The 52,859-nt window shown below is 54.1% G+C and carries 65 protein-coding genes and 3 pseudogenes (2 of these 68 cut by a window edge); 23 read left to right on the forward strand and 45 right to left on the reverse strand.

Features of this window, described 5'->3' with window-relative positions; translation table 11 throughout:
• Positions 1-96, reverse strand: partial view of an HTH-type transcriptional repressor PurR gene (purR, locus tag BFV64_RS09630; protein ID WP_014883552.1) — the 5' end (the start) only. 930 nt of this gene lie to the left of the window's left edge; 96 of the gene's 1,026 nt are visible here — the first part of the coding sequence; its start codon is at positions 94-96; the stop codon falls past the left edge of the window.
• Positions 97-393: 297 nt separating this feature from the next.
• Between purR and cydH the strand changes: the two genes are divergently transcribed.
• Positions 394-483: a cytochrome bd-I oxidase subunit CydH gene (gene cydH / locus BFV64_RS25315; protein WP_069601967.1), complete on the forward strand. Its 90-nt coding sequence runs from the start codon at positions 394-396 to the stop codon at positions 481-483.
• 163 nt (positions 484-646) lie between these two features.
• Complete coding sequence (locus BFV64_RS09640; RefSeq protein WP_069601968.1) at positions 647-1,813, forward strand: MFS transporter; 1,167 nt, start codon at positions 647-649, stop codon at positions 1,811-1,813.
• A 39-nt stretch (positions 1,814-1,852) separates the two neighbouring features.
• Here BFV64_RS09640 and sodB read toward each other — a convergent pair whose 3' ends face one another.
• Positions 1,853-2,434: a superoxide dismutase [Fe] gene (sodB, locus tag BFV64_RS09645; protein ID WP_032636815.1), complete on the reverse strand. Its 582-nt coding sequence runs from the start codon at positions 2,432-2,434 to the stop codon at positions 1,853-1,855.
• Positions 2,435-2,556: 122 nt separating this feature from the next.
• Positions 2,557-3,330 carry a C40 family peptidase gene (locus BFV64_RS09650; protein ID WP_014883556.1) on the reverse strand — a complete coding sequence of 258 codons (774 nt, stop codon included), beginning with the start codon at positions 3,328-3,330 and terminating at the stop codon, positions 2,557-2,559.
• Positions 3,331-3,668: 338 nt separating this feature from the next.
• On the opposite strand from BFV64_RS09650, the gene grxD reads away from it, so the two are divergent.
• Positions 3,669-4,016 carry a monothiol glutaredoxin 4 gene (grxD, locus tag BFV64_RS09655; RefSeq protein WP_003832760.1) on the forward strand — a complete coding sequence of 116 codons (348 nt, stop codon included), beginning with the start codon at positions 3,669-3,671 and terminating at the stop codon, positions 4,014-4,016.
• Between the two features lie 44 nt (positions 4,017-4,060).
• On the opposite strand, the gene rnt is transcribed toward grxD, so the two are convergent.
• From rnt to eptA, 5 genes are all read right to left on the reverse strand, one after another.
• Positions 4,061-4,711 carry a ribonuclease T gene (gene rnt, locus BFV64_RS09660; RefSeq protein WP_023332811.1) on the reverse strand — a complete coding sequence of 217 codons (651 nt, stop codon included), beginning with the start codon at positions 4,709-4,711 and terminating at the stop codon, positions 4,061-4,063.
• 95 nt (positions 4,712-4,806) lie between these two features.
• Positions 4,807-5,214 carry a lactoylglutathione lyase gene (gene gloA / locus BFV64_RS09665; RefSeq protein WP_032636813.1) on the reverse strand — a complete coding sequence of 136 codons (408 nt, stop codon included), beginning with the start codon at positions 5,212-5,214 and terminating at the stop codon, positions 4,807-4,809.
• A 100-nt stretch (positions 5,215-5,314) separates the two neighbouring features.
• Entirely contained in the window at positions 5,315-6,412 is a 1,098-nt protein-coding gene (gene nemA / locus BFV64_RS09670; RefSeq protein WP_014883559.1) for an alkene reductase, read from the reverse strand.
• A gap of 53 nt (positions 6,413-6,465) precedes the next feature.
• Positions 6,466-7,065, reverse strand: coding sequence for a TetR/AcrR family transcriptional regulator (locus tag BFV64_RS09675; RefSeq protein ID WP_069601969.1), 600 nt, complete (start codon positions 7,063-7,065; stop codon positions 6,466-6,468).
• Positions 7,066-7,106: 41 nt separating this feature from the next.
• Positions 7,107-8,732: a phosphoethanolamine transferase EptA gene (gene eptA, locus BFV64_RS09680; RefSeq protein ID WP_014883561.1), complete on the reverse strand. Its 1,626-nt coding sequence runs from the start codon at positions 8,730-8,732 to the stop codon at positions 7,107-7,109.
• 149 nt (positions 8,733-8,881) lie between these two features.
• Between eptA and BFV64_RS09685 the strand changes: the two genes are divergently transcribed.
• From BFV64_RS09685 to sodC, 3 genes are all read left to right on the forward strand, one after another.
• A complete protein-coding gene (locus BFV64_RS09685) occupies positions 8,882-9,121 on the forward strand; it encodes a DUF1289 domain-containing protein (RefSeq protein WP_014883562.1) in 240 nt (79 codons plus the stop codon).
• A 48-nt stretch (positions 9,122-9,169) separates the two neighbouring features.
• The gene (locus tag BFV64_RS09690; RefSeq protein ID WP_014883563.1) at positions 9,170-10,066 is read left to right on the forward strand and encodes an aldo/keto reductase; all 897 of its coding nucleotides are present in this window, start codon (positions 9,170-9,172) and stop codon (positions 10,064-10,066) included.
• 80 nt (positions 10,067-10,146) lie between these two features.
• Positions 10,147-10,665: a superoxide dismutase [Cu-Zn] SodC gene (gene sodC / locus BFV64_RS09695; RefSeq protein WP_069601970.1), complete on the forward strand. Its 519-nt coding sequence runs from the start codon at positions 10,147-10,149 to the stop codon at positions 10,663-10,665.
• Here the strand turns inward: sodC and BFV64_RS09700 are convergent.
• Genes BFV64_RS09700 through BFV64_RS09710 form a run of 3 tightly spaced genes read right to left on the reverse strand, consistent with a single transcriptional unit; the run spans position 10,644 to position 13,776 of the window.
• Positions 10,644-12,677, reverse strand: coding sequence for an FUSC family protein (locus tag BFV64_RS09700; RefSeq protein WP_014883565.1), 2,034 nt, complete (start codon positions 12,675-12,677; stop codon positions 10,644-10,646). The two genes, sodC and BFV64_RS09700, sit on opposite strands and share 22 nt — an antisense overlap.
• Complete coding sequence (locus BFV64_RS09705; RefSeq protein WP_014883566.1) at positions 12,677-13,537, reverse strand: efflux RND transporter periplasmic adaptor subunit; 861 nt, start codon at positions 13,535-13,537, stop codon at positions 12,677-12,679. Before BFV64_RS09705 ends, BFV64_RS09700 begins: the two co-directional genes overlap by 1 nt.
• Before the next feature lie 2 nt (positions 13,538-13,539).
• The gene (locus BFV64_RS09710; RefSeq protein WP_014883567.1) at positions 13,540-13,776 is read right to left on the reverse strand and encodes a DUF1656 domain-containing protein; all 237 of its coding nucleotides are present in this window, start codon (positions 13,774-13,776) and stop codon (positions 13,540-13,542) included.
• Positions 13,777-13,962: 186 nt separating this feature from the next.
• On the opposite strand from BFV64_RS09710, the gene slyA reads away from it, so the two are divergent.
• Positions 13,963-14,403 carry a transcriptional regulator SlyA gene (gene slyA, locus BFV64_RS09715; protein WP_021241135.1) on the forward strand — a complete coding sequence of 147 codons (441 nt, stop codon included), beginning with the start codon at positions 13,963-13,965 and terminating at the stop codon, positions 14,401-14,403.
• A gap of 37 nt (positions 14,404-14,440) precedes the next feature.
• On the opposite strand, the gene BFV64_RS09720 is transcribed toward slyA, so the two are convergent.
• Together BFV64_RS09720 and slyB are read right to left on the reverse strand one after the other, a co-directional pair.
• Positions 14,441-15,802: a sensor domain-containing diguanylate cyclase gene (locus tag BFV64_RS09720; protein ID WP_069601971.1), complete on the reverse strand. Its 1,362-nt coding sequence runs from the start codon at positions 15,800-15,802 to the stop codon at positions 14,441-14,443.
• Positions 15,803-16,002: 200 nt separating this feature from the next.
• Positions 16,003-16,470, reverse strand: a complete 468-nt coding sequence (gene slyB / locus BFV64_RS09725) for an outer membrane lipoprotein SlyB (RefSeq protein ID WP_014883569.1) — start codon at positions 16,468-16,470, stop codon at positions 16,003-16,005.
• A 255-nt stretch (positions 16,471-16,725) separates the two neighbouring features.
• On the opposite strand from slyB, the gene anmK reads away from it, so the two are divergent.
• From anmK to BFV64_RS09755, 6 genes are all read left to right on the forward strand, one after another.
• Positions 16,726-17,850, forward strand: coding sequence for an anhydro-N-acetylmuramic acid kinase (anmK, locus tag BFV64_RS09730; RefSeq protein WP_045134969.1), 1,125 nt, complete (start codon positions 16,726-16,728; stop codon positions 17,848-17,850).
• 93 nt (positions 17,851-17,943) lie between these two features.
• Positions 17,944-18,267 (forward strand): C-type lysozyme inhibitor, encoded by a 324-nt coding sequence (mliC, locus tag BFV64_RS09735; protein WP_023338270.1) that lies wholly within the window; start codon positions 17,944-17,946, stop codon positions 18,265-18,267.
• A 57-nt stretch (positions 18,268-18,324) separates the two neighbouring features.
• Positions 18,325-18,981: a pyridoxamine 5'-phosphate oxidase gene (gene pdxH, locus BFV64_RS09740; RefSeq protein ID WP_008500575.1), complete on the forward strand. Its 657-nt coding sequence runs from the start codon at positions 18,325-18,327 to the stop codon at positions 18,979-18,981.
• Positions 18,982-19,106: 125 nt separating this feature from the next.
• A complete protein-coding gene (gene tyrS / locus BFV64_RS09745) occupies positions 19,107-20,381 on the forward strand; it encodes a tyrosine--tRNA ligase (RefSeq protein WP_014883572.1) in 1,275 nt (424 codons plus the stop codon).
• Between the two features lie 66 nt (positions 20,382-20,447).
• Positions 20,448-21,308 (forward strand): pyridoxal kinase PdxY, encoded by an 861-nt coding sequence (gene pdxY, locus BFV64_RS09750; RefSeq protein ID WP_045134970.1) that lies wholly within the window; start codon positions 20,448-20,450, stop codon positions 21,306-21,308.
• A gap of 102 nt (positions 21,309-21,410) precedes the next feature.
• Positions 21,411-22,568 (forward strand): DDE-type integrase/transposase/recombinase, encoded by a 1,158-nt coding sequence (locus BFV64_RS09755; protein WP_069601972.1) that lies wholly within the window; start codon positions 21,411-21,413, stop codon positions 22,566-22,568.
• 114 nt (positions 22,569-22,682) lie between these two features.
• On the opposite strand, the gene gstA is transcribed toward BFV64_RS09755, so the two are convergent.
• The 12 genes from gstA to blr all read right to left on the reverse strand — a co-directional run bounded on the left by gstA (position 22,683) and on the right by blr (position 32,958).
• Entirely contained in the window at positions 22,683-23,288 is a 606-nt protein-coding gene (gene gstA, locus BFV64_RS09760; RefSeq protein ID WP_014883574.1) for a glutathione transferase GstA, read from the reverse strand.
• Positions 23,289-23,393: 105 nt separating this feature from the next.
• Positions 23,394-24,902, reverse strand: a complete 1,509-nt coding sequence (gene dtpA, locus BFV64_RS09765; protein WP_069601973.1) for a dipeptide/tripeptide permease DtpA — start codon at positions 24,900-24,902, stop codon at positions 23,394-23,396.
• Between the two features lie 605 nt (positions 24,903-25,507).
• On the reverse strand, positions 25,508-26,143 hold the full coding sequence (nth, locus tag BFV64_RS09770) for an endonuclease III (protein ID WP_008500570.1): 636 nt from the start codon (positions 26,141-26,143) through the stop codon (positions 25,508-25,510).
• A complete protein-coding gene (locus BFV64_RS09775) occupies positions 26,140-26,826 on the reverse strand; it encodes an electron transport complex subunit E (RefSeq protein ID WP_045134972.1) in 687 nt (228 codons plus the stop codon). Before BFV64_RS09775 ends, nth begins: the two co-directional genes overlap by 4 nt.
• A gap of 2 nt (positions 26,827-26,828) precedes the next feature.
• Positions 26,829-27,449, reverse strand: coding sequence for an electron transport complex subunit RsxG (gene rsxG / locus BFV64_RS09780; RefSeq protein ID WP_058690708.1), 621 nt, complete (start codon positions 27,447-27,449; stop codon positions 26,829-26,831).
• Positions 27,450-27,459: 10 nt separating this feature from the next.
• Positions 27,460-28,512 carry an electron transport complex subunit RsxD gene (gene rsxD, locus BFV64_RS09785; protein WP_045134974.1) on the reverse strand — a complete coding sequence of 351 codons (1,053 nt, stop codon included), beginning with the start codon at positions 28,510-28,512 and terminating at the stop codon, positions 27,460-27,462.
• Positions 28,513-30,630 (reverse strand): electron transport complex subunit RsxC, encoded by a 2,118-nt coding sequence (gene rsxC / locus BFV64_RS09790; protein ID WP_045134975.1) that lies wholly within the window; start codon positions 30,628-30,630, stop codon positions 28,513-28,515.
• Positions 30,623-31,201, reverse strand: a complete 579-nt coding sequence (gene rsxB / locus BFV64_RS09795; protein WP_023337191.1) for an electron transport complex subunit RsxB — start codon at positions 31,199-31,201, stop codon at positions 30,623-30,625. Before rsxB ends, rsxC begins: the two co-directional genes overlap by 8 nt.
• The gene (gene rsxA / locus BFV64_RS09800; protein WP_014883581.1) at positions 31,201-31,782 is read right to left on the reverse strand and encodes an electron transport complex subunit RsxA; all 582 of its coding nucleotides are present in this window, start codon (positions 31,780-31,782) and stop codon (positions 31,201-31,203) included. The genes rsxB and rsxA overlap by 1 nt, the downstream gene beginning before the upstream one ends.
• Positions 31,783-31,858: 76 nt before the next feature.
• On the reverse strand, positions 31,859-32,299 hold the full coding sequence (locus BFV64_RS09805) for a DUF2569 domain-containing protein (protein WP_014883582.1): 441 nt from the start codon (positions 32,297-32,299) through the stop codon (positions 31,859-31,861).
• Positions 32,300-32,385: 86 nt separating this feature from the next.
• Positions 32,386-32,601: a transcription modulator YdgT gene (ydgT, locus tag BFV64_RS09810; protein ID WP_013096896.1), complete on the reverse strand. Its 216-nt coding sequence runs from the start codon at positions 32,599-32,601 to the stop codon at positions 32,386-32,388.
• A gap of 231 nt (positions 32,602-32,832) precedes the next feature.
• Positions 32,833-32,958, reverse strand: a complete 126-nt coding sequence (gene blr / locus BFV64_RS09815) for a division septum protein Blr (protein WP_168112406.1) — start codon at positions 32,956-32,958, stop codon at positions 32,833-32,835.
• A gap of 243 nt (positions 32,959-33,201) precedes the next feature.
• On the opposite strand from blr, the gene BFV64_RS09820 reads away from it, so the two are divergent.
• Complete coding sequence (locus tag BFV64_RS09820; RefSeq protein WP_048996078.1) at positions 33,202-34,242, forward strand: oxidoreductase; 1,041 nt, start codon at positions 33,202-33,204, stop codon at positions 34,240-34,242.
• Between the two features lie 52 nt (positions 34,243-34,294).
• Here the strand turns inward: BFV64_RS09820 and add are convergent, their stop codons facing one another.
• The 18 genes and pseudogenes from add to BFV64_RS09900 all read right to left on the reverse strand — a co-directional run bounded on the left by add (position 34,295) and on the right by BFV64_RS09900 (position 45,868).
• The gene (add, locus tag BFV64_RS09825) at positions 34,295-35,296 is read right to left on the reverse strand and encodes an adenosine deaminase (RefSeq protein WP_023332825.1); all 1,002 of its coding nucleotides are present in this window, start codon (positions 35,294-35,296) and stop codon (positions 34,295-34,297) included.
• Between the two features lie 96 nt (positions 35,297-35,392).
• A complete protein-coding gene (locus BFV64_RS09830) occupies positions 35,393-36,565 on the reverse strand; it encodes a MalY/PatB family protein (RefSeq protein ID WP_069601974.1) in 1,173 nt (390 codons plus the stop codon).
• A 48-nt stretch (positions 36,566-36,613) separates the two neighbouring features.
• Positions 36,614-38,020 (reverse strand): annotated as a pseudogene (malX, locus tag BFV64_RS09835) (maltose/glucose-specific PTS transporter subunit IIBC); the annotation flags it as partial.
• Between the two features lie 44 nt (positions 38,021-38,064).
• A complete protein-coding gene (locus BFV64_RS09840) occupies positions 38,065-39,345 on the reverse strand; it encodes a site-specific integrase (RefSeq protein ID WP_069601975.1) in 1,281 nt (426 codons plus the stop codon).
• 32 nt (positions 39,346-39,377) lie between these two features.
• Positions 39,378-39,626 carry an excisionase family protein gene (locus tag BFV64_RS09845; protein WP_022650951.1) on the reverse strand — a complete coding sequence of 83 codons (249 nt, stop codon included), beginning with the start codon at positions 39,624-39,626 and terminating at the stop codon, positions 39,378-39,380.
• Between the two features lie 29 nt (positions 39,627-39,655).
• The gene (locus BFV64_RS09850) at positions 39,656-40,282 is read right to left on the reverse strand and encodes an Eac protein (RefSeq protein ID WP_069601976.1); all 627 of its coding nucleotides are present in this window, start codon (positions 40,280-40,282) and stop codon (positions 39,656-39,658) included.
• Between the two features lie 9 nt (positions 40,283-40,291).
• Positions 40,292-40,465 (reverse strand): annotated as a pseudogene (locus BFV64_RS25320) (DUF4222 domain-containing protein); the annotation flags it as partial.
• Between the two features lie 31 nt (positions 40,466-40,496).
• Positions 40,497-41,078, reverse strand: coding sequence for a phage N-6-adenine-methyltransferase (locus BFV64_RS26055; RefSeq protein ID WP_335671938.1), 582 nt, complete (start codon positions 41,076-41,078; stop codon positions 40,497-40,499).
• A gap of 9 nt (positions 41,079-41,087) precedes the next feature.
• Positions 41,088-42,503: pseudogene (locus BFV64_RS24970) on the reverse strand (DNA cytosine methyltransferase); the annotation flags it as partial.
• Complete coding sequence (locus BFV64_RS25735; RefSeq protein ID WP_167353005.1) at positions 42,500-42,664, reverse strand: hypothetical protein; 165 nt, start codon at positions 42,662-42,664, stop codon at positions 42,500-42,502. The gene BFV64_RS25735 and the pseudogene BFV64_RS24970, both read right to left, overlap by 4 nt.
• Positions 42,661-43,089 carry a regulator gene (locus BFV64_RS09865; protein ID WP_069601977.1) on the reverse strand — a complete coding sequence of 143 codons (429 nt, stop codon included), beginning with the start codon at positions 43,087-43,089 and terminating at the stop codon, positions 42,661-42,663. The genes BFV64_RS25735 and BFV64_RS09865 overlap by 4 nt, the downstream gene beginning before the upstream one ends.
• The gene (locus tag BFV64_RS09870; protein WP_069601978.1) at positions 43,086-43,703 is read right to left on the reverse strand and encodes a lambda exonuclease family protein; all 618 of its coding nucleotides are present in this window, start codon (positions 43,701-43,703) and stop codon (positions 43,086-43,088) included. The genes BFV64_RS09865 and BFV64_RS09870 overlap by 4 nt, the downstream gene beginning before the upstream one ends.
• Positions 43,700-44,446, reverse strand: a complete 747-nt coding sequence (gene bet, locus BFV64_RS09875; protein WP_032621589.1) for a phage recombination protein Bet — start codon at positions 44,444-44,446, stop codon at positions 43,700-43,702. Before bet ends, BFV64_RS09870 begins: the two co-directional genes overlap by 4 nt.
• Before the next feature lie 18 nt (positions 44,447-44,464).
• The gene (gene gamL / locus BFV64_RS09880; RefSeq protein ID WP_069601979.1) at positions 44,465-44,749 is read right to left on the reverse strand and encodes a host nuclease inhibitor GamL; all 285 of its coding nucleotides are present in this window, start codon (positions 44,747-44,749) and stop codon (positions 44,465-44,467) included.
• Between the two features lie 72 nt (positions 44,750-44,821).
• Positions 44,822-45,031: a cell division protein FtsZ gene (locus BFV64_RS09885; RefSeq protein WP_058657563.1), complete on the reverse strand. Its 210-nt coding sequence runs from the start codon at positions 45,029-45,031 to the stop codon at positions 44,822-44,824.
• Positions 45,028-45,186: a hypothetical protein gene (locus BFV64_RS25740; RefSeq protein ID WP_069601980.1), complete on the reverse strand. Its 159-nt coding sequence runs from the start codon at positions 45,184-45,186 to the stop codon at positions 45,028-45,030. The genes BFV64_RS09885 and BFV64_RS25740 overlap by 4 nt, the downstream gene beginning before the upstream one ends.
• Positions 45,183-45,389, reverse strand: coding sequence for a hypothetical protein (locus tag BFV64_RS09895; protein WP_069601981.1), 207 nt, complete (start codon positions 45,387-45,389; stop codon positions 45,183-45,185). Before BFV64_RS09895 ends, BFV64_RS25740 begins: the two co-directional genes overlap by 4 nt.
• A 158-nt stretch (positions 45,390-45,547) precedes the next feature.
• Positions 45,548-45,868, reverse strand: coding sequence for a hypothetical protein (locus tag BFV64_RS09900; RefSeq protein ID WP_069601982.1), 321 nt, complete (start codon positions 45,866-45,868; stop codon positions 45,548-45,550).
• A 719-nt stretch (positions 45,869-46,587) separates the two neighbouring features.
• Between BFV64_RS09900 and BFV64_RS09905 the strand changes: the two genes are divergently transcribed.
• The gene (locus BFV64_RS09905) at positions 46,588-46,785 is read left to right on the forward strand and encodes a hypothetical protein (RefSeq protein WP_026080591.1); all 198 of its coding nucleotides are present in this window, start codon (positions 46,588-46,590) and stop codon (positions 46,783-46,785) included.
• Positions 46,786-46,922: 137 nt separating this feature from the next.
• Here the strand turns inward: BFV64_RS09905 and BFV64_RS09910 are convergent, their stop codons facing one another.
• Both BFV64_RS09910 and BFV64_RS09915 read right to left on the reverse strand, forming a co-directional pair.
• Positions 46,923-47,831 carry a hypothetical protein gene (locus BFV64_RS09910; protein ID WP_023306034.1) on the reverse strand — a complete coding sequence of 303 codons (909 nt, stop codon included), beginning with the start codon at positions 47,829-47,831 and terminating at the stop codon, positions 46,923-46,925.
• Between the two features lie 112 nt (positions 47,832-47,943).
• Positions 47,944-48,603: a LexA family protein gene (locus BFV64_RS09915; RefSeq protein WP_069601983.1), complete on the reverse strand. Its 660-nt coding sequence runs from the start codon at positions 48,601-48,603 to the stop codon at positions 47,944-47,946.
• Positions 48,604-48,711: 108 nt separating this feature from the next.
• Here BFV64_RS09915 and BFV64_RS09920 point away from each other — a divergent pair, with 108 nt between their 5' ends.
• The 8 genes from BFV64_RS09920 to BFV64_RS25855 form a co-directional block, all read left to right on the forward strand.
• Positions 48,712-48,930: a helix-turn-helix transcriptional regulator gene (locus BFV64_RS09920; protein ID WP_022650973.1), complete on the forward strand. Its 219-nt coding sequence runs from the start codon at positions 48,712-48,714 to the stop codon at positions 48,928-48,930.
• 30 nt (positions 48,931-48,960) lie between these two features.
• The gene (locus BFV64_RS09925; RefSeq protein ID WP_069601984.1) at positions 48,961-49,506 is read left to right on the forward strand and encodes a toxin YdaT family protein; all 546 of its coding nucleotides are present in this window, start codon (positions 48,961-48,963) and stop codon (positions 49,504-49,506) included.
• An 83-nt stretch (positions 49,507-49,589) separates the two neighbouring features.
• Positions 49,590-49,736: a hypothetical protein gene (locus BFV64_RS25745; RefSeq protein ID WP_015571544.1), complete on the forward strand. Its 147-nt coding sequence runs from the start codon at positions 49,590-49,592 to the stop codon at positions 49,734-49,736.
• The gene (locus BFV64_RS09930) at positions 49,729-50,628 is read left to right on the forward strand and encodes a hypothetical protein (protein WP_063944937.1); all 900 of its coding nucleotides are present in this window, start codon (positions 49,729-49,731) and stop codon (positions 50,626-50,628) included. Before BFV64_RS25745 ends, BFV64_RS09930 begins: the two co-directional genes overlap by 8 nt.
• Positions 50,618-52,051, forward strand: coding sequence for a DnaB-like helicase C-terminal domain-containing protein (locus BFV64_RS09935; RefSeq protein ID WP_069601985.1), 1,434 nt, complete (start codon positions 50,618-50,620; stop codon positions 52,049-52,051). The genes BFV64_RS09930 and BFV64_RS09935 overlap by 11 nt, the downstream gene beginning before the upstream one ends.
• Positions 52,051-52,350, forward strand: a complete 300-nt coding sequence (locus BFV64_RS09940) for a protein ren (RefSeq protein WP_069601986.1) — start codon at positions 52,051-52,053, stop codon at positions 52,348-52,350. The genes BFV64_RS09935 and BFV64_RS09940 overlap by 1 nt, the downstream gene beginning before the upstream one ends.
• A complete protein-coding gene (locus BFV64_RS09945) occupies positions 52,347-52,643 on the forward strand; it encodes a DUF4406 domain-containing protein (RefSeq protein WP_069601987.1) in 297 nt (98 codons plus the stop codon). Before BFV64_RS09940 ends, BFV64_RS09945 begins: the two co-directional genes overlap by 4 nt.
• Positions 52,640-52,859, forward strand: the 5' portion of a protein-coding gene (locus BFV64_RS25855; RefSeq protein WP_235611142.1) for a hypothetical protein. 239 nt of this gene lie beyond the right edge of the window; only the first 220 of its 459 coding nucleotides appear in the window; it begins with the start codon at positions 52,640-52,642; its stop codon lies beyond the right edge, outside the window. Before BFV64_RS09945 ends, BFV64_RS25855 begins: the two co-directional genes overlap by 4 nt.

Raw genomic sequence — 52,859 nt, forward strand, 5'->3', positions numbered from 1 at the left:
CGTCTCTTCCGCCACAAAGCGGGTTTTGTTAATTACATGTGATACGGTTGTAGTGGAAACGTTTGCGCGTTTTGCTACGTCTTTAATTGTTGCCATTAAATGTCACTCCAGACCATATCCTAAACTCCTGAAATACTTGAAGGTAAACGTTTGCCTTCTCTCACCCTTATCACGCAATTTTAGATTGCGGTACGCCAGGAAAACGACACGGGACGTCAGGAGGGGGTCAATGGCCGGTACGCTAATAAATTTAGCGTGGAATTTTGTCCTATCTTGATGAAAAGGGGAAGAGGTAAAGTGGTTATCAGCTTAAATCCGGGAAGATTTTTGACGTAAACTGTGCAAAAATGAGCAAGCTCACTTTTCGTGGGGGGATTAAAAGGAGAAAAATTGATGAGTTCCGATCTGAAGTTTTCGCTGTTCACCACCATCGTTGTGCTGGCGCTGATTGTGGCGGCTGGCCTGACGGCTGTGCTGCACTGATTTACGCGGAGGGAGAATCTTCTCCCTCCCGGTTTACCGGATTGTTACTTCTCAGGCAAAAATCTTTTGCCATTTTGTTAACTTCTCATTTTTTGTGATTGATGTCATGCTTTCCGCTTCTTTGTTCTGTGTCACGACATGACACGGCATCCGGAGTTGACGCATGAAAATCAATTTTCCCCTGCTTGCCCTGGCGATTGGCGCTTTTGGGATTGGCACCACCGAATTCTCCCCGATGGGGTTACTGCCTGTTATCGCCCGGGGCGTGGATGTCTCGATCCCTGCGGCCGGGATGTTAATCAGCGCTTATGCCATCGGCGTGATGGTGGGGGCGCCGCTGATGACGCTACTGCTTTCACACCGCGCGCGCCGTAATGCGCTGATTTTCCTGATGGCGATTTTCACCCTGGGCAACGTGCTCTCTGCCATTTCACCTGACTACACCACCCTGATGCTGTCGCGCATTTTGACCAGCCTGAACCATGGCGCGTTCTTTGGGCTGGGCTCGGTCGTGGCCGCAAGCGTGGTGCCGAAACATAAGCAGGCAAGCGCCGTGGCGACCATGTTTATGGGGCTGACGATTGCCAACATTGGCGGCGTACCGGCTGCGACCTGGCTGGGTGAAGCGATCGGCTGGCGTATGTCATTCCTGGCAACCGCCGGGCTGGGCGTGGTGGCGATGGTGGCCTTGTTCTTCTCCCTGCCGAAAGGCAGCGCGGGTGAACGTCCGGACGTGCGCAAAGAGCTGTCGGTACTGGTGCGCCCGCAGGTGCTTTCTGCACTGCTGACCACCGTGCTGGGGGCCGGGGCGATGTTTACGCTCTATACCTACATTTCACCGGTGCTGCACGATATCACCCATGCAACCCCGATCTTTATTACCGCGATGCTGGTATTGATTGGCGTAGGGTTCTCAATGGGTAACTACCTTGGCGGGAAATTTGCTGACCGTTCAGTGGCCGGAACGTTGAAAGGCTTTTTAACCTTGCTGATTGCCATCATGATCGCGATTCCGTGGCTGGCGCGTAACGAGTTTGGCGCGGCCATCGCGATGGTTGTCTGGGGCGCAGCCACCTTCGCCGTGGTGCCGCCGCTGCAGATGCGCGTGATGCGTGTCGCCCACGAGGCGCCGGGACTCTCTTCTTCGGTGAATATCGGTGCGTTTAACCTGGGGAACGCCCTGGGTGCTGCGGCGGGCGGCGCCGTCATTTCTGGCGGTCTGGGATACAGCTTTGTGCCGGTGATGGGGGCGATTATTGCCGCTCTCGGCCTGCTGCTGGTGATGATGTCCGGCCGAAAACAGCCAGAAGCCGTTTGCACGGCGGAATAATAAAAATAACGCAGAAGGGGGACCCCTTCTGCGTCTCTCTTACGCGGCGAAGTTCTTCGCGACGAAGTCCCAGTTGACCAGTGCCCAGAAGTGCTCCAGGTAGTTCGGGCGCGCGTTACGGTAATCAATGTAGTAAGCGTGCTCCCACACGTCCACGGTCATCAGCGGCGTAGCGCTGGTGGTCAGCGGGGTGCCTGCATTAGAGGTGGACACGATTGCCAGTTTGCCATCCGCTTCTTTTACCAGCCACGTCCAGCCAGAGCCGAAGTTCTTGATGGCGGCATCCGTAAACTTCGCTTTGAAATCGGCGAAGCTGCCAAAGGCGGCGTTAATCGCGGAAGCCAGTTCACCGGCAGGTTCACCACCGGCATTGGGTGCCAGGCAGTGCCAGTAGAAGGTGTGGTTCCACACCTGAGCCGCGTTGTTAAATACGCCACCCTCTGAGCTACGGACGATCTCTTCCAGCGTTTTGCCTTCGAAATCGGTGCCTTTGATCAGATTGTTCAGGTTGGTGACATACGTCTGGTGATGTTTGCCGTAATGGTATTCCAGGGTTTCCGCAGAAATGTGCGGTGCCAGGGCGTCTTTTGCATACGGTAGTGCAGGTAATTCGAACGACATTGCTTCTCTCCTTATTGTATTTAGCGTTGCCAATAACCACACAGACAACAAGGACAGGATAGCAAATTGAAAGGGTATGCAAAAGAGGAACTTACCCTGCCACGGATGCGGCAGGGCAGGGGTTAGCGAATAGTTTTCGGCGTCATCACGCGACGTGCGCCGACGTAGTGACGTACCCAGTAGTCTTCACTCAGGGAGGTGATCTGAATATCCTGGCCGCTGCGCGGTGACTGGATAAATTTCCCGTTGCCGACATAGACACCCACATGGTCAGCCGTGCCGCGGCCTTGCGTGCGGAAGAAGACCAGATCGCCGTTTTCCAGCTCACCACGGCTCACCGGAGAGGCGTCGCGCAGGTGGTACATCTCATTAGCGGTACGCGGAATGCGGAACTTAACCAGATCTTTATAGGCGTAATAGACCAGGCCGCTACAGTCGAAGCCGGTTCGTGGCGAACTGCCACCCCAGCGATAAGGTTTGCCAATTTGCCCCATCAGTTTATTCATCGCGGTTTTTTGCGCTTTCTGTACACGGACTTTATGTACTTCCGCGATTTTCGTGACTTTGGTGCATTTCGCTTTGTGGCCTTTACGCGTAATGCATTTTTCAGTGACGAGGTTAGCAGCGGTCAGCGAAGTTTTACTTTTGGTGGTGTGGGCAGTGCGGGAAGATTTTGTTTTGGTCTTGCTGGAAGCGGTTTGTGTCGTCTTGGTGGTCGTCTTTTTCTTTTCGTTCTTTGTGGTGGTTTTTTTCTTACGTTCTGTGGCTTTTACCAGATGGCTTTTTTGTACAGCAGAATGCCGCGCCTGCTGAGAGGCGTTTGCCACTGGCGTGAGAGTGAGTGATGTAAACAGTAAAGCACAGAGCGTGATCGAGATTTTTGTTATCCGCGCCACTGGGCAGTCCCCTGATAAATGCAGGTCATCAATAATACCCGCGAGTGATTTACAAAGCCCGTCGATTCTAATCCATAAAAACCCGAGAAGTTAATAGCATTTTTCAATCTAAAAACCTGTTTCGTTAGCAAGTGCAAAAAAATTCATCGTTCTGTCGCACAATTGTTCACTCCCTAAGCAAAACCCTGACTGCCGCAGGGTTAAACACCATTTGCAATGCAACTTTTGTAGAGTCGCGGTAAAATGTATAAACGTGACGAAAATGTTATTTTCCGATGCCAGCCTGACCCGCTACAATGTCAGACTATTGCCGTAACAGAAGTTAAAGGAAGCAAGACATGAGCACCACTATTGAAAAAATCCAGCGCCAGATCGCTGAAAACCCGATTCTGCTGTATATGAAAGGTTCTCCGAAGCTGCCAAGCTGCGGCTTCTCCGCGCAAGCGGTTCAGGCGCTCTCAGCCTGTGGTGAGCGTTTTGCTTACGTTGATATCCTGCAGAACCCGGACATCCGTGCTGAGCTGCCAAAATACGCTAACTGGCCAACCTTCCCGCAGCTGTGGGTAGACGGTGAGCTGGTAGGCGGCTGCGATATCCTGATTGAAATGTATCAGCGCGGTGAACTGCAGCAGCTGATCAAAGAAACCGCGGCGAAGTACAAAACCGAAGAGCCGGACGCAGAGTAAGTTTGCTGCGCAAATAAAAAAGCGACCTGTTAAGGTCGCTTTTTTTATTCTTCGCTGTCACCTGTCGGCAGTGGCCAGCCGCCCAGACGCTTCCAGCGGTTGACGATCTCACAGAACAGCTCTGCGGTGCGCTCCGTGTCATACAGAGCCGAGTGCGCCTGCGTGCCGTCAAATTCAATACCCGCCGTAATACAGGCTTTTGATAACACCGTTTGCCCCAGCGCCAGACCGCTCAGTGCTGCCGTGTCGAAGGTCACAAACGGGTGGAAAGGGTTGCGTTTGAGCGAGGCGCGCTCCGCTGCGGCCATGGTAAAGGTGTGATCGAAGGTGGCGTTATGCGCCACCATGATGGCGCGGCTGCAGTTACTCTCTTTCATGCCTTTACGCACCATTTTAAAAATGGCGTGCAGCGCATCATATTCGCTTACCGCACCGCGCAGTGGGTTATGCGGATCGATACCGTTGAAGGCCAGTGCTTCCGGCTGTAAGTTTGCCCCTTCGAAAGGTTCAACGTGGAAATGCAGCGTGGTGTCTGGTGTAAGCCAGCCCTGTTCATCCATCTTCAGCGTGATGGCGGCAATTTCGAGCAGCGCATCGGTTTTAGCGTTAAATCCGGCTGTTTCTACATCAATGACAACGGGATAAAAACCACGAAAACGGTCGCACAGACCGCTAAATTGAGCGTTATCGGACATCAGGGTCTCTTACAAGGGGAAAAAGCAGAGCGCATTATGGCAAATTTTGCGGGGTGATGCAGTAAAACTACGGGCGCATATTGCGCCCTGAGGGATCAGTTGCCCAGACCACGACCGGCATCTTTGGCTTCAATCAGCTCGATTTTGTAACCGTCCGGATCTTCCACAAATGCAATCACAGTGGTGCCGCCTTTAACCGGACCCGCTTCACGGGTGACGTTACCGCCGTTGCGGCGGATGCGTTCGCACGCTTCGGCTGCGTTGTCCACTTCCAGCGCGATATGGCCGTAGGCGTTGCCCAGGTCATAGCTGTCCACGCCCCAGTTATAGGTCAGCTCAATCACCGCTTCATCCGTTTCCGGGCCGTAACCCACGAACGCCAGCGAGTATTTGTATTCCGGGTTTTCGCTGGTGCGCAGCAGTTTCATGCCCAGTACGTTAGTGTAGAAATCAATAGAACGTTGCAGATCGCCAACGCGCAGCATGGTGTGAAGTAGGCGCATAATTTCCTCATTAACCAATGGATTTGAATATTTTTTTGAACAGAAACGATGTTTTAGTATAGCGGCGAAGTGTCGCCGCTATCAATGAACAATGGTGAGATTAGAGAGAAGGGTAGTCGGTGTAACCTTCAGCGCCGCCGCCGTAGAAGCTTTCAGGACGCTGCGGGTTCAGAGCGGCTTTCTGTTGCAGGCGGGCGACCAGGTCCGGGTTGGCGATATAGTCGCGGCCAAACGCAACGGCATCGATCAGCCCTTTGCCGATCAGGTCTTCCGCTTTCTCTGGCGTGTAGGCACCCGCACCGATGATCACCCCGTGGAAGCGCTCACGCACTTTCTGACGGAAGGCTTCCGTATAAGGTTTACCGCCGGCCCAGTCTGGCTCAGACATGTGCAGATAGGCGATACCGCGTTTTGCCAGCTCTTCAATCAGATAGAGCGCATCCGCTTCTTCGTTCGGGCCGTTGTCGACGTTCTGGAAAGAACCGATCGGGGAGACGCGAATGCCGATACGATCCGGGCTCCACTCCTGGCATACGGCATCAACCACTTCCAGCACCAGACGGGCGCGGTTCTCGACGCTGCCGCCATACTGGTCGGTACGCTGGTTAGATGACGGTGACAGGAACTGGTGCAGCAGGTAACCGTGCGCGGAGTGCAGCTCAATCAAATCAAAACCTGCTTCACGGGCGTTGGCCACGGCCTGACGGAAATCGTTCACGATACCCGGGATCTCATCCAGCTCCAGGGCGCGCGGCGTTGAGGTATCGACGCGGATCGCGTTACCGTTTTCATCACGCAGCGAGGTGCGGGTGTTAGCATTCAGGGCAGAGGCTGAAACCGGTGCCTGGCCGCCAGGCTGAATGCTGCTGTGGGAGATACGCCCGGTGTGCCACAGCTGGACGGCAATGCGTCCCTCTTCAGCATGCACGCCCGCTGTAATTTTCTGCCATGCGGCGATCTGTTCCGGGCTGTGCAGCCCCGGCGCACCCGCATAACCTTTAGCCTGAGCAGAAATCTGCGTAGCTTCGGTGATGATCAGGCCGGAACTGGCGCGCTGACGATAGTATTCACCCATCAGTGGGGTGGGGATGTCACCCGGCTCAATGCTGCGCAGACGGGTAAGCGGAGCCATGAACACGCGGTTTGGCGCGGTAACGGCACCCACTTTTAAGGGGGTAAATAATTTTTCAGCTGACATAAAGACTCCTGAGTAGACCAGTCGACTAGTAATAAGATAAATAAAAACGCCTGTTAAATGCCAGGCGCAGTAATTGTGTTTTTCACATGTGCCAGCGCGCTTTCCAGCGGCACGGCACTGCGCGAAATCTTGGCCTGCAGGTTAGCGCCTAACCATAGCGCGTATAACACCTGCGCCTGAGTCAGAGGCTCACCCGAAAAGGCCAGCGTTTTTTCATTGCTGCCTTTTTCCAGCGCCTGGGCCAGCAGGGCGATAACACCGCTGGCACCTTTATCCATCGCCGTGCGCATATCTTCGGAGAGATCGCACACTTCGGCAGACAGTTTTACCGTCAGGCATCCGCTGATAATGCCCTGCTGACAGAACTGATTCAGCGTTTCCTGATAGTAGTTAAGAACACGATCCCGATAGTTACCTTCACCCGTGGCGAAGTGGGTCGCGAGACGCTGATGGTAGCCCGCATAGTGCCGCTCCAGCATCGCCACGCCAAACGCCTCTTTGGACCGGAAGTAGTGATAAAACGACCCCTTCGGTACCTCAGCAGTTTTTAATAGCTCGCTTAACCCCATGCCGGTGAAACCGCGATGCATGCAAAGCCGCTCGCCAGTCGCCAGTAGATGTTCGCGGGTATCGTGTTCAGTATTTCTGCTCATGGCCTCACTCTAATAGACCGTTCGGTCTAATGCAAGCCTGTTTACTGCCGACAACCATTCAGAATATCCAGCTGCTGTTGATAAACCTTTGATTTAATGTCCATCATACCCAGCACCGTTGAGAATAAATTGTCCTGCGAAACCGCATTTTTTGCCGCATAGTCGCGTAAGCACTGCGCGTTGATGCCAAAGTTTTTTGCATAATCCGGCGATAGCCAGAACATAAACGGGATGTGCGTTTGTTGCTCGGGTGCCAGCATGTATGGCGTACCGTGCAGGTAAATACCGCTTTCACCCAGCGATTCACCGTGGTCTGACAAATAAATCAGGGCGGTGTTCATGTTCGCCTGACGGGCTTTCAGTGCGTCAATGGTTTTGCTGACCATGCTGTCGGTATACAGGATGGTGTTGTCATAGGTGTTCATCAGCGCCTGATGATCGCAATCCTGAATTTCGTTCGTGTCGCAGGTTGGGGTGAATTTACGGAAATTGTCCGGGTAACGGCGATAGTACGCCGGACCGTGGCTGCCCATCAGGTGGATAACCAGCACCGTATCTTGCTTCACGCCATCCAGCACGTTGTCCAGACGGTAGAAGTTCACATCGTCAATACAGGATTTGTCTTTACAGAACTGATCCAGATTCCACTGCGTCATGTCGGTATGAGGCACGCGATCGCAGGCGCCTTTACAGCCGCCGTCGTTATCGCGCCACAGCAGGTTGACGCCCGCGTGCCTGAGCACGTCAAGCAGCCCTTCCTGATGCCGAGCCAGGTCGGCATCGTATTTGCTGCGCGTCATGCCGGAGAACATGCAGGGAACGGAAACCGCGGTTTCGGTGCCACATGAAGAGGCCTGCGGGAAGTTAATCACGTCCTGCTTTTTCAGCTCGGGGTTGGTTTCGCGCCCGTAACCGTTCAGGGAGTAGTTTGCCGCGCGAGAGGCTTCGCCGACGACAAGCACCAGAACGGTTTTCTTTTGCTGACCCGCAATCAGCGAGCCTTTATGCGCATCTTCGCCAATGCGCACCAGCGTTTGATCGCCGGCAAACCAGCGCATTTTGCTGTACTTCACCACGGCGCTGACATAGTTCGCCGGGGTAACCATTTTGACGATGCTTTTGTTATTGCGGAACAGCGACGCGTAATCTTTATAAAACAGTGCGGCAATCAGGATGATCACCAGCAGAGCGCCCAGCATCGCGGCTACGCGCGTCAGCAGCGCGTACCACCATTTTCCGGTACGAATTCGGGTGAGAGCCAGCACCACGGAGGGCACGAGGCCAGCAACAACAATCCACAGAATCATCTGCGGGGTCACCAGGGCGGTGGCTTCCTGAGAGTTGGTTTCGAACACGTTGACGATCATGTTCTGATCGATGACCGCGCCGTAGGTATACATAAAATAGGTTGCCGCAGCGCAACCGACAGTTAAAACGATCAGCAGCGGCTTACGGATGTACGGGATATTGAGCAGGCTAAAAACAATTACCCAGCCACAAAACAGCACCACCGGCACGGACGCGGCAAAGAGAATGTCGTGCAGATGCGCAGGGGCAATAATGGCCCAGCTGCGCTGGATAAACAGCCCGTTCAGCAGAGTAAAAAAGAGTGCACAGCCCAGAGTAAATTTAATATCGTTACATTGTAACTTTTTGATTAACTGCATCGATCGAAAAACCTGTTCTTATGATGATGGGCTGAGTATAGAGAGGGAAGATTAGTGAAACCTTAATGCCACAAAACTGTGGTAAAGCCCTTGCACCTGACGCGTTTAGCGTCTTCACTGTAGATGAGAGTGGTCATGCGGAGGTCAATGTGGCAGAGCAACTGGAGTTTTTCCCCATCCAGAGCCCGTGCCGGGGTATTTGTCAGGTAGATGAACGCGGATATTGCCGCGGGTGCATGCGCACCCGTGACGAGCGCTTTAACTGGCAAAACTTCAGCGACACGCAAAAACAGGAGGTGCTCCGGCTATGCCGGCAGCGACTTCTGCGCAAAATCCGCGCAAACAAAGCCGCTGAGACCGAAGAACCTCAGCAACCTTCACTGTTTTAACACGGTAATTGCGTATACTCATGACATCACGTCCTTGAGGAAAATGTTATGGTTCAGCGAATTACCCTTGCCCCCCAGGGGCCAGAATTCTCCCGTTTTGTGATGGGCTACTGGCGCCTGATGGACTGGAATATGTCCCCCCTCCAGCTGGCGAGCTTTATTGAAGAGCATATCGATTTAGGGGTCACGACCGTCGACCATGCGGATATTTACGGTGGCTACCTGTGTGAAGCCGCATTTGGCGAGGCGCTCAAGCTTGTTCCGGCACTTCGCGACCGCATGGAGATCGTCACGAAGTGTGGGATTGCCACCACGGCAAAACCTGAGCACGCCCTCGGCCATTACATCACCGACAGCGCGCATATCATCAAGAGCGCTGAGCAGTCGCTGGTCAATCTGGCGACGGATCGCATCGACCTGCTGCTGATTCACCGCCCAGACCCGCTGATGGACGCCGATGAGGTGGCGGAAGCGTTCCTGCATCTGCATCAGAGTGGGAAAGTGCGTCACTTCGGCGTCTCAAACTTTACCCCGGCACAGTTTGCACTGCTTCAGTCTCGCCTGCCGTTTACCCTGGCCACTAACCAGGTGGAAATTTCCCCTGTCCATCAGCCGCTGCTGCTGGACGGTACGCTCGACCAACTGCAACAGCTGCGCATTCGCCCGATGGCCTGGTCCTGCCTGGGAGGCGGTCGCCTGTTTAATGATGAGGCGTTCCAGCCGCTGCGCAATGAACTGGAAACCATCGCCCGTGAGCTGAACGCGGAGAGCATTGAACAGGTGGTGTATGCGTGGATCCTGCGTCTGCCGTCAAAACCGCTGCCGATTATTGGCTCCGGAAAAATCGAACGCGTTCGTTCCGCACTGGCCGCGGAAGAGCTGGAAATGACACGTCAGCAGTGGTTCCGGATCCGCAAAGCCGCGCTGGGTTACGACGTGCCTTAAACCGCCATAATCTGACTTTCCGGTGAAATCTTTGCCTCTGGTATACACTTAAGGGGCAAAAAATAACCCGCGGAGGTCATATGAAGCGTTTTGCTCTGGCATTGGTCACGCTGGTTGTTTGCGCAGGAGCGCAGGCAGCCAGCGACGAAGTGGAAATGAATCTCGTCACCTCTCAGGGTGTGGGTCAGTCTATCGGGACGGTGAAAATCACTGAGACCGACAAGGGGCTGGAATTCGCGCCCAATCTCAAAGCACTCCCGCCCGGCGAACACGGCTTTCATGTTCATGCCAAAGGAAGCTGCCAGCCTGCCATGAAAGAGGGTAAACCGTCCGCGGCGGAAGCCGCCAGGGGGCATCTCGATCCGCAACATTCAGGCAAACATGAAGGGCCAGACGGTATGGGGCACCTTGGCGATCTGCCAGTGCTGGTGGTGAACAATGACGGTAAAGCCACCGATCCGGTCATGGCCCCGCGCCTGAAAAAACTGGATGAAGTAAAAGGCAAAGCGCTGATGATCCACGTGGGCGGCGATAACATGTCCGATCAGCCTAAACCGCTTGGCGGCGGCGGGGCACGTTATGCCTGCGGCGTGATCTGATCCCCAATGGTGCCCGGTGGGGGAGCCTGTTCCAGCTGCGACAGCGAGCAGTGCAGGCGCCAGATGATTGAGGCTAAATCACGGGCTGCGGGAAGATGGTGATGCGCGAGGGTATCGCAGATCCGTTGCAGTTCAGCCAGCGTGACCTCCAGAGGCCGCTGCTGGACACCGCGCTCACTCATCACGTCGCGTAGCAGGGAAATGCAAACATCGCGCACCTGCGACAGCGGGTCGGACCGCGTTTCCCATGCGCGAAGCTGCCAGACCACATGCGAACAGTTCAACAGCACCACGCCCCAGCGCAGCAGCCAGCGGCGGGAAAGCGCGTCATGGCTGTTATTGAGCTGGCTGACATGGTGATACACCAGCGATTCATACTCGCTTTCACGCAGATGCGGTTTGCGGCTGAGCTGGTCGACAAACCCTCTGCGTAATTCCCTGATATGTCGTCGGCTCTTACGTGCATCAGAGCCGGGACGCAATACCGCAAATGCGAGCCATGCCAGCCCCACGCCCAGGATCTTTGCCAGGTTATCATTGAGAAAATCGGCGTAATCATACACCGGCGGATTCGTCACGGAGATAAACGAGCCCATAAAGACAATCAGCTGGCCCCACAGGCCCGCCAGTTTCGGCATTTGCAGCTTGAGGAGTTGCATCGTCGTTAACAGCGGAAACAGGAACAGCAGGAACTGCCAGAGATCGCTTATCTGCACCATCAGGCCAAACTTCACGGCGAAACTGAACAATGACAGGAGTACCAGCGTGCGCAGCAGTAGCGTAAGAGAGTTAAACGGCGAGGCCGCGACGGAGTAAAGCACGCAGCTGATGGCGGCAAGCGTCAGGGCCGCGGCACCGGATTCCCACTGCGTGGTGATGCTCCACGCCCCAACCAGCGTCAGCGCACAAAAAGTGCGAAAACCACTCCACAGTGCTTCCAGATAATCGGTATGCCGGGCGAGAGCCGGGCTGCCGGGAACATTAAATTCCGTTACCGGCGTGGCATTCTCGACGGCGTTAATCCAGCGGCTACTGCGCAGATATAACCGGCAAAAGTAATTCAGGCGCTGCCAGAATGCGCGATGGCGATAATCATACTCATCCGTCGGGGCGAGCGGGGCGATGATCTTCGCGACGGTGTAAATATCCGCGTCAGGACGCGCAAGCGTCGCGAGCAGCGTCTCAATGACGGCGCGGGTATTTTCAGGGGGCGTTGGCCAGTTGAGCAGCATCCGGCGCAGGCTGGAGATGGCGCTGGTCATACGCAGCTGCTGGTGCAGCAAATAGTTGAGCAGCGTGTTCTGACGACGAAAACGGTAATGACTCCAGAAAGCCTGTATGCGCAACAGGTTCATGGTCAGGATCTGCCCGATAACCTTTTCATGCGCGAGACGGATGTCATCACTGGTATCCGGTTGCCACAGCAGGCTTGCATGTTCCAGCAACCGGGTATGCATGGTCTTCAGCGCGGTAATCAGCGTCGTACCGTCGGAGGTGCTGGGCAGGATCATCATCATAAACCCGCCGCTGAGGATCCCGACAATCACCTCACAGACGCGCGCCTGTGCAATATCCCACAGTTCGGTGGTATCGAGCACATTGACGACCGGGAAGGCAATGATGGCCGCGGTATAGCCCGCTAACTGGAAAGCGTAGGCCACGTTATTGGTAAAATGGGCGCAGGCCCAGGTACAACATCCCAGCCACGCCGCCATGCTCAGCAGGAATAGCCACGGATCGTTCAGCGTATGCCCCGCGATAATTAACGCCGCGGTGGCGCCTAACAGACTCCCTGCGATGCGCCCAAGGCTTTTGCTGATCACTCCGCCAACGGTAGGGAAACTCACCACCGCGGCTGAGGTCATCGCCCAGTAGGGTTGGTCAAGATTCAGGTAATAGGCGACCGTCAGCGCCAGACACATGGCGATGCCATTACGCAGCGCGTAGCGCCACTGAGGACGCGTCGCTTTCATCCACGGCGTGTTTTGCCAGGAGAGCGCCTGCAGCTTCATTAACGGCTTCCGATGGAGACGGTGCAGGTGGTGCCGGATACCAGCGTGATGCCCTCGGGTAAACGGTCAAACTCCACGCGCACAGGCACACGTTGAGCCAGGCGCACCCAGGGGACGTTCGGCTTTATGTCCGGTACGAGGCCGGAATCCGTTTCAACGCTTTGATCGTAAATGGCGCGACCGATGCTGGAGACGTGACCCTGTAACGTTTGCGAACCGCTGTAAAGGGTAATGGCCGCAGGTGAACCCTCGCGAATGTGGCGAAGCTTGGTCTCTTCAAAATAGCCCACCACGTAGAAGGAGTGGCTGTCGACAAGGGCAAAAACAGGCTGGCCGGTGGTGGCGTAGTTACCCACCCGGGCAGAGAGGTTAGTCACCCATCCATCTACAGGTGCGGTAATCACGGTTTGGGTCAGTTCCCACTGTGCCTGCTTAAGCGTCGCCTGGGCTACGTTGACGCTTGCCTGCATGGCCTTGACGTTAAGGTTGGCGGTATCCAAATCTTCCGCTGAGATGTAGTTTTGAGATAAGTGACGGCGGCGATTGGCTTCGTTATTGGCCTTCGCCAGGTCTGACTGGGCTTTCGCCAGCTGCGCCTGGGCATTCAGAACGGCAATATGGTAGGGGGTATCGTCGATACGGAACAGTTCCTCTCCCTTTTTAACATACTGGTTATCCTTCACCAGGAGCGTGGTAATACTTCCCGACACCTGCGGGGTGATGCTGACCTGCTCGGCGCGAACTTTGCCGTCACGCGTCCAGGGGGACTGCATATAAAAATTCCAGAGCCACCAGCCGGCGATCAGCGCGAGGACCAGGACAAACAGGGTGGAAAAGTACTTCAGCGTTTTCAGAGGCATATTCACCACACGGTCAAAACAGCAAGGCCCAGACTGACACAGAGGGCGAACAGGGAGAGATCCATCAACATGGGATGCCAGATTTCGCCGGAATACATCCAGTCGCGAAGCAGGCGGTGCGCAACGAGCCAGAGGATAAAGCCCACCAGCACGGCTTTAAACAGGGGAGGAAAGTAGACTGACGCACCGAAGATCAGGTCCTGGAGGGGTAAACCCTCTGAGCGATGAAAAAAGGTCACAAGCAGAGATCCTTTGCAGTGAACAGAATGCCGCGTTGGCTTGTCTGAGTATAAAGAAGCATCAGAATTCAGTGTAAGTCATACTTTTGAGTTAGATGAATGCAGTATTGCATTTGTTTTGCCAATACAAATGCTGCACACTATTCTAAAATCAGTATAATAACTTAGCAAGCTAATTATAAGGAGATGAAATTGGAATCGCCATTAGGTTCTGATCTGGCAAGGTTGGTACGCGTCTGGCGTGCTCTGATTGACCATCGCCTGAAACCTCTGGAATTGACACAGACGCATTGGGTCACGCTGCACAACATTCATCAGTTGCCGCCTGACCAGTCGCAAATTCAACTGGCAAAAGCGATAGGTATTGAGCAACCGTCGCTGGTGCGTACGCTTGATCAACTGGAAGAGAAGGGGCTGATCTCCCGGCAAACCTGCGCCAGCGATCGTCGCGCCAAGCGGATTAAACTCACCGAGAAAGCAGCGCCCATTATTACCGAAATGGAAGCTGTGATTACCAAAACGCGCGGTGAAATCCTTTCAGGCGTTTCACCGGCGGAGCTGGAAATGCTCATCAGCCTCATTGCTCGCCTTGAGCAGAACATCCACGAGCTGCAGTCTCGCGACTGACCAGACAACAAGGCCTTGCATCTGCAAGGCCTTTTTCCTACCTAAAGACAACGACGCGGTTTCGGCCAGTCTCTTTCGCTTCATACATCGCTTTATCGGCGCTTTCCACGCACTCTTCTGCGGTCACGGACGATGATGTTGCCGTAAACACACCCATGCTGATGGTAATGGGCTCCGGTAGCTGACCTTCGCTGGTGGTTTTATCAAAGCTGCTCAGCTTCAGCCGTATGCGTTCCGCCACCTGGCATGCTGCGTCTGAAGGGGTATTTGCCAGCATCAGGACAAACTCTTCACCACCGATACGCGCCGCGATGTCCTGCGGGCGCACGGAATCCACCAGCAGATTGGCGACAAACTGTAAGACTTTATCCCCCTGCAGGTGACCGTAGTTGTCGTTGATGCGCTTGAAGCGATCGAGATCGCTGACGATAACCGAAACAGGGCGGCTGGATTTTGCGACAGCCAGCGCCTGATTTAACGATTCATAAAAATAGCTGCGGTTATACAGGCGCGTAAGCGGATCGCGAATCGAATTCTGATACGACTGTTGATACTTTGAATGCGATTCACGGTACAAGCTGAAGACATCGCAGAGCAGAACAAAAATAATCAGCAGCGTGGCGACGGTTTCAAATAACCGGGCGCGATACCACGATATGTCTTCGGCATGCCCACCCAATAACAGCATTAAGAGCGTGACGATATAGCAGACACAAAGAAAATTACCGGTCACCCAGAACAGATTACGTACGCGCGTCATAAACATCAGCGTTGCTAATGTCACCACCCAGAGGACAATTAAAGAAATATTAATGCTGTGGCTCCAGAGAACCATAAACTGACGCGTTTCATTATCAACTAGATCGAGGGATAAAAAATCAAAATGGCTGGAATACATCCACGCCACCATCACGCCACCGGCAGTAAAAAGAAATGTCGTGCTGACGATAGCGATATGCGTCAGCCGCGAAAGGGGCTGATTACGCAGGGGAAACAGCAGGGCCGAAGCGATGAACAGGACCGCCATGATGAGATGGCGGAACATATAGTAGATCATCGCATCGTTATAGTTCACGACGTTGAACTGGTAGAGATCCAGCCAGGCGGGAAAACTGGACAGCGTTCCAACCATCAGCAATGCCGAACCGGCAAAGGCAAAAGCGATGGCAACCAGATACAGACACCTCTTATCACACCAGTATTTCATTGCCATAAAACAGGCAATAAACAGGTGAAATACCAGTAGAAAAATGGTGAGCGTAGGGAACAACAGCGGCGAAAAGGAAGGAACCCATTCAACCAGTGTTGAAAATAAACCCTGTAATATTCCGATGACAACAACACAACCGAAACAGAACGAGAGATAACGACCTTTTACAGTAAGACTATTCGCAAGCATATAAATTTTTTTAAATAATTAAAAATGAATGAACAGGAGGTAATAGCGAAGAGTCTAATCAATTGAAACAATAATTACTTTGCGCAGAAACAATATACGGTGGGGTAAGTAATGGGCGGGTGAATATATTTTGTAAATATATTCATGAAAATGATATATATTGTAAAGGGATGTGGCCTGATAGCCACATCCCGTTTTAATTAACGTGGGGAAACGGTCACCTGGCTTCCGTTGCTTGCCAGCACGACACGCTGACCAGCAGAGAAACGGGTATTCCCCTGTTTCTGAACAACCATAATGGTGCTGCCGTCGTCTTTACGAATTTCCAGCTCAACACCCTGCGTTTTGTTCATTGCACCCTGAACGCCCTGGCCTGCAACACCACCCGCCACAGCGCCCGCAGCGGTCGCCAGAGAACGGCCTGTACCGCCGCCAACGGTATTCCCGAGGAAACCACCCAGAACAGCACCGCCGATTGCGCCCATAACGTTGTTGTCATCGCCACCCTGAATTTGTACAGGACGGGCGTTAACAACGGTACCGTAAGTCACGCTCTGAACCTGTTTTGCTTCAGAAGCGCTGTAAACGTCGCCAGACAGTGAGCTGTCATTCACACAGCCAGCCAGGGTTAAACCAATCAGCGAAACGCCCAGTACACGTACAATCATTTGAATCTCCTGTTCACCAAAAACGCCCAATTGGAGGCATCCGTTATGGCTAAATTATATGGCATAAGGGGCCATAGTTCATATCTTTGCACTAACAATAAGAAAATTGTACTTGAATTTGACTTAACGAGACATAAACAGGTTCTGCTCATGTCACCCGCATGACATTGTTAAAAAATATTATCGCTGGATGGCAAAGCCGTGCTGTTTATGGTTGAGTGGATAACCTTAGCCCACGCAACGTAAGGAAAGCGCATGAAATCGGGTCGCTACATTGGTGTGATGTCGGGCACCAGTCTGGATGGGGTAGATGTCGTTCTGGCCGCCATTGATGAACGTATGGTCGCTCAGCAGGCGAGCCTGACCTGGCCCATTCCCATTTCACTGAAAGAGGATATTCTGAGTATCTGTCAGGGGCAGCAATTGACGCTCTCTCAGCTAGGGCAACTTGACGTCCGCCTGGGAGCACTGTTTGCTGATGCGGTACAGGCGTTAATGCAAAAAGAAAATCTTCGACCGCAGGATGTGGTTGCCATCGGATGCCATGGTCAGACCGTCTGGCATGAGCCGGTTGGTGATGCGCCGCATACGATGCAAATCGGTGATAACAACCAGATTGTGGCGAAGACGGGCGTCACGGTCGTCGGCGATTTCCGTCGTCGCGATATTGCGCTTGGCGGCCAGGGGGCACCGCTGGTGCCGGCGTTCCATCAGGCGCTACTGGCACACCCTTCAGAACGCCGGATGGTGCTGAATATCGGCGGAATTGCCAACGTGTCAATGCTCATTCCCGGGCAGCCTGTCCGCGGCTACGATACCGGTCCAGGTAATATGTTAATGGATGCCTGGATCTGGCGGCAGTGCGGGCAACCCTATGATAAAAACGCCGAGTGGGCGAGCGAGGGTAAAGTGATTCTCCCGCTGTTGCAGTCGATGCTCAGCGATCCATACTTTGCTTTACCGGCGCCGAAAAGCACGGGGCGTGAATACTTCAACGTTGGCTGGCTTGAACGTCAGCTGGCGCCATTCCCGGCACTGGCTCCGCAGGATGTGCAGACGACGCTTGCCGAATTAACGGCGGTGTCGATCTCTGAGCAGGTACTTCTCAGCGGCGGATGCGAACGTCTGCTGGTGTGCGGCGGTGGAAGCCGAAATCCGCTGGTGATGGCGCGTCTGGCCGCGTTACTGCCGGGTACGGAAGTGACCACGACAGACGAGGCGGGTATCAGTGGGGATGATATGGAAGCGCTGGCTTTCGCCTGGCTTGCCTGGCGCACCATCGCCGGGCTTCCGGGTAATTTACCGTCGGTGACCGGCGCGCGCGAGGCCAGCGTCCTCGGGGCGATTTACCCGGCAAATCCTCGTCATAATCAGAGTTAACTGAAATTCAGCGCGGCGTCTCGTCGTTAGAATGGAATGAAACAGGAGGGCAGCCATGCCCTCCAGGACCAGGAAAGTCTTCGGAATACGCCCATGAAAAAAATTCTTCTTATTGTCGCGCCTTTATTGCTGTCAGGATGCAGCGTCTACAACCAGTTCCTTGAGCGTATGCAGACCGATACGCTGGAGTATCACTGCGATGAAAAACCGCTGACCGTGAAGCTGAATAATCCACGTCAGGAAGCCAGTTTTGTTTATGACAATAAACTGCTGACCCTCAAGCAGGGCATGTCGGCCTCCGGGGCACGTTATTCCGACGGTATCTACGTCTTCTGGTCGAAAGGGGATAGCGCCACGGTCTACAAACGCGACCGCATCGTGCTGAACAATTGCCAGCTTGAAAATCCGAAGCGTTGAGATTTTTACAGGGGCGGCGCACAATAGCGCCACCCAATCTCAACGTCAGCTAACGCCATGTCAGATAACGACGAACTGCAGCAAATTGCGCATCTGCGCCGTGAATACACCAAAGGCGGCCTGCGTCGCCAGGATCTTCCCGCTGAACCCCTCGTGCTTTTTGAACGCTGGCTGAAACAGGCCTGTGAAGCGAAACTGGCCGACCCAACGGCCATGGTTGTCGCAACGGTAGATGAAAACGGTCAACCGTATCAGCGCATCGTCCTGCTCAAGCATTATGATGAGAAAGGGCTGGTGTTTTATACCAACCTCGGCAGCCGCAAAGCGCACCATTTAGAAAACAATCCGCGCATCAGCCTGCTGTTCCCATGGCACATGCTGGAACGTCAGGTCATGGTCACCGGCAAAGCGGAACGTCTCTCGACCCTTGAGGTGGTGAAATATTTCCACAGCCGTCCGCGTGACAGCCAGATTGGTGCCTGGGTTTCAAAACAGTCCAGCCGAATCTCTGCACGCGGTGTCCTGGAGAGCAAGTTCCTGGAACTGAAACAGAAGTTCCAGCAGGGGGAAATCCCACTGCCAAGCTTCTGGGGCGGCTTCCGCATCCCGATTGAGCAGATTGAGTTCTGGCAGGGCGGTGAACATCGCCTGCACGACCGCTTTTTATACCAGCGCGAGAACGGCGGCTGGAAAATCGACAGACTGGCACCGTAATCCCCGAAATTTGTTGATTTAAGCGCTAGCGCACACCGCGCTTGCGCTTTATTCTATGGTCCTTTCGCATCAGGCGAAAAGTCGTGTACCGGCAAAGGTGCAGTCGTTTATACATGGAGAATTTGATGGCAAGCAGTAACTTGATTAAACAATTGCAAGAGCGGGGCCTCGTGGCCCAGGTGACGGACGAGGAAGCGTTAGCAGAGCGACTGGCGCAAGGCCCGATCGCGCTCTATTGCGGCTTCGATCCCACCGCTGACAGCTTGCATTTGGGGCATCTTGTTCCATTGTTATGCCTGAAACGCTTCCAGATGGCGGGCCATAAGCCTGTTGCTCTGGTGGGTGGTGCAACCGGTCTGATTGGTGACCCAAGCTTTAAAGCCGCTGAGCGTAAACTGAATACCGAAGATACCGTGCAGGAGTGGGTGGATAAGATCCGCAAACAGGTTGCACCGTTCCTTGACTTCAACTGCGGCGATAACGCTGCCATTGCTGCCAACAACTATGACTGGTTTGGCAGCATGAACGTGCTGACCTTCCTGCGTGATATTGGCAAGCACTTCTCTGTTAACCAGATGATTAACAAAGAAGCGGTGAAGCAGCGCCTGAACCGTGACGATCAGGGTATCTCCTTTACCGAGTTCTCCTATAACCTGCTGCAGGGCTATGACTTTGCTTGCCTGAACAAACTGCATGGCGTTTCCCTGCAGATTGGTGGTTCTGACCAGTGGGGTAACATCACGTCCGGTATCGACCTGACCCGTCGCCTGCACCAGAACCAGGTCTTCGGCCTGACGGTTCCACTGATCACCAAAGCAGATGGCACCAAATTCGGTAAAACGGAAGGCGGCGCGGTGTGGCTGGATCCGAAGAAAACCAGTCCGTACAAATTCTACCAGTTCTGGATCAACACGGCGGACGCCGATGTTTACCGCTTCCTGAAGTTCTTCACCTTCATGGATATTGCAGACATCAACGCGCTGGAAGAAGAAGACAAAAACAGCGGTAAAGCACCGCGTGCACAGTATGTGCTGGCCGATGAAGTGACCAAACTGGTTCACGGTGAAGAAGGTCTGGCGGCGGCGAAACGCATTACGGCAAGCCTGTTCAACGGTACGCTGAGCGATCTGAGCGAAGCGGACTTCGAACAGCTGGCGCAGGACGGTGTGCCGATGGTTGAGATGGAAAAAGGGGCTGACCTGATGCAGGCGCTGGTGGACTCCGAGCTGCAGCCGTCTCGCGGACAGGCGCGTAAAACCATCGCGTCTAACGCGATCACCATCAACGGTGAGAAACAGGCTGACCCGGAATACACCTTCGTTGACGGCGACCGTCTGTATGGACGCTACACGCTGCTGCGCCGCGGTAAGAAAAATTACTGCCTTGTTTGCTGGAAATAATTAACAGTCTCCAGGGGCGTGGGAAACCACGCCCTTTTTGTTTTTTCAGGGTTTGGTAAGAAAAAGATGAAGAACATCCTCGCCATTCAGTCCCACGTTGTTTTTGGCCATGCGGGCAACAGTGCAGCGGAATTCCCGATGCGCCGCCTCGGTGCTAACGTCTGGCCCCTCAACACCGTGCAGTTTTCCAACCACACGCAGTATGGTAAATGGGCCGGCTGCGTGATGCCGCCCTCGCACCTCACCGAGGTGGTTCAGGGCATTGCGGATATTGACCAGCTCAAACGCTGTGACGCCGTTCTGAGCGGTTATCTGGGCTCAGCCGAGCAGGGGGAGCACATCCTTGGCATTGTGCGTCAGGTGAAAGCAGCGAACCCGGCGGCAAAATACTTCTGCGACCCCGTCATGGGACACCCGGAGAAAGGCTGTATCGTAGCGCCCGGTGTTGCAGAGTTTCACGTTCGCCATGCGCTGCCTGCCAGCGATATCATTGCGCCAAACCTTATTGAGCTGGAGATCCTCTGTGAGCACCCGGTTAACAGCGTAGAAGAGGCGGTAAGCGCGTCTCGCGAGCTGATAGCCCAGGGGCCAGAGATTGTACTGGTAAAACATCTCGCCCGCGCCGGGCTGAGCCAGTCGCGTTTTGAGATGCTGCTGGTGACGAAAGATGACGCCTGGCATATTAGCCGTCCGCTGGTGGATTTTAGCCTGCGTCAGCCAGTGGGAGTGGGGGATGTGACCAGCGGTCTACTGCTGGTGAAACTGCTGCAGGGTGCAACGGTCAGAGACGCGCTTGAGCATGTGACTGCGGCGGTGTACGAAATCATGATTGCGACGAAAGAGATGCAGGAATATGAACTTCAGGTAGTCGCGGCACAGGATCGTATTGCGAAGCCGGAGCACTATTTCAGCGCCACCCGGCTTTAAACGATGCCGGGTGGCGCTGCGGTATGAACCGGAAACATGGGTAACACTTTAGACCGGATACATGGGTAACAGTTATAACTGGCATAGAAGAGGAGACTCGCTATGCCCTGGACTGAGACCCGACCTATGCAACGCCTTGATTTTATCCGTGCCTGCCATGCAGGTACGGACTCCTTCTCCGCGCTTTGCCGTCTTTTTGGCATCAGCCGTAAAACCGGCTATAAATGGCTTCAGCGTTTTGACCCTTCTGACCTGTCATCTCTCTCGGACCGGTCGCGTGCGCCACGCTCCCACTCCCGGACGGTTCCTGATGATATCGCCGGACACCTGACTGCCCTGCGTCAAAAACACCCTGACTGGGGGCCAAAAAAACTGCGGATGTGGTTGCTCAATCATCACGTCGATTTTACCGTACCTGCCGCCAGCACTATCGGCGATATCCTCAAGCGCGAAGGCCTGGTTCCGGATAAAAAACGAAAACGCAGAACACCAGGCAATCGCCAGCCCCTGACCATCATCAGTGAGAACAATCAGGTCTGGAGCGCTGATTTTAAAGGCAAGTTCAGGCTGCTCAGCAGAGAGTACTGCCATCCTTTCACCCTGACCGATAATCACAGCCGGTATCTGCTCAGCTGCCGGGGAACACACCGTGAGAGTGAACCCTTTGTCAGAGAGTGCCTGACGGATGCGTTCCTGGAATATGGTCTGCCGGAAGTGCTTAGAACCGATAACGGCCAGCCCTTCGCGGGAACAGGAATAGCCGGATTAAGTCGTCTTGCCGTCTGGCTAATCAAGCTGGGCATCAGGCCGGAGCGTATCAGAAAGGGGCATCCGGAAGAAAATGGCCGCCATGAGCGAATGCACCGCTCCCTGAAAAGTGCGGTGAAACAGGGCAACACCTTCATGACGATGGAAGAACAACAGCGGTGGTTCAGTGACTACCGGAAAGAATTTAACTACGAAAGGCCGCATGAAGCACTGGCGGGAGCAACGCCCGGAACGGTATGGCAACCCTCAAACCGACACTGGGATGGCCGTGTTCCTGAATATGCTTATCCGGAAGGAGGTACAGTCTACAGGGTGAAATCGAGGGGGACCCTCTATATGGGAAAAAAGGGTACGGTGTTCCTGAGTGAAGCACTGACTGGGGAGTACATCATGCTGGAAGAACAAGCTGATGGCCTTGAGGCCATCATCTTTAATGGGATAACGCTTGCGTACTACGACCGAAAAACCCAGAGTGTGCTCCGGATAGACTAAAAGTGTTACCTATGTTCCCGGTCTGATCTGTCACCTATGTATCCGGTCATACACTGCGCTTACCCGGCCTACAAAATCCGTAGGCCCGTGCAAGCGAAGCGCCGCCGGGCGATATTAGCTAAGACCTTCCGCTTTCAGCGCCGCAGCCACCGCAGGACGCTCCGCCATACGGGTCATATACGATGTAATATGGTCTAACCCTTCCATATTGAGCTTAACCGCCCGTGCCCAGCGCAGCACGGTAAACAGATAGGCATCGGCAATCGTGAAACGGGAACCACAAATCCACTGATCGTCTTTCAGCGACGCGTTTACATACTGCAGCTTTTTCTCAAGAAGCGCGCGCAGGGTCGGTTTGTACTCTTCCGGCGTATCCGGGCGGAACAGGGGAGTAAAGCCTTTATGTAACTCGGTAGCGATATAGTTTAACCACTCCAGGGTCTTATAGCGTGCAATGCTGCCGGTGGGGGCAAGAAGCTGGCGATCCGGTACGTTGTCCGCCAGGAATTGCATGATGGCAACGCCTTCTGTCAGCAGAGTTCCGTCATCCAGCAACAGCGCTGGAACTTGTCCCTTCGGGTTAATGGCAAGGAAATCATCGCCATTCTCCAGACGCTTTTTCATCAGATCAACGCCATCGAGCGTGAAATCTTTGCCGCTCTCGCGCAGGGTGATATGGGAAGCAAGAGAGCACGCGCCCGGTTTGTAGAACAGTTTCATCGGTAACTCCTTTTTGCTGAGGTTTCAGCTATGTTAGTGCGCTAACAGGCAAAAAAAAAGCCGCTAATGCATTAGCGGCTTCTCAACAGTCGTTTCTCAATAATCTTACGCAGTCGCGGTTTCGCTTGCCTTGGCCGTCTTGTCGTCGTCCTGAGTCATACGATTCAGTTTCGGCGCGGTCAGCAGCATCAGAACTGCAATCACCGCTGTCGCGATACCAATCTGCATGAACACGGTGCCGTAGACATTCAGGGAGACCAGTGGGTCAGTGACGTTTTCCGGCACGGCCATCAGGTTCGCAATCTTACCTGCGATAATTGCTGCACCGGCAGTGGTCAGGAACCAGCTACCCATAATGAAGCCCATCAGACGCTGTGGAACCAGCTGTGCCACCATTGCCAGGCCCAGACCGGAGATCATCAGTTCGCCGATAGACTGCAGCGCATAGCTCAGAATCAGCCAGTTTACGGAGACGATACCGGCGTCGGTCGCAAATTTCGTACCCAGCGGCAGCACCAGGAACGCACCGGAGCACAGCACCATACCAATCGCAAACTTGTGCGGCATTGGCAGACGGTCGCCCATCTTGTTATAGATAGCTGCCAGAATCGGGCTGCCAATCATAATCCAGAACGGGTTCAGTGCCTGATACTGCTCCGGCTCAAACGCGATACCCAGGATAGAGTGCTCAACGTTACGAATGGCGAAGAAGTTCAGAGAGGTTGGCATCTGGCTGTACAGTACGAAGAAGATAATCGCTTCCAGCATCAGAATGAAGGCCACAATCATCTTACGGCGCGCAGCACCCTGCATCGCGAACGCTTCTTTCGCGAAGATGACCACGATACCCAGCGCAACCACGCCCAGCACCGCACGTGCGATACCCTGGTTGTGCAGCAGCCAGGTGGCGATTACCGCCAGAATCACAACGCCCACGATGGTCGCCAGCAGTTTACCCATATGGACGGGTTCGAAATCGGGTTTTGAACCGTAGTCTTTGACCCAGCTGCGGCAGAACAAGAAGTTCACTACGGTGATCAGCATGCCCACAAAGCTCAGCGCAAACGCCACGCTCCAGCCGAATTTAGCGGCCAGCCATGGTGTTGCCAGCATGGAGAAGAATGAACCGATGTTGATGGACATGTAGTACATGGTGAATGCACCGTCCAGACGTGGGTCATCTTTGCTGTAACAGGTAGAGAGCAGGGAAGACGGGTTCGCTTTAAACAATCCGTTACCGACAGCAATGGTCGCCATACCCATATACACCACTGCGGCGTCATGACCAGACCATGCGACCAGCCCATAGCCAATCGCCAGAACAATGGCGCCCAGCATGATGACACGTTTGGTGCCGAGAACTTTATCACCCAGCCAGCCGCCGATAGCAACCAGGCCGTATACGAGGGCACTGAAGGAGGAGAACAGCGTGATGGAATCGGCTTCGGACATACCCAGCTGTTTTACCAGGTAAACCGCCATGATCCCTTGCAGGCCGTAGTAACCAAAACGCTCCCATAACTCGATAGAGAAGATGAGATAAAACGCTTTCGGTTGTTTAAAAGCGTTAAGACTCACGCTTTCATCTGTTGGTTTATTGTTTGCAGTCGACACATATACCTCTTTTTTTACATCCCATATTAACGGGGGTGTTCATAGCGTGATGGCCGTAGTCCATCCGCCTTATAGTTATATTGGGAGGAGAAACGGCGGGTAATGTTCACTATCCTGACCCGTCTGGCAATACGTTTGTAATAATCTGTTACATTTATCTGGGGTGGTATAATCGTCGGTTCATGCAAATGTTATTCAGCGTTAAATTTCATACGGTGAGTAAAGGTAGTTTTTTCAACTGGTATTCCCCCTCTCCGATCGGCTTTTGGCGATATGTTCTGCTATTTGCCGTTTGTGGCAGTGATATAGCCCATATTCTGAAAAATAGCTGGTCTTATCTTCCGGTTCTGATCGGTTATATCTTGTCTGGCAAAGGCTTTGGGATGATTTTGACAACAAAAAATCAACATGAAGTTATCAGAGTGATCGCGATCACAGATGTATAGAAATTTTTGGCTATGAAAAAAGTATTAACCTGTTTGAGCGTTAACGCGCCGAACAAGTGATAAGTCAGCAGGGGCAAGAGGCGGATGATTTATGGTCAGGAGAGGGACGTTTGGAAGGCCTTCTCCTGATGTGGGATTGCGATTGTTCAGACCAGCAATTCAGGGATAAACTTTTTCTTTGTATTCGCAGAGGTCTTCAATAATGCAGGAGCCGCAACGAGGTTTACGGGCGATGCAGGTATAACGGCCGTGCAAAATCAGCCAGTGATGGCAGTCAACCTTGAATTCGGCGGGCACCACTTTTAACAGCTTCTCTTCAACCTGCTCAACGTTTTTACCGGGGGCGAAGTTGGTGCGGTTAGAAACTCGGAAGATATGCGTATCCACGGCGATCGTCGGCCAGCCGAACGCCGTATTAAGCACCACGTTCGCGGTTTTGCGTCCTACACCCGGCAACGCTTCCAGCGCTGCGCGGTCTTCCGGCACCTCACCGCCGTGCTGTTCCAGCAAGATCCGGCAGGTTTTAATCACATTCTCTGCTTTGCTGTTAAACAATCCGATGGTTTTGATATAAGACTTCACGCCTTCCACGCCGAGCTCCAGCATCGCTTTTGGCGTGTTAGCGACCGGATAGAGCAGGGCGGTCGCTTTATTGACGCTCACATCGGTAGCCTGTGCAGAGAGCAACACGGCGATCAGCAGCTCAAACGGGGAGGTAAAATTCAGCTCCGTCGTCGGATGCGGGTTCTCGTCCCGCAGACGGGTCAGGATCGCAATGCGCTTTTCTTTATTCATGAGGCCTTCTCGGGTATCCCTTCCTGGACGCTACGCTCTGCTGCGCGGCGCTTACGTTTTTCATCAATCAGGTATTTTACTGCCAGCATCATGCCAAGGCCAATAAACGCGCCAGGTGGCAGCATCGCCAGCAGGAATGGCGTATCGGTATGGAACACCTCGATACGTAGCGATTTGGCCCAGCCGCCCAGCAGCGCATCGGCACCGTCAAACAGCGTCCCGTTGCCGAGGATCTCGCGCAGTGAGCCGAGCACGAACATCGCACCGGTCGCACCCATACCAATCGAAAAACCATCCAGCGCCGACATGGCCGGACTGTTTTTCACGGCGAAGGCTTCCGCACGGCCGACCACAATACAGTTAGTCACGATCAGAGGGATAAAAATTCCGAGCGACTGATACAGACCGAAGGCGTAGGCATTAATCAGCATCTGGACGATACTGACCACCGACGCAATGATCATAACGTAAATCGGAATACGGATTTCCGACGGGGTCCAGCGGCGCAGGGCGGAGATGGAAAGGTTTGTCAGGGTCAGCACCAGCGTCGTTGCCAGACCGAGACCGAGCGCATTGGTGGCCGTTGACGTCACGGCCAGCAGTGGGCACATCCCCAGCAGCTGAACCAGCGCGGAGTTGTTCTTCCACAGTCCCTGGACAATAACCTCTTTAACCTGGTTCATGATCACTCTCCACAGGCCGGAAGATTGTTGATTTGCGCGGGTAGCGTTTCAGCATACAGCCCGGCCCGTTTTACGGCGTTCACCACCGCGCGCGGCGTGATGGTCGCGCCCGTGAACTGGTCAAACTCGCCGCCGTCTTTTTTCACCGCAAACGCGGTGTCATCTTCACCATGGATCACTTTACCGGCAAAGTGCAAAATCCAGTCGCTCAGACGGGTTTCAATTTTATCGCCCAGACCCGGCGTTTCATGATGTTGCGTCACGCGGGTGCCCAGTATGGTGCCGGAGAAATCGCTGCCGACGAGCAGCTGAATGGCGCCGGAATAGCCGTCGGGCGCCGTCGCCTCCATTACCGCGCCGACCGGTTTATCCCCTTTGCGGGCGATAAACAGGCGGTGTGGGCCTTTTCCAAGCTGCGGCGCGTCTACCACGAAGCAGCTCTTTTGCAGGTCATTATCGTAAAAATCCGACGGGATCACCTGATCGAACAGCGCTTTTTGCTGCTTCACCGCCTGTTCATCAATGGTCGATTTGGTCAGCTCATTCACCAGCGCCGTCATTCCGGTGAGTACGGCGGCGAAAACGGCCAGCGTGACGCCATGTTTTTGCATTGTTTTCAGCATCGCGACACCCTTAACGATGGCCGTACACGCGCGGGCGCGTGTAATAGTCGATGAGTGGAACGGTGATGTTGGCGAGCAGGACGGCAAACGCCACCCCGTCCGGATAACCGCCAAAGCTACGGATGAGCCAGACCAGCAGTCCTGCCAGCGCACCGAAGATTAAGCGGCCACGGTTAGTCGTAGACGCCGTCACCGGATCGGTCAGGATAAAGAACGCGCCCAGCATCGTTGCACCGGAGAGCAAATGCATCTGCGGGCTGGCCAGCGACTCAGGGGAGAAGACCCAGCCAAGGGTGGCACAAACCGCCAGCGTCACGAGGAAGCTGACCGGAATATGCCAGCGGATGGCCTTCTGCTGCAGCAGGAACAGGCCACCCAGCAGATACGCCAGGTTAACCCACTGCCAGCCTGCGCCCGCGAGCATACCGCTGTAGATGGCGGATTTCATGATTTGCTCGACGCTGTGCCCGGCATGCAGGGACGTTTTGAACGTATCGAGCGGCGTCGCCTGGCTGATGCCGTCCACGCCCATACGCAGCGCGTTCATATCCGCGCCGAGCGCCGTATGGCCGGTAAAGATCACGTGCAGGGCATCCATAAAGCCTGGCACCGTGGCGGCAATGTCATGCGGTGGCAGCCAACTGGTCATCTGTACCGGGAAGGAGATCAGCAGCACCACATAGCCGATCATCGCCGGGTTAAACGGGTTATGGCCGAGCCCGCCATACAGCTGTTTGGCAATAATCACGGCAAAAACGGTACCGAGGACGACCATCCACCACGGGGCAAACGGCGGAATACTGATGGCCAGCAGCAGGCCGGTCAGCAGCGCGGAGTTGTCGGCAATAATGCGGGAGACCGTCATCTTGCGAAGCTTCAGCACCAGCGCCTCTGCCGCTACGGCGCTGATACAGCCCAGGGCTATCTGGAACAGGGTTCCCCAGCCGAAAAACCAGCACTGAACGGCAATGCCCGGCAGCGCGGCCAGGCAAACCAGCATCATAATACGCGATGTCTGACGCTGATTATGGGTGTAAGGGGAACTTGCGATTCTGAAAACCATTTAATCCTCGTTAACGGCTTGCTGTGCGGCTTTCTTCGCCTGAACGCGCGCAATCGCGGCAGCGACGGCGGCCTTGCGCGGGTCATCGTTAGCGGCCTGCGGCTGCTCTTCCTGCTGCGCTGCTTTACGCGCTTTGGCGCGGGCTATCGCCGCTTCAACGGCAGCTTTACGCGGGTCAACCGGTGCTTCTGGTTCTGCTGCAGGTGCCTGCTGCGCCGCTTTACGCGCTTTGGCGCGGGCAATCGCGGCTTCAACAGCGGCTTTACGCGGATCAACCGGTGCTTCTGGTTCTGCTGCAGGTGCCTGCTGCGCTGCTTGACGCGCTTTGGCGCGGGCAATCGTGGCTTCAACAGCGGCTTTACGCGGATCGACCGCGTCCTGTTCAACCATCACCTGCTGATCCCCGGCCTTACGGGCTTTGGCACGGGCAATCGCCGCCTCGACAGCGGCTTTGCGTGGATCGACCTCCCCATCCGGTTGCGCTGTTTGCGCTTTTTCTGCCTGACGTGCGCGAGCCGCAGCCTTGCGTGCTTCACGCGCGGCGATGGCTTCACTGTTGTCAGGCTTCTCACCTGCAGGGATCACCACCGTCTGGGCAGCATTGGCTTTTTTCTCGCGAACGCGTGCCAGGGCGGCGTTAATTGCATCCTGATCTTTTTCGCCAGGCTGGACGGCGGCCTGCTTATGCCGCTCCTGACGGGCCGCTTTTTCACGTTCCAGCCGCGCCTGACGTGCTTCAAAGCGCGCTTTGGCTTCTGCTGCACGTTTTTCTTCCATGGAGATGGCATAAATTTCGGCTTTCTCCTGGCGGAAGTATTGCACCAGCGGAATATTGCTTGGGCAGACCCAGGCGCAGGCGCCGCATTCGATGCAGTCGGCCAGGTTATGCGCTTTGGCTTTATCGTGTAGCTGGCCTTTGCTGTACCAGTAAAGCTGCTGCGGGAGCAGATCCGCCGGACAGGCATCGGCACAGGCGCTACAGCGGATGCAGCCTTTCTCTTCCTGCACTTCGCCCATCTCGGTGGAAGAGGGAGCAAGCAGGCAGTTCGTGATTTTGACTACCGGGACATCCAGCCATGGCAGGGTAAAGCCCATCAGAGGGCCACCCATGATCACCATCTGATCGGTACCCGGGCAGAATTCAGCCTGCTCCAGCAAATGACGCACCGGCGTACCGAGGCGCGCCCAGACGTTACCCGGACGGGAGACCGATTCGCCAGTCAGCGTCACGACTCGTTCGGTTAACGGCTCGCCGTCAATTACCGCACGTTTCACGGCATAAGCTGTGCCGACGTTTTGCATCAGCACGCCGATATCCGAAGAACGTCCGCCGTGCGGCACTTGCTTCCCGGTGAGGATTTGCGTCAGCTGTTTTGCGCCGCCAGACGGGTACTTGGTCGGAATGACGCGCAGGGCGATATCATGGCTACCCGCCAGCACGGCGCGCAGCATGGAGATAGCCTGCGGTTTATTGTCTTCGATGCCAATCAGCACTTCTCGCGGCTGCAAAATATGCGCGAGGATACGGATGCCTTCCACTACCTGAGCGGCGCAATCCTGCATCAGACGATCGTCGGCGGTGATATACGGCTCGCACTCTGCGGCATTGATAATCAGCGTCTGGATTTTATCGCTACCGCCGCGCAGCTTGACGCCGGTAGGGAAGCCCGCGCCGCCCAGCCCGGCAACGCCGAACTGGTGAATGCGCTCGATAAGCGCTTCGCGGCTCTGGCTGCGGTAGTCGCTCCAGCCGTCACGTTCGATCCAGCGATCTTCGCCGTCGGCTTCAATGATCACGCTCAGCTCTGAAAGTGCCGACGGATGCGCCACCGTATGAGGGGCAATCGCGATCACTTTACCGGACGTTGGGGCGTGTACAGGCAGCATACGTCCGCGACCAAAGGTCAGCGGCTGACCGCGAAGGACGGTATCACCTTCTTTTACGCACAGCTCACCTTCCGCGCCGATATGCTGCTTGAGCGGCATGACGTAACGCGTCGCCAGCGGAATCTGGCGCAGCGGCGTGCCGTTAGACTGGGTTTTCATCTCCGGCGGATGAATACCGCCGTCAAAGTCCCAGATCTTCTCTTTTCTGAAAGCAGAAAATAACTTAAGCATGTTGTTCCACAGGAATGTTGCGAACCGGAATGGTTTGAAGATCCCACTTCCAGCTTTCGGTAGTCGCTTCAACCGGGCGTAGCGTAATACATTGCGTCGGGCAGGGGGCTACGCAGAGGTTACAGCCGGTGCACAGATCCGCCACGACGGTATGCATGGCGCGGGTGGCACCAACAATGGCGTCAACCGGGCAGGCCTGAATACATTTAGTGCAGCCGATGCAATTCGCCTCGTCGATCACGGCGAGGGCGCGGACCGGCTCCTGCACATCCGCATCGCCATCAACGGGCTGTGGGTCAACGTTAAGCAGGGCCGCAATTTTCAGCATCACCGCTTCGCCGCCGGGCGCACAGCGGTTAATTTTCTCACCCTGAATGCCCACCGCTTCAGCGTAAGGGCGACAGCCAGGGTAGCCGCATTGCCCACACTGGCTTTGCGGCAGAAGCTCATCAATTTTTTCTACAACGGGATCGTCCTCTACCGCGAAACGGCGGGAGGCGTAACCGAGGATAAGGCCAAACGCTAACCCCAGGACGCTAATAGAGGCGATGGCAATCCAGATAGCATTCATTACAACTTCACCAGACCACTGAAGCCCATAAAGGCCAGAGACATTAAACCCGCGGTGACCAGCGCAATCGCGTTACCGCGGAAAGGCGCAGGGATATCCGCAGCGGCCAGACGTTCGCGAATCGAGGCGAACAGGACCATTACGAACGAGAAACCGACGGCGGCGGAAAAACCGTACAGCGCCGACTGCATAAAGTTATGGCCAAGGTTGATGTTCAACAGCGCCACGCCGAGTACCGCGCAGTTGGTGGTGATCAGCGGCAGGAAGATACCGAGCAGGCGATAGAGCGCCGGACTGGTTTTACGCACCACCATTTCGGTAAATTGCACAACAACGGCAATGACCAGAATAAAGGCCAGCGTACGGAGGTAGATTAACCCCAGCGGAATGAGGATCCAGGTATCTATCAACCACGCGCAAATCGATGCCATCGTCATGACGAAGGTGGTTGCCAGCCCCATGCCCATCGCCGTTTCCAGCTTTTTGGAAACGCCCATAAACGGGCACAGGCCAAGGAACTTCACCAGAACGAAGTTGTTAACCAGCACAGTGCCGACAAAGAGCAGTAAGTAATCGGTCATTATTTAGCCTGAAATAAAAAAGCCGCCTATTATCGGACAAACCGGGTCAGGCGACAACAGGTTATCTGTAAGGTTATTACGGGTTCACGAAGGTGTTTTTTACCCGCGTCGACCGTTTGAAATAGGGCACCAGCAGCGCCGCGGCCAGTAACGGGAAAAGTAGCTGGCGGACCGCAAGCGCGTCAGACACCGGCGAGAACGCAAACGCCTTGACTGCCAGCAGGACTGAGATTAACAGCCAGATAATATAGTGCTTAGGCACCCCTTTGCGGCGTTTGAAGAAGGCGATGGTCAGCCACAGGGTGTAGTACCACATGCCGATCGCGAAAACGAAGGACACAAACCACATCGCAATATTAAGCACACTTTGCGACATCAGGGTCTGAATAGCGTGAGGGGTGATCAGTGCGGTAGTATAAAGCAGCAGCGCAAGCGATGCGCTTAACAAGGCAACCAGCAGCCATGCCAGTGGGGCGATTAACCAGCCTCCAATGCGTTCTCCAGGCGTTGCGGTCATGAACTCTCCCATAATCTGCGCGAAATGTTGTACAGCCAGTTTGCAGGGCGGAGAGTATATAACATTTCGCGCGGATGGCTACTTTCTTATAAAACGTAACGCCAGACAGACTTAGGCACTTCACCGACGTTGAACAAACGACCGCCGGAGACCAGCTCCGCACGGCGATGATCGGCGGCGCGATACATATTGATGATGTCCTGATTATCCGACAGGGTGTAGTTCAGGTGGTCAAACAGTTTTTCCAGGCTCTCAAGCGAATTGATCTTGCGAAATTTTAATAAATAGTCCTGAACTGTCATATTAATAAGTTTCCATATAAAAGTGAGTAATACCCGTTAAGGTAATTCGTTCGAATAATAAACGGATTAATAAAGACGTAAACAGCCCACTCAGGTAACGCGACGAAATTAGGAGTTTTCTTTGCTGAAATTCAGGCATCAGACGATGCCTGGAAGAGAAGGTTAACCGTGTTCACCTGGGCTGGCAATACGTAACTGACATAATATGTCACTCGTTATTGCAGTAACCGGTTACTTAGGTTGGGCGACTGTGACAGGCTCCGGCGGCTGGTAGTTATCGATGTGGCTGGCAACGCCGAGCAAAATGACCGATACCCCAAGAACAATCCATCCCGCTAATTCAATGATTCGATTAATAATTGATGTCATGACTCGTAATTGTACTTTATCCATAAATACAGGGCGCAAATGTTACAGCGAGGCCTCACCAACGGCAAGCGCTTTGGGAACGGTTCCCTTAAACAAAATCAGAAGGTTAATACTATGTAACGAAAACAACCGCCACAACCTGCTATTTTAAGTCATACGGCACATTATTAATCTGCGCTTATGCCAGGCTTGCCAGTGTGAAATAAGAACGTCATAAAAGAGGACGGCACTATGAGTGATAATATCCGCGTCGGTCTGATAGGTTATGGTTACGCGAGCAAAACGTTTCACGCACCTCTGATAGCCGGAACGCCCGGAATGATGCTGGCAGCAGTATCCAGTAGCGATGCTACCAAAGTCCATGCCGACTGGCCTTCCGTGCCGGTTGTCTCTGAGCCAAAACATCTCTTCAACGATCCGAATATTGATTTAATTGTCATCCCTACACCTAACGACACGCATTTCCCCTTGGCAAAAGCCGCGCTGGAAGCAGGAAAGCACGTCATTGTTGATAAACCTTTCACGGTGACGTTGTCACAGGCGCGTGAACTGGACGCGCTGGCAAAAGGCCTGGGCAGACTGCTTTCCGTTTTTCATAACCGCCGTTGGGACAGCGACTTCCTCACGGTAAAAACGCTACTCAGCGAAGGTACGTTAGGCGAGATCCTCTTTTTTGAATCGCACTTTGACCGTTTTCGCCCGCAGGTAAGACACCGCTGGCGGGAGCAGGCCGGTCCGGGGAGCGGCATCTGGTACGATTTAGCCCCTCATCTTTTGGACCAGGCTGTCAACCTGTTTGGTCTGCCGGTGAGCATGACGGTCGATCTGGCCCAGCTCAGACCCGGGGCGCAGACGACCGATTACTTCCACGCGGTGTTAAGTTACCCGCAGCGCCGCATCGTGCTGCATGGAACGATGGTCGCGGCCGCGGAATCTGCCCGTTATATCATTCACGGCACGCGGGGAAGCTATGTGAAGTTTGGCCTCGATCCACAGGAAGACCGTCTTAAAAACGGTGAGCGTTTGCCTCAGGAAGACTGGGGCTATGATATGCGCGACGGCGTGGTCACGCGGGTTGAAGGTGAGGAACTGGTTGAGGAAACGTTGCTGACGATGCCGGGCAACTATCCGGCCTATTATGCGGCTATTCGCGATGCGTTGAACGGAACAGGAGAAAATCCGGTTCCGGCCAGCCAGGCGATTCAGATTATGGAGCTGATTGAGCTGGGTATCGAATCTGCCAAACATCGCGCCACGCTCTGTCTGGCATAGGGTTCAGATACTGTAGGCCGGGTAAGGCGCAGCCGCCACCCGGCAAAAAGGCTTACGCTGTTGCCACTTTATTCCGCAGAGCCTGCTTCTCTTCCGGCGTCAGGAACGCAATTTCCAGACCGTTGATCTGCGCCTGACGGATCTGCTCGCGGCTCAGACCCGCCTGCGGTGCGGCGTTATTGTATTCGTGGATGATATCCACGCCCTGTACCGCCGGATCGTCAGTGTTCAGCGAGGCCAGCACGCCGTGTTCCAGGAAGGTTTTCAGCGGGTGCTGCGCGAGCGTTGCCACGGTGCTGGTCTGAATATTGGACGTCAGGCACGATTCAATCCCGATACGCTGTTCTGCGAGGAAATCCATCAGGGCACGGTCTTCTACCGCCTTCACGCCGTGACCGATACGCTCGGCGCCGAGCTCACGAATGGCCTGCCAGATACTTTCCGGACCTGCCGCTTCACCCGCATGAACGGTAATGTGCCAGCCGGCATCGCGTGCGCGGTTGAAGTGAGAGAGGAACAGGCTGCCCGGGAAGCCCAGTTCATCACCGGCGAGATCGACGGCAGTGATGGCATCGCGATGGGCCAGCAGCGCCTCCAGCTCCTGCAGGCAGGCCGCTTCGCCAAACGTACGGCTCATAATACCAATCAGACGGGCCTGGACATCGTAGGTTTCACAGCCCTGGCGGACGCCTTCAATCACGGCTTCCACCACGCCTGCAACGGGCAGGTTGTGGGTCATCGCCATATAGCCCGGCGAGAAGCGCAGCTCAACGTAGTGCAGGCCGTTACGGGCCGCATCTTCAATGTTCTCAAACGCCACGCGGCGGCAGGCATCCAGCGAGGCCAGCATCTTCACGCCCCAGTCGAGTTTGCTCAGGAAGCTGACGAGGTCAGGTTCATTAGAGGTGACCTGAACGTGCGGGATCAATGACTCCAGCGTTTGAGCGGGAAGCGTTAAATTGTACTGGCGGCCAAGATCGAGGATGGTTTGGGCACGAATGTTACCGTCAAGGTGACGATGAATATCAGTTAAAGGCAGGCGTGTATCAATCATGGTCGCACTCTTTTCTGGTTAAAGTGCGCCATATTATAAAAACAAAACGGGGTAAAAAGCTATTTGCGCAAGGGAATATTCCGTTGCGCAAACTGATTACAGGAGCGTGTTAATCCCGGCAATGAGGCGTTTCACCCCTTGTTCCAGCTTGCTGCGCGGGCAGCCTGCGTTCAGGCGCACGAAACCGTTACCTTCGTTTCCGTAGGTATATCCCGGCATGATGGCCACTTTTTGGTGCTCAATCAGTACTTTTTGTAGCGCGCGGTCATCAATATTTAGCGGGCGCAGATCAACCCAGGCCAGATAGGTGGCCTCCGGCGGCTGCCAGTTCAGTTTCGGAAAAGCACTGTTTAATTCCTGCGCGATATACAGCAGATTTTCTTCGAGATAGTGCCTTAGAGCATCCAGCCACGGCGCTCCCTGCTGGTAGGCGGCGATATGCGCCGTCAGTGCCAGTACGGAGGGGGAAGAGAGTCCGTCCCGGCCTTTTAAGGCGCTGAGATAGCCGTTACGGCTCTCTTCTTCACCTATCAGGCCGTAAGCGCCCGTCAGCGCCGGAATATTAAAGCTTTTCGAGCCGGAGGTTAGCAGCGCCCATTTGCCGCGCGCCACCTCATTCCACGGCGTGTGACGATGCGCACCCCACACCATGTCCATATGAATTTCATCGCTGATGACCGCGACGTTATGGCGCGCGCACAACTCTGCCATGTGGGTCAATTCTTCGCGGGTCCAGACCTTACCGGTTGGGTTTTGCGGGCTGCACAGGAGCAGGATTCTATTTTCCGGTTTCGCCAGTGCCGCTTCCAGAGCGGCCATATTGCCCAGCCAGCCAGAAGCATGCTTTTCCATCTCAACCGGCACCACATGACGCCGATTGCCTTCAATGACTTTGTAAAACGCATCGTATGCCGGGGTGTGCACCACCACGCCGTCGCCAGGAGCGGACCAGAGACGAATCAGCTCGGACACCATGTAGATGACGGAAGGGCCATACACGATGGTTTCGGTATCAATGTGGCTGTTAAAGCGCTGGCGGAACCAGTGCGCGACGGCGGCGAGAAATTCATCGTTTTTCCAGCGGCTGTAGCCAAACACGCCGTGGTTGATGCGCTGATGCAGCGCGTCAGTAATGCAGGGGGCGGTGGCGAAATCCATATCCGAGATGGTGAAGGGCAGCAGGTCGGGCGCGCCAAAACGGTCGGCGACGTAGTCCCACTGTGTACACCAGGTGCCGTGACGATCCACGACGGTAGAGAAATCAAACATCACGTGAGTCCTTAAAGTAAAACCCCCTCAGAGCGAGGGGGCGGGGCATCAGGCTTCTACTGTTCGCATCAGGGTTGCCAGCTCATCTTTCACCGACTGTACCTGCGGGCCGATAACCACCTGCAAATTGTGCTGATTTAACTGTACCACGCCGATCGCCCGGTTGGCTTTCAGGGCGTTGGTATCCACTTTTGACATATCCGCCACCGACAAACGCAGGCGGGTAATGCAGTTATCCAGCGAGGTAATGTTATCCGCACCGCCCAGCGCCGCCAGAATGGCAGGGGTGTTATAGCCGGATTTGCCCACGGTTCCTGCAACCGCCTGTTCGACGCTGGTGGCTGTTTCAACATCACGGCCTGGCGTTTTCAGGTTGAAGCGGGTAATGGCGAAGCGGAAGATGCCGTAGTACACCGCAAACCAGATGGCCGCCACGACCGGTACCAGATACCACTTGGTGGAAAGACCATGCAGGATACCGAACACCACGAAGTCAATCACGTTGCCGTCGGTATTACCGATGGTGACGCCCAGCACCGCCATGACGGTAAAGCCCAGACCGGTCAGCACGGCGTGGATGAGATACAGCACCGGCGCAACAAACAGGAACAGGAATTCGATAGGCTCAGTGGTCCCGCCGACGACGCAGGCGATCACGCCGGAGATCAGCAGCCCTTTAATTTTATGGCGGTTTTCCGGACGCGCGCAGTGGTACATCGCCAGTGCCGCACCCGGCAGGCCGCCAAGGAAGGCTGGCATTTTACCCTGAGACAGGAAGCGGGTGGCGCTTTCAGAGAAGCCATGAGTGGTCGGGCAGCTCAGCTGCGCCTGGAAGATGGTCAGCGCGCCGCTCACATCGTGACCGCACACCTCCATGGTACCGCCCGCTTCGGTGAAGCGAATCAGGGCGACCAGGATATGCTGCAGGCCAAACGGCAGCAGCAGACGCTCACCGGTACCGAAGATCATCGGACCAAAATCGCCCGCGCCGTTAATGATGCGGCCAATACCGTTGATGCCCATCGCAAAGACTGGCCAGATCAGCGGAATGATCAAACCAAACAGACCCATCACCACCAGGGTAATAATTGGTACAAAGCGGGTACCGCCGAAGAAGGCCAGGGCATCCGGCAGGCGGATATTGTGGAAGCGCTCGTGCAGCATCCAGATAATCACCCCGGCGATCACCGCGCCGAGGATCCCGGTATCAATCGACTGGATACCAATCACGCTCTGAATGTTATTGGCTTTCAGCACGGCAGCGTCGGTTGTCGGCAGAATGCCTTTCGCGGTCAGCCAGAAGTTAACCGCCAGGTTCATCACTGCGTAACCCACAAAACCGGCAAACGCCGCCACACCTTTGTTCTCGCGCGCCAGGCCCAGCGGGATAGCGATACAGAACATCACAGGCAGGAAGCTAAATGCGAAGGAGCCGACTTTACTCATCCAGATGAATCATGATTGAAGTGATATTAATATTTTAAATCAGATAGTTAAGGTTATGCGGTTTTTCTATGGGGCATCAGTGGGGCATTTTGAGTAAATGATGCGTTCAAAATGCCCACCTGGTCATGGTTATTCTCGGTCATCCATTTGCCGTAAACCGTGAATAGCATTTGCGCTGACGAATGTCCCATCTGGTGCGCAACGAAATTTGGGTTCGCTCCGGCGACCAGTGCCCAGCACGCATATGTGTTTCTTGTTTCATAAGACCGTCTTTGCCGGACGCCTGCACGACGCAGGGCAGTGCGCCATGCTGAATTAATGGATCCGGGAACGTAGCACATCGTCTTCTTACCGTTCATTGAAGTAATCGACGGGGAGAATATAAAGGTGCATTCATCGGTTCTCTTTTTTTTGTATTCCCGTAGGCTGACGCTTACCTTGTGGGATGCCATCATTCTGGTCAGTGGCATTTGCGCCTTGAGGGCATCAATTGCTGGCTGGGTCAGCTGTATGGTTCGAATCCCGGCGTTGGTTTTTGGCAGGGTGAAGTTACCCTTCAGGGAATAGTTCCGTGACACCGTAACAGTCCAGTTAACGGTATCCACATCCTCCCAGGCTAACGCGCTTAGTTCGCCATGCCTGACGCCTGTATTTACCGCAAAGATAACCATATTCTGAAACTGTAGCGTTGGGCAGGCCGCAACCACTCGCTGATACTCATCAGAAGTAAGAGGATCTGGAACGGGCCTTTCTTTTGCAAGTGGGGTGATGCCTGCCATCAGATCGGTTTTCAGGTAGCCACTTTTGAAAGCAAAGCCCAGCATCCCGCCAAGACATGCCATATAGCTATTAACTGTAGGAACGCTCCTTCCCTTTTTGGGTGGATGATTCAGGCCATGCCTGGTCTTCTGCCAGCCGTTCAGTAGCTCCTTCCTGGCACTAAGGATATCTTCAGTGTTCAGGCTGCCGATGTACCTGTGCTCACCAATTGTTTCGATAGTGGTTGTGAGGTGGCAATCGTAACGCCTCAACGTCCCGAGGCTAAGCTCCATCTCCTTAAGGCCAAGCCATTTCGATTTCAGTTCAAGTAGTGAGATTTGCTTTCTGACGGTACTAAATTTCTCTGAGTTCGATGAATCCGGGAATTGTGAGGCATAATTGAATGTGCCTGTCTTTATCGCAAAGCAGACCGAAGCCCGAAGCTCACCTGCCATTTTCCTGTTTTTCGGCGTGTCAGGAACGCCGAGATTTTCCCTGACACGCTTCCCCTGATATATGAACCATATGCGTAACGATTCTCCATGAACCTCTACGCCTGTTGGGTATGCTGCCATAATCATTCCTCGTTTGATGTGCCAAAGGACATTTAAGCAGATATTCTCCGGCGTTTCGCTGGGCTTTGGTGCTCGATCCAGTGGTTTATCTCATCGCGGTTATACATGATTGGGCTGTTTTGCTTAGGTGCCATATCAGGGGCAACATGGCGATAATGCTTTCCCTCCATCCAGGTAGACCGGCGGGCATGCTGAATCATGTGCTTTGACATGCCGGTTGTCGCAGTTAAAAGTTCCTCTGTGACCCATTTGTTTGGTACCAGCTGAATAATGTCGCTCATGGTTTTCTCCAGGCAATAAAAAACCGCCCTCAGGCGGATTCGTTAGGCTCGCTATTCACGATGTCGTAAAACTGACCGTAAGTGAGCTTTTGGAAGTTGTCGGGGATTACCACATTTCCATGCTGATCTTCGATGTTGTTGGGGATGGCAAATACCAGACAGTCATCACGCGCCGGCGCTTTGCCGCCATAAGTCGAAAGCATAGCGAAACCAAATCCACGACCAGATTGACCGCCTATTCCTGTACGCATAATCCCGTAATGATTAGTGATGTAGTCATTCCACTCAGGTAGGGCCTTTAGCTTGGCGTTGGTTTCATGGATAACAGCATCAAGCTCTTTGTTATACGCGCGACCTTCTTTTGTGTTTCCTTTCCCGCGAGCGATCACTACTCGCTTCCCGTCCCAAAAGTCCTCACGCTTTATTGTCATAGTGCATGGGAACTCATAACCCTTCTCCCAAACGAAGCTTTGCAGCAATCCTCCACCGCCACCCCAACTACGAGTTGTTGTCCATGCTATAGCGCCAACCAGTTCTGCTGCGGCTGGGAGAATTGAGTTGCGTTGATTGTTAATGACATCGTATGAGCTGATAAGCGACTTAACATCATCACCTTCAACCATGTAGTAATCATAAAATTTGCTTTGGTCTGACATAATCTCTCCTCATGCCGCACGCATAGCGCGGAGCTTCTTCAGGTGTTCTGCTGTTTCGATTTCTTCAGCGATCCGCTCGGCCTCTGCTTTGGTCAGCGGCTCGAAATCCTGATTAAAGCGGCCCATGCTGGCAATGCAGGTGCGGCCGTTGCGGATGTAGTGGATGACTTCGTGGGAAACTCGTCGTTATAAATAAGCTGATCAATACCTTCGGTCATGCAGCCTCCCGCCTAGCTAGTAGCTTTGTACCAAACTCCATCAACACATCTCGCTCAACCGTAGTGAACTCACAATGCGTGCGGGGGTATGGCCGCCAAATAATCAGGATGGATCCTTTGCTATTTCCCGAGACCGGCTTACCGGTGACAGGATTGATAAATGCCAGCCGACCGGCGGTGATGAAGCGAACCTCGCTGGCGGTCTGGATAGCTTCCTTAAACCAGCCAACCGAAGTGTCAGCCGGCACCAGCATGACCGTGCCAATCTGATTGTTGCTCTCGGCAGCGGCCTTTTTAACAAACGGCGTGATGTCGCTGTATGGAGGGTTAAGCCAGACGTAGCCGGGAATACTCATGTAATCAGCCCAGGGCGTTTCCAGCGTGTTCTGCTCGGCGGTGATGAACTTCCGGCACAGCGCATTATGCGGCGCGGCGGCGGCATCCAACTGGAAACAGAACTCAGCATCAAGGGAAGCGAAGAGGGCTGGTGGAGTGCGCCAGAGGTCGCGTTGGTCGAGCGGTGTTTTACTCCCGCCATAATCACCGTTCAGCTTCTCTGCTGGCAGCGCTGCGGCCATGCGCTCACCAATCCAGCGCATAACCGGTACTGCCATGCTATTGCCGATAGCTTTGTAGCGCGGCCCGTCTGGGCATTCATCAGCACCCTTCCCGCGCCAGCCGATCAGAGTGTGATTATCTGAAAAGCCCTGAAGGCGCTCGCACTCAATCGGTGTTAGGCGGCGAACTGACATACTCATTGCGACTCCATGCCGGTCGGCGACAGTGAGGCATGGTGATACATCGTGCATAGGTTCAGTTGCGTTTCCGCCGTTTTCAGGGGCGCGGCCTATCCAGTTACCGGGAATACCGTATGCCACGTGCGGGAACTGGTCGCTCATCCCCCTGCCGTGGTCAGATTTAAGCTTAGGAAACACCTCATCACTTGGCGCTGCGCCTGCTGCCCTTGTCAGATTGCCAGGTTGAAATGCTAACGCAGAATTTACGACTATCGGTGCTTCGTGGTTGCAGGTGAGCGTAGGCGCGGAATTGTCCGTTTTAATCTCGGCACCGCCCTGCCCGTGAGCCATAGCGATAATCGGCGTTCCGCGCCCCGTTCCGTCCTCGCTTCCGTCAAAGCCTTCTGCTTTCAGGGTGTGGGAAATGTCGCCATTAACCGACTGAGCTATAATCCCGCATCCTCGCTGGCTGAACAGTTCCTGATTGCTCTGGCCTATTCCTCCGATGTTGTGTGACTGGTTGAGGGTTGTGTGAGGGTTTGCTGGGTTATCCCAGTGACTACCGACTTTAGTACGCTCTCCAGCATTTCTGGCAATTTCCGGTTGCGATTCTCGGCGCGGCGCAGAATCCCGTCGCACGCTGTCGAGCTCAAAAAGTACCGCTGCGGGATCGAATCCTTTTCGAGCACTTGCGACAACGAACACACGGCGGCGTCGTTGGGCCACTCCGAAAAATTGAGCATCAAGGACGCGCCAGGCGATAACCCTTTCTGGTCCAGACACACAACCAGCGTGCGTCCATTTTCCCCCTGCTGGCTGCAACTCACAGCTTTCTCCGGCAAGCCCTGCCAGAAAGCACCCGAAGGCATTGTCTTTGCTGCTGAGAACGCCGGGGACGTTTTCCCAGACGATGATTGATTCTGGCTTACCGCGTTCGCGGCGCTTTGCGTCGATTGCATTGGCTAATTCCACATAAGAGAGAGTTAACTGCCCGCGGTCGTCAGAAAGGCCTTCACGCAAGCCTGCGATGCTGAATGCCTGGCAGGGCGTACCACCGACCAGAACATCAGGCGCTTCGACATCACCAGCGCGCACCGCATCGGCGATTTTGGTCATGTCGCCAAGATTGGTTACTTCTGGCCAGTGATGGGCGAGGACGGCTGAGGGGAATGGTTCGATTTCAGAGAACCACGCAGGTTTCCAGCCGAGAGGTTCCCAGGCTTTGCTGGCGGCTTCGATACCGCTGCACACGCTTCCGTATTTCATGATGCACGCTCCGGATCGTTAACATCCCAGCCATTACGCTCAATATTGGTTTGCAGCCGCTTATCTCCGACCTCATCAATGCTGCGGCCGGTAATCTCTGCGACTTCAGCATTTGAGTGTCGCCACAAGAGCGCCAGCTCTTCGAGTGACCACGCTTTCATAGCACTGACTCCATTTCGTCGATGTAGAGGCCCTGAGCAATCAGTCGGCTACGGCGGGCGGCGCGAGCAATGCACTCCTGCCGTCTGCCTTCCTGCGACTGCTCTATTGCGCGCCGGGTGAATAGCCGCGATTTACCTTGCGGCGTTACAACCTTCGGCTTCGTTACGAGGTCGAAAGTGCGGTCACAGATGCCGTCTTCGTTGAGCCATTTTTCCGACTCAACGATCTGCGCAATCTGTCCGGAGCCGCGGGTAATGCCGTTGGCGACCCGGTTAAACTCGATGAGCGTTACGCCAAACTTCTCAGCGATTTCGCTGCCGGTTACCGGGCGGCCGCGCGTCTGAATCATCCAGATAACGCGCTCACGAAGGCCGGAGAATTGCCCGGTTCGCCCGGGCCTGCGGTAGAAGGGTGTGCGTTTCATGCTGCACGCTCTGTGATTTTCTGAATTTCAGATTCCAGATCTGCAATGAAGCTCTTAACCTCAGACTCGATTTCGCGCGCCAGTTCTTCATCGAAATGAATGCGCTTCTTGAAATAGGCGAGGTCAGGCGGCAGGCGATCATCGAAACTAACGAAATCACACCATTTCCGCCCGGTGCACATCATCTGCGCATGCATTTGCAGCATGTACTGGCGCTTTGGCTCGCCAGTTTTCAGCGTTTCAAGATGGGTCCAGGTGTTGGGGCATTTGATTTCGATAAGCCCGTCGTCGTTGACAAGTCCGTCCGGGCTGGCTGCGAATCCGGGTATGGATGGGTGATCGATGAGTCCAACTTCAGTGATTTCCGCATCGAACTCATTCAGCGCGTACATTTCGCGCGCCACTGGCTCAAGTTCAGTGCCGCGCATCATCGCGGCATTCGAAAACCCTTCCTCCAGCTTCCCGGTCAGCCGTTGGCAAATCAGCTCGGCAATGTAGTTCTGGCGGCTGGTGGAGTAGCCCGACTTAGTCCTGGCCATGACATCAGCCAGGCGACTGGCTGTGACCTTGCCGCAGCGCGCAGCAAACCATTCAGGGGTGCGTTGCTCCATCATTCAGCCTCCGTATCTGCGACATTGACAGGTTCAGCGTTGTCGACGGCAAGACTCATGTCATACATGCGTCGCTTCTCAACTGCGCCGATCACCTGCTTCTCTTCAGCGCTCAGCGCCACCCAGAACTCCTGATACTTAACGGTTCCAAGGCGCGCGGCTGACTCACCTTTTGCGATCAGATCCGGGCGACGGCTATCTGATTCATGGCCCGCATGAACCTCTGCCGTTGTTCCTTCAATCACTCGCTCTGCCTCGTCCTGGTCGAAGATGCCAGCGAAACCAAAGGCCAGACGCGCGCACTGGATCAGCGTCTTGTGGCGAAGCATGCGGGTAGGGTGGGACTGCCATGGCTGAGTGTTGCGCTTACACTCTCCCATGTACTCGGTGACGATAGTCGGGTGCTTACGGTCTTTGCGGTAAATCTTGCAGGTGCACGCGCCTTCCTCTTTGTCGTAAGAGAACTCCATGCCGTCAAACTGAGGATGTTCGTTGATAATGCGAGCCCATCCATCAACGCCGACGACCGGGACAATCCCGCCTTTATCTGGGAATGCGTAAATCTCTTTGGTCCATGGGTTCAGGCCGTACTGGTTGGCGACGATCAGCAGGGCAGTAAACTGCTCGTCGGTGACGTTACCGCCTTTGAACGCTGTGTTCTTCAGCGTATTCATCAGGTCCGTACCGGCATCCATGCCGAGGCGTGCGGCCAGTTTCCCGGCCATGGTGGAAAGTGCAGTACTCATTGTTAATCCCCTCAAAAATTAAAACGGACAGCCGGTACGGTGTTCCCAGTCGTGTTCCGCCTGGGCGTAAGCAACTGCCGAAATGAAATCGTTGTAGGCCTCGCCGGCTCTATCGCTGCGAAGTCCTTCGTATGGGCTGGAGTCGATCGGGACAGTGAAGTGGAAGAGGCCGGACGGCTCTTTTGGCATCATGTCGATGATTTGCTGCGCCCGGTCGTCGATCCACTTCTCTTTCTCGTCTGTGAGCTGCTGCTCAACCCAGCGCCGATCTTCGATGCGGTCGTAAGTGAGGTACGCGTTCATGGCTTAACTCCTGAAGTTTGGATGTGCAGATCCCGCCCGCAAAAAGCCAGGCCGTTCGGTTGAATAGGGTGGTTAGTGCTGGATGGGGTTGCCGTGACCGTCCAGAAGGACGTCAATCACGCAGTCACTGAGGCGGATGATTTCTGCATCGGTGTGCAGGTATACCCATTTGCGCTCCTGAATGACTGCGGAGACGCGATAAGTGCGGCCTTCATGCAATGCCATCATGCCTGGAGTGACGCACTGGCGAATGAGCGGGGTAGTGCCGTAGTGGTGCATCATTTTTTCCCCTCCACCTGAGCCAGTAAGCCAGCAACGTGCATCTGCCAGCGGTTAAGCGTCAACTTTTCACGCGGGTTCGATACCGACGTCAGCTGCCACTCGTTATCGTTGAGCTTTTTGGCTGTGTACTGCTTGCCGTTGTAGGTGACTGTCATGATGCCTCCCGGGCGCGGAGCATCTCGTCGGCCATTTCGTAGGCCCAACCAGGAATAGCTCCCTGCGGCTCATGCGCTGATATCATTGCCTGCATAGCCTTAGCTGCGAAGTAGTCACGCAGCGTCATGCCCGGGCCAGAGTATTTGGAGTCGTAATTATCATCTCGGGTTGGAAACGCCTGTTCGTATTCTTTATTGCTCATAAATCCTCTTGGCCTTATCGCGGCGAACGGAACGGTTAATACAAGACTTCAACGCATTTATTCAGTGTTTCAATGGGCGGTGGATGGCCGCCGGTTGTCATAACTAAGCCGCCTCGGAGAAGCGACTGAGGTATGAAAAAACCCGCCGTGGCGGGTCTTCAGAAATAGTCTTTGTGGTCGTGCATCGCTCGCTCGAGGATTACCTTTGCATCTTCAAAGCTCGAAGATTCAAAAGCCTCTCTTATGGCCTTAGCCAGGCAAGTCGCATCGCTTTCATAGTCATCAGCTCTGCTTTCCCAGTTTGATGCCTCTTCTTCAGCCTCATAAAGGCGATCGCCATACTCGCACTCGAGTTCCTGGCGCACTTCATCACGAAGCTTCTCCTTGATGATCTCGGAGGCTTCTTCAATCGGCATTGTTTCCAGAATCGTCTCTGGCTGATGAGTGCCGTATTTCAGTGAGATGTCAGTAGCAAACATGCAACCTCCAAAAAATGCCCGCGCGCTGGCTGGCCAAGAAGACTTTTCCAATCCAACCAGAACAGGATCATCGTCTCCTGTGCGGTTGAGATGGCAGTATTACCATCACCAAGCATCGGCGCCCGGTGCTTGAGGTTGGCTCTGTAGTTACCCGCTGATGCGGGAGAAATGCTTTGGTCGGTGTGGTGAATGAGGAATCGAACCCCAAGTTCCGCTGGTCTTTTCGCTGTGTTGATCAATCACAGCACCACCAACAAGCCATCAAGCGGCAGCGCTGCCAGTCCCAATAACTTTTCAGTGCCTGCGGATCTATGACCTGTTTCACCACACCCCAAAACATTCCCTGTATTGGTCAGCGCCAACTCTCTGCCAGTGTTGCCCGTTCTCACGCCGTTCTCGCTCTCGCGCGGGGATACTCTCTCACCGACCGGATCGCACCCGGTGATACAGCACGTTTCTCGTGTAAGGGTCTAAACAGGTCATTGACGCTGTAAATCTGCATGTTGTTAAAAAGCAGGCGACTTGCTGTCCGCCGCTGGCTAACTTCGCTCAGCTGTCGATGTTTCGTTTCGATGGATTGAATATACAAAACGTATTCTTATCATGCAATACGAAATGTATAATTGGTGGGTGGTTTTGTGATAACAAATTGTATTCTAAGGTGATTTATTTTTTTAAATACCAGTGCTACGCTTAAAAAAACAGCAGGAGGGATGTGCATGGTTCTGGATGAAGAGCGTATAAGCATGAAAATTCAGGCGATGGGGCGGGCGGTGATGGAATTGTCACTGGCTGATTTACCCATGACCCAGCAAAACATCATCGACAAGCTGAAGCAGTACCGGAAGGAAACAGGAAACGTGATAGGGAAGGGCGTGAACAGGGATGCAGCTGAGATAGTGCGGAAAGGGCAATAAAAAAGCCCGCACGGGCGGGCAGGTAGTGTTGCGATAGTTATTGTTATCAGCTTCAGGCTGAATAGTTATCGGCAGAATGGCGGATAGCTTTATGGGTGGGCAATAAAAAACCCGGCGCGGTGGCCGGGAGTCAGTATTCAATTATCAGTGATGATAGACTTGAGAAAAATCTCGGATGGCTGATATGGGTTGCTTTTAGAGGACGTATGCTTATACGTAATAGTAACGTCAGCTCTGGCTGTATAAATTCTTTTTATTTCATCCGGGTTTATGCCAGGAGCCAAAACTAACTTCACTCTTCTGTCAACCAAACCTGGTATCACTGCAGCCCATTTTTCAGGGTTATCCAAGTCAGTAGCCCTGATCTCAAGGTCGACATCACTGTGATCTCGGGTGTATGTATCTGGGGGAAACTCCACGTCAGTGGGAACCTTTCTTATAGTTTCAGCAGGTATCGTATATTTTACGTCCCCACTCCCAATTACGAGAGTTGCATTCTCATCGTTTCTTGCTGGAGAGAGAATTTTGACAGCGCTTTTGGCTAGTACCTTTTTATCGGTGACGCTACTATCAATGATCGCTTGAATTCTCTCAGGCGTAATCTCTGTCTGTCCGGCGCCAATATTGATAATCGTATTATTATTGGCTTCAAAATGAGAAGTAGTGTTCGGGGCCATGAGCTTGGCCAAGGAAAGAAAAGCGGTGCCAGCAAGGGCGATAACGACAGCCCACAAAAGAGCGTTCCTCACTTTGCCTTCCCCTATATATTTGGTTCTAACACCATCAACAAATTTGTCTAATTCTTCCTCATTGGCAAAGAAAAGTCTAATGAGTAATTTTTCTTTCAGCGATCCAACTTCCAGTTTACTAACTCGAACATCCACGTCTAAAACGTGAGATCCTGTTAATTCTGAAAGAACACCTCTGGACTGCTTTATTAGGGCTTCCCAGCCCTGCAAGGAGGCTATGATTTCCTTAATGCTTGGGTTGTTTCCAATAGAGTAATAAATATCCTCAGTGAACTCTAACTCCAGCAACTCAGCCATACAAATCCTTTCAATATTTTAGAATGTATTTTTGTTTAATCGCTTGCCAACCATTCAATCCTATACTCTGGCTCTTGCTACCAGCTATGCGCCGACCAGAACACCTTGCCGATCAGACCAGCCGCAGCTTCGTCTCTACAGCAACACCGATAATCCGGCAGTTACCATTAATCGGCACGAGTGGCCATTGCGGGTTAAGGCCCTTCAGGTACTTCTGCGCACCGTCGATCACTAACTTCTTAAATGTTGCCTCGTTCGAATCGGATAGCTTAGCTATAACCAGACTGCCATTTACCGCATCTCTACCGGTGTCGAAAAGTACATAGGTTCCTTCAGGTATGCTCAAGCCAGTAGGGGCTGTCATTGACTCGCCCTCAACGAGCAACCAGAACGCGTCACCCTGAATGTGAGCATTCGACTCAAGCCACAGATCTATATCTTTTAGGGTGTATGGCTCAACCGCTTCGCACCATGAACCAGCCTGGACACTGCTGATTACTGGATACTTGTTACCAGGATTGTAGGGGCCAGCGTACTCCACATCACCCTTAAGCGTGTCGTCAATGATCATACCGCCAGCTCCTACGGAGAAGTTCTTTTTGCCAAGGAACTGCAATATTTTTGCGATCTCGGAAAGGCTTGGCTCACGCCGAGCGTTCAGCCAATGACTTACCGCACCTTTAGTAATACCGAGGTGCTCCGCCAGCTGTTCCTGATTGATGCCCTGACTTTTCATCAGGGTCTTAGCTAAGTCGTACCATTTCATAGTCATACCCGAATGATACAAGTTGTATATATTTGCGCGAGCCACAATTCGTATATTTTACTTGCGAACAAAGAATACAAAACGTATATTTAAGTTGTTTAAAGGAGACCCGACATGAACAATATCCGAAAAATCCGCAGAAACATCGGTTTGACTCAGCGACAGATTGCCGAAGAGCTGAACCTGTCGACAGGTGCGGTTTGCCATTACGAAAAAAATAAACGCAGCTTAAGCCTTGAGCAGTGCCGGGCGATTGTTGCAGCTCTGAATAAGCATGGCGCTTCAGTAAGCGTTGATGACGTTTTTCCACCAATCAGCAACAACGCCGCCTAATTGGCGGCCCTAACCACGAAAGGGAAAGCAATGCATTCACTTGCGTATCAACAAGGTAACAAATTTTCGCCAACGGCGATGATTTACCAGAATCGCCGGGAGCCTGATTCCGCGGCGTTAAACATCGATGGGATCCGCGCAGCTGTTCGCGCCTGGGCAGCTGATTGCCGCAGCCGTGAATTTGTTGCGGCGCTGATTGTGGAAGAGTGGCGGGCTACCGGCGGCACCGGTCTGGATATCCCGACCGACTCTCACCGCCAGATGCAGAAGGTATTCCGCTGGATCGATGGCGACACCGAATACGCCGCCAACAACATTCGCCAGCTGGCCCCGGCAATCATGTCCGTCCTGCCGCTGGAGTACCGCAACCGCCTGGCACCCCAGAATGACACGATGTCGCTGATAGCCTCTGCGATGAAAGAGTGTGCCGAAGCTAAACAGGCCGTGCTGCTGGACGCTCCAGAGCATCAGAAGCTGAAAGAGGTAAGCGAAGGTATAGCGTCGCTGTTCCGCCTCATGCCGGAGCAAGTAGGGCCGCTGATGACGATGGTGACGTCGATGCTGGGGGTTATATGAGAACTACAGAAATGGCGAAAGCCGGTCTGCGCGAACAGAACCGACTTTCTGGTGCAAAAACGAGAGTAGTTGCAGGAGGAATAATGGCAAAAAATCCACGCTATTACCATACCGCTGTACATAAAAACATAACCCGCGACCGCTTCATCCGCTCGGTTAACCCGATTGTGGCAGAGAAGATGCGCGCCATCTTGGAAGAACTGAAACGTAAGGAGAGTGGCCGTGGGTAACGTATCCAATTTAGCCGAAGCCAGAGAGGCCAGAAGGCTCCAGAAACCGCGCACGAATGACGGTAAGGGGTTTGCCTTGCTGCACCGTAAAATTATGGATGTGCCGTTCTATAAGGACGCTGAGGCGGCTCATTTATGGGTTCACCTGCTCCTGCGCGCTAATCACGAACAGACACTGGTATCTACTGATGTTGGCGATGTGATCTGCGAGCGCGGAGAGTTCATCACTGGACGAAATACTCTGGCAATGGAAACAGGCTTGACCGCTGATCGCGTTAAATCACTGCTCCGTAAATTCCAGAACCTGGGCATGATCACCACCAAATCGAACAACCGTTTTACTGTTCTAAAAGTGGTCAAATATGACGAATATCAGTCAAATTTTTGTCCAGCCGATGTCCAGCCAGTGTCCAGCGCAAACGCAGTTGTACCAATGCCTGCGGAGGTGGAGTGTCCAGCCGATGTCCAGCCAGTGTCCACAGATAACAATATATTAAATAACTTACTACCTAACGGTAGTAAGTATGTCGCAAATGACCAGAAGCCCGCTGAAGAGAAAAAGTCCCGTTTGTCATGCGATGAAGTATGGCAATGCCTGAAAGACGAACTGCCTGAAGCCCGGGGATGGAGATGCCTCACTGATGAGCGACGCAATCTGATCCGCACCTTCTGGGGTAAGGCTAACAAGATTGCCCGCAACCTGGACGGCAAGCCGATGGATATGGATGGGTTCAGAAGTTATCTGCGTTACATCGCTCAGAACTGCCGCTGGATGCTTGAAGACCGACCAGACCAGAAATCCGGGAAGACCTGGCGCCGCATGAAATTCGATAAGTTCCTGACCGAAAAGCTCTACATCGAAGTGCGCGAGGGGGATCGTGATGACCGCTGAATTCATGGCTGTACCACAAAACCTCGAAGCAGAGCAGAGCGTTATCGGTGGCCTGCTGCTGGATGATGACAACAGCGAGCGAGTCCAGAAGGTTCTGGCGATGCTCAAGCCTGAGTCGTTCTACAGCCGACCTCACCAGCTGATCTTTGCCGAGATGCGCCAGATGTTCCGCGACAATAAGCCAGTCGATGGCCTGACATTGTTCGACGCGCTTGAAGGCAAAGGTCTCGCGGAGCAGGTAGGTGGCTTTGCTTACCTGGCGGAGATCGCCAAGAACACTCCCAGCGCTGCAAACATCGTGGCTTACGCAGCATCAGTCCGGGAAGCCGCAATGGAGCGCTACGGTATCAACCGCCTGACCGAAGCTACTGAACTGCTGTATTCCCGCAACGGCATGAGCGCTACGCAGAAGTACGAGGCCATTCAGGGTATTTTCACCCAGCTCGCAGACCATTCAAAAACTGGAAGTCGCCGTGGGTTGCGGTCGTTCGGCGAGGTTATGGATGACTGGGTAGCAGATCTGGAGAAGCGATTTGACCCTTCAGGCGAACAGCGTGGCATGAGCACCGGCATACCGTCACTCGACAGGCTGCTGGCGCCGAAAGGTCTGGTTAAAGGCTCTCTGTTCGTAATTGGCGCAAGGCCAAAAATGGGCAAGACAACCCTGTACGGGCAGATGGCGATCAACTGCGCGGTTCGTGAGAAAAAACCAGCGCTGATGTTCAGCCTCGAAATGCCTGGCGACCAGATCCTTGAAAAGCTGGTTGGTCAGAAGTCCGGCATTAACCCGAGCATTTTTTACATGCCCGTCACGGATGACGCCGATGACCAGTACCAGGGCGACTACGACGGCGACTTTAAGAAGGCGATAGCAACAGCCGGGCGGCTGAGTGAAATCGACATGCTGTACATCGACGACACCCCGGGCCTGTCACTGGCGCACATTGTTAGCGAAAGCCGCCGAATCAAACGCGAGAAGGGCTGCGTAGGCATGATTTTGGTTGACTACCTGACGCTGATGACCGCCGAAAAGGCCGACCGTAATGACCTGGCCTACGGGATGATCACCAAAGGGTTGAAGAACCTCGCCAAAGAGCTTGGCTGCGTCGTCGTGCTGCTGACCCAGCTTAACCGCGAACTGGAGAAGCGAGTGAATAAACGCCCTTTACCGAGCGATTCCCGCGACACAGGACAGATTGAGCAGGACTGCGACTACTGGGTTGGTATCCACCGGGAAGGTGCTTTCGATGACAGCGTGCCGCCTGGAGAAACCGAGTTAATCCTGCGACTCAACCGCCACGGCAGTACCGGAACGGTTTATTGCAATCAGATAAACGGTGCAATTTACGACACAGACCAGCAGGCCGCCGCCGCAGAACGCCGCGGGCGCGAGCAGCAGCCGAAAAAGAAAGGGGGCTACTGATGAAAGGCAAACAGGCAATTCTGCGTTATCTCGAAACGCACCAGACCTTCACAGCGAAGGATGTGGCCACAGAGTGCGGCATGACCATCAACTGCATCACGAAGAATGCTATCGATCTGGAGCGGTCCCGCAAGATTGTCCGGGTGAGCAAGGTCTGGCGAACGGTGACTTATCGCCTGGCGACGCCGGAAGAGCAGGACGGCACCGCGCGCAGCTGCACCAACGGAATATTTCAGGAGTGCCGCAACAGCCCGGCGATGAAGCGAGTATTGATGGTTTGGGGGAGGGTAGGGGTATGAAAATTTACATCGCAGGACCAATGACGGGTTACGAAAACTACAACCGTCCGATGTTTAACGCAGTAGCACAGCAGATGTTATCAGGTGGTCATGTGGTATTAAATCCGGCCGCGCTCCCGGATGGTTTATCTCAGCGTGAGTATATGGACATCTGCCTGGCGATGCTTCGCTGCGCCGACGCCATTCACATGCTGCATGGGTGGCAAGAGTCTGAGGGTGCCGTCGCTGAGCATGCCATGGCTAAAAAGCTGGGAATTAAAGTTTCTTACCAATTTGAAGGAGCTGCCGCATGAAACCAACATACCAAGAACTTGAAGCCAAGTGCGCGGCTCTGGCTGCGGAGAATGCGGGGCTGAAGGATGAAATCTCCAATATTACTTTCATGCGGGATGATGACTTCTTTGGCTCCACTCAGCGAGCGCAGGAAGTTATGGGGCGTCTAGTCAACGTCAAGACCCCGGCCACCGACGCTTTCCTGGCTGAAGTGCGGGCGCAGGTTTGGATTGAAG

Origin of the sequence: Enterobacter kobei (assembly GCF_001729765.1) — a bacterium.
GTDB lineage: Bacteria > Pseudomonadota > Gammaproteobacteria > Enterobacterales > Enterobacteriaceae > Enterobacter > Enterobacter kobei.

What these genes read in the sequence shown, in the direction of transcription:
- cydH (WP_069601967.1), top strand. Translation starts at nt 394, where the DNA reads ATGAGTTCCGATCTGAAGTTTTCGCTGTTCACCACCATCGTTGTGCTG.
- BFV64_RS09640 (WP_069601968.1), top strand. Translation starts at nt 647, where the DNA reads ATGAAAATCAATTTTCCCCTGCTTGCCCTGGCGATTGGCGCTTTTGGG.
- sodB (WP_032636815.1), bottom strand. Translation starts at nt 2,434, where the DNA reads ATGTCGTTCGAATTACCTGCACTACCGTATGCAAAAGACGCCCTGGCA.
- grxD (WP_003832760.1), top strand. Translation starts at nt 3,669, where the DNA reads ATGAGCACCACTATTGAAAAAATCCAGCGCCAGATCGCTGAAAACCCG.
- rnt (WP_023332811.1), bottom strand. Translation starts at nt 4,711, where the DNA reads ATGTCCGATAACGCTCAATTTAGCGGTCTGTGCGACCGTTTTCGTGGT.
- gloA (WP_032636813.1), bottom strand. Translation starts at nt 5,214, where the DNA reads ATGCGCCTACTTCACACCATGCTGCGCGTTGGCGATCTGCAACGTTCT.
- nemA (WP_014883559.1), bottom strand. Translation starts at nt 6,412, where the DNA reads ATGTCAGCTGAAAAATTATTTACCCCCTTAAAAGTGGGTGCCGTTACC.
- BFV64_RS09675 (WP_069601969.1), bottom strand. Translation starts at nt 7,065, where the DNA reads ATGAGCAGAAATACTGAACACGATACCCGCGAACATCTACTGGCGACT.
- eptA (WP_014883561.1), bottom strand. Translation starts at nt 8,732, where the DNA reads ATGCAGTTAATCAAAAAGTTACAATGTAACGATATTAAATTTACTCTG.
- BFV64_RS09690 (WP_014883563.1), top strand. Translation starts at nt 9,170, where the DNA reads ATGGTTCAGCGAATTACCCTTGCCCCCCAGGGGCCAGAATTCTCCCGT.
- sodC (WP_069601970.1), top strand. Translation starts at nt 10,147, where the DNA reads ATGAAGCGTTTTGCTCTGGCATTGGTCACGCTGGTTGTTTGCGCAGGA.
- BFV64_RS09700 (WP_014883565.1), bottom strand. Translation starts at nt 12,677, where the DNA reads ATGAAGCTGCAGGCGCTCTCCTGGCAAAACACGCCGTGGATGAAAGCG.
- BFV64_RS09705 (WP_014883566.1), bottom strand. Translation starts at nt 13,537, where the DNA reads ATGCCTCTGAAAACGCTGAAGTACTTTTCCACCCTGTTTGTCCTGGTC.
- slyA (WP_021241135.1), top strand. Translation starts at nt 13,963, where the DNA reads ATGAAATTGGAATCGCCATTAGGTTCTGATCTGGCAAGGTTGGTACGC.
- BFV64_RS09720 (WP_069601971.1), bottom strand. Translation starts at nt 15,802, where the DNA reads ATGCTTGCGAATAGTCTTACTGTAAAAGGTCGTTATCTCTCGTTCTGT.
- slyB (WP_014883569.1), bottom strand. Translation starts at nt 16,470, where the DNA reads ATGATTGTACGTGTACTGGGCGTTTCGCTGATTGGTTTAACCCTGGCT.
- anmK (WP_045134969.1), top strand. Translation starts at nt 16,726, where the DNA reads ATGAAATCGGGTCGCTACATTGGTGTGATGTCGGGCACCAGTCTGGAT.
- mliC (WP_023338270.1), top strand. Translation starts at nt 17,944, where the DNA reads ATGAAAAAAATTCTTCTTATTGTCGCGCCTTTATTGCTGTCAGGATGC.
- pdxH (WP_008500575.1), top strand. Translation starts at nt 18,325, where the DNA reads ATGTCAGATAACGACGAACTGCAGCAAATTGCGCATCTGCGCCGTGAA.
- tyrS (WP_014883572.1), top strand. Translation starts at nt 19,107, where the DNA reads ATGGCAAGCAGTAACTTGATTAAACAATTGCAAGAGCGGGGCCTCGTG.
- pdxY (WP_045134970.1), top strand. Translation starts at nt 20,448, where the DNA reads ATGAAGAACATCCTCGCCATTCAGTCCCACGTTGTTTTTGGCCATGCG.
- BFV64_RS09755 (WP_069601972.1), top strand. Translation starts at nt 21,411, where the DNA reads ATGCCCTGGACTGAGACCCGACCTATGCAACGCCTTGATTTTATCCGT.
- gstA (WP_014883574.1), bottom strand. Translation starts at nt 23,288, where the DNA reads ATGAAACTGTTCTACAAACCGGGCGCGTGCTCTCTTGCTTCCCATATC.
- nth (WP_008500570.1), bottom strand. Translation starts at nt 26,143, where the DNA reads ATGAATAAAGAAAAGCGCATTGCGATCCTGACCCGTCTGCGGGACGAG.
- BFV64_RS09775 (WP_045134972.1), bottom strand. Translation starts at nt 26,826, where the DNA reads ATGAACCAGGTTAAAGAGGTTATTGTCCAGGGACTGTGGAAGAACAAC.
- rsxG (WP_058690708.1), bottom strand. Translation starts at nt 27,449, where the DNA reads ATGCTGAAAACAATGCAAAAACATGGCGTCACGCTGGCCGTTTTCGCC.
- rsxD (WP_045134974.1), bottom strand. Translation starts at nt 28,512, where the DNA reads ATGGTTTTCAGAATCGCAAGTTCCCCTTACACCCATAATCAGCGTCAG.
- rsxC (WP_045134975.1), bottom strand. Translation starts at nt 30,630, where the DNA reads ATGCTTAAGTTATTTTCTGCTTTCAGAAAAGAGAAGATCTGGGACTTT.
- rsxB (WP_023337191.1), bottom strand. Translation starts at nt 31,201, where the DNA reads ATGAATGCTATCTGGATTGCCATCGCCTCTATTAGCGTCCTGGGGTTA.
- rsxA (WP_014883581.1), bottom strand. Translation starts at nt 31,782, where the DNA reads ATGACCGATTACTTACTGCTCTTTGTCGGCACTGTGCTGGTTAACAAC.
- BFV64_RS09805 (WP_014883582.1), bottom strand. Translation starts at nt 32,299, where the DNA reads ATGACCGCAACGCCTGGAGAACGCATTGGAGGCTGGTTAATCGCCCCA.
- ydgT (WP_013096896.1), bottom strand. Translation starts at nt 32,601, where the DNA reads ATGACAGTTCAGGACTATTTATTAAAATTTCGCAAGATCAATTCGCTT.
- BFV64_RS09820 (WP_048996078.1), top strand. Translation starts at nt 33,202, where the DNA reads ATGAGTGATAATATCCGCGTCGGTCTGATAGGTTATGGTTACGCGAGC.
- add (WP_023332825.1), bottom strand. Translation starts at nt 35,296, where the DNA reads ATGATTGATACACGCCTGCCTTTAACTGATATTCATCGTCACCTTGAC.
- BFV64_RS09830 (WP_069601974.1), bottom strand. Translation starts at nt 36,565, where the DNA reads ATGTTTGATTTCTCTACCGTCGTGGATCGTCACGGCACCTGGTGTACA.
- BFV64_RS09840 (WP_069601975.1), bottom strand. Translation starts at nt 39,345, where the DNA reads ATGGCAGCATACCCAACAGGCGTAGAGGTTCATGGAGAATCGTTACGC.
- BFV64_RS09845 (WP_022650951.1), bottom strand. Translation starts at nt 39,626, where the DNA reads ATGAGCGACATTATTCAGCTGGTACCAAACAAATGGGTCACAGAGGAA.
- BFV64_RS09850 (WP_069601976.1), bottom strand. Translation starts at nt 40,282, where the DNA reads ATGTCAGACCAAAGCAAATTTTATGATTACTACATGGTTGAAGGTGAT.
- BFV64_RS26055 (WP_335671938.1), bottom strand. Translation starts at nt 41,078, where the DNA reads ATGGCCGCAGCGCTGCCAGCAGAGAAGCTGAACGGTGATTATGGCGGG.
- BFV64_RS25735 (WP_167353005.1), bottom strand. Translation starts at nt 42,664, where the DNA reads ATGAAAGCGTGGTCACTCGAAGAGCTGGCGCTCTTGTGGCGACACTCA.
- BFV64_RS09865 (WP_069601977.1), bottom strand. Translation starts at nt 43,089, where the DNA reads ATGAAACGCACACCCTTCTACCGCAGGCCCGGGCGAACCGGGCAATTC.
- BFV64_RS09870 (WP_069601978.1), bottom strand. Translation starts at nt 43,703, where the DNA reads ATGATGGAGCAACGCACCCCTGAATGGTTTGCTGCGCGCTGCGGCAAG.
- bet (WP_032621589.1), bottom strand. Translation starts at nt 44,446, where the DNA reads ATGAGTACTGCACTTTCCACCATGGCCGGGAAACTGGCCGCACGCCTC.
- gamL (WP_069601979.1), bottom strand. Translation starts at nt 44,749, where the DNA reads ATGAACGCGTACCTCACTTACGACCGCATCGAAGATCGGCGCTGGGTT.
- BFV64_RS09885 (WP_058657563.1), bottom strand. Translation starts at nt 45,031, where the DNA reads ATGATGCACCACTACGGCACTACCCCGCTCATTCGCCAGTGCGTCACT.
- BFV64_RS25740 (WP_069601980.1), bottom strand. Translation starts at nt 45,186, where the DNA reads ATGACAGTCACCTACAACGGCAAGCAGTACACAGCCAAAAAGCTCAAC.
- BFV64_RS09895 (WP_069601981.1), bottom strand. Translation starts at nt 45,389, where the DNA reads ATGAGCAATAAAGAATACGAACAGGCGTTTCCAACCCGAGATGATAAT.
- BFV64_RS09900 (WP_069601982.1), bottom strand. Translation starts at nt 45,868, where the DNA reads ATGTTTGCTACTGACATCTCACTGAAATACGGCACTCATCAGCCAGAG.
- BFV64_RS09905 (WP_026080591.1), top strand. Translation starts at nt 46,588, where the DNA reads ATGGTTCTGGATGAAGAGCGTATAAGCATGAAAATTCAGGCGATGGGG.
- BFV64_RS09910 (WP_023306034.1), bottom strand. Translation starts at nt 47,831, where the DNA reads ATGGCTGAGTTGCTGGAGTTAGAGTTCACTGAGGATATTTATTACTCT.
- BFV64_RS09915 (WP_069601983.1), bottom strand. Translation starts at nt 48,603, where the DNA reads ATGACTATGAAATGGTACGACTTAGCTAAGACCCTGATGAAAAGTCAG.
- BFV64_RS09920 (WP_022650973.1), top strand. Translation starts at nt 48,712, where the DNA reads ATGAACAATATCCGAAAAATCCGCAGAAACATCGGTTTGACTCAGCGA.
- BFV64_RS09925 (WP_069601984.1), top strand. Translation starts at nt 48,961, where the DNA reads ATGCATTCACTTGCGTATCAACAAGGTAACAAATTTTCGCCAACGGCG.
- BFV64_RS25745 (WP_015571544.1), top strand. Translation starts at nt 49,590, where the DNA reads ATGGCAAAAAATCCACGCTATTACCATACCGCTGTACATAAAAACATA.
- BFV64_RS09935 (WP_069601985.1), top strand. Translation starts at nt 50,618, where the DNA reads ATGACCGCTGAATTCATGGCTGTACCACAAAACCTCGAAGCAGAGCAG.
- BFV64_RS09940 (WP_069601986.1), top strand. Translation starts at nt 52,051, where the DNA reads ATGAAAGGCAAACAGGCAATTCTGCGTTATCTCGAAACGCACCAGACC.
- BFV64_RS09945 (WP_069601987.1), top strand. Translation starts at nt 52,347, where the DNA reads ATGAAAATTTACATCGCAGGACCAATGACGGGTTACGAAAACTACAAC.